38 protein-coding genes and 1 pseudogene (2 of these 39 running past the window's edge) are annotated in these 57,671 nt (G+C 65.9%); 11 read left to right on the top strand and 28 right to left on the bottom strand.

Annotated elements, in window-relative coordinates; all coding sequences use genetic code 11:
- The 9 genes and pseudogenes from nusA to ACL58G_RS29810 all read right to left on the bottom strand — a co-directional run.
- Positions 1 to 260, bottom strand: partial view of a transcription termination factor NusA gene (nusA, locus tag ACL58G_RS29770; protein ID WP_413387065.1) — the start only. It extends 1,306 nt beyond the left edge of the window; 260 of the gene's 1,566 nt are visible here — the first part of the coding sequence; its start codon is at positions 258 to 260; the stop codon falls past the left edge of the window.
- On the bottom strand, positions 257 to 745 hold the full coding sequence (gene rimP / locus ACL58G_RS29775; protein WP_371763677.1) for a ribosome maturation factor RimP: 489 nt from the start codon (positions 743 to 745) through the stop codon (positions 257 to 259). Before rimP ends, nusA begins: the two co-directional genes overlap by 4 nt.
- Before the next feature lie 279 nt (positions 746 to 1,024).
- On the bottom strand, positions 1,025 to 3,055 hold the full coding sequence (gene rluB / locus ACL58G_RS29780; protein WP_440968162.1) for a 23S rRNA pseudouridine(2605) synthase RluB: 2,031 nt from the start codon (positions 3,053 to 3,055) through the stop codon (positions 1,025 to 1,027).
- Between the two features lie 99 nt (positions 3,056 to 3,154).
- Positions 3,155 to 3,748: pseudogene (gene scpB / locus ACL58G_RS29785) on the bottom strand (SMC-Scp complex subunit ScpB); the annotation flags it as partial.
- A gap of 379 nt (positions 3,749 to 4,127) precedes the next feature.
- The gene (locus ACL58G_RS29790) at positions 4,128 to 5,180 is read right to left on the bottom strand and encodes a glucokinase (RefSeq protein WP_440964061.1); all 1,053 of its coding nucleotides are present in this window, start codon (positions 5,178 to 5,180) and stop codon (positions 4,128 to 4,130) included.
- A gap of 225 nt (positions 5,181 to 5,405) precedes the next feature.
- The gene (locus tag ACL58G_RS29795; RefSeq protein WP_413387063.1) at positions 5,406 to 6,359 is read right to left on the bottom strand and encodes a VTT domain-containing protein; all 954 of its coding nucleotides are present in this window, start codon (positions 6,357 to 6,359) and stop codon (positions 5,406 to 5,408) included.
- A gap of 112 nt (positions 6,360 to 6,471) precedes the next feature.
- On the bottom strand, positions 6,472 to 8,151 hold the full coding sequence (locus ACL58G_RS29800; protein ID WP_413387062.1) for an ABC transporter ATP-binding protein: 1,680 nt from the start codon (positions 8,149 to 8,151) through the stop codon (positions 6,472 to 6,474).
- A complete protein-coding gene (locus ACL58G_RS29805) occupies positions 8,148 to 9,173 on the bottom strand; it encodes an ABC transporter permease (RefSeq protein WP_413387061.1) in 1,026 nt (341 codons plus the stop codon). The genes ACL58G_RS29800 and ACL58G_RS29805 overlap by 4 nt, the downstream gene beginning before the upstream one ends.
- On the bottom strand, positions 9,170 to 10,108 hold the full coding sequence (locus ACL58G_RS29810; protein WP_036235137.1) for an ABC transporter permease: 939 nt from the start codon (positions 10,106 to 10,108) through the stop codon (positions 9,170 to 9,172). The genes ACL58G_RS29805 and ACL58G_RS29810 overlap by 4 nt, the downstream gene beginning before the upstream one ends.
- A gap of 105 nt (positions 10,109 to 10,213) precedes the next feature.
- Here ACL58G_RS29810 and ACL58G_RS29815 point away from each other — a divergent pair, with 105 nt between their 5' ends.
- Together ACL58G_RS29815 and ACL58G_RS29820 are read left to right on the top strand one after the other, a co-directional pair.
- Positions 10,214 to 10,561 carry a hypothetical protein gene (locus ACL58G_RS29815; protein WP_413387060.1) on the top strand — a complete coding sequence of 116 codons (348 nt, stop codon included), beginning with the start codon at positions 10,214 to 10,216 and terminating at the stop codon, positions 10,559 to 10,561.
- A gap of 430 nt (positions 10,562 to 10,991) precedes the next feature.
- Positions 10,992 to 13,847: a TonB-dependent receptor domain-containing protein gene (locus ACL58G_RS29820; RefSeq protein ID WP_440964062.1), complete on the top strand. Its 2,856-nt coding sequence runs from the start codon at positions 10,992 to 10,994 to the stop codon at positions 13,845 to 13,847.
- Positions 13,848 to 13,917: 70 nt separating this feature from the next.
- Here the strand turns inward: ACL58G_RS29820 and ACL58G_RS29825 are convergent, their stop codons facing one another.
- Together ACL58G_RS29825 and aroG are read right to left on the bottom strand one after the other, a co-directional pair.
- On the bottom strand, positions 13,918 to 15,204 hold the full coding sequence (locus ACL58G_RS29825) for an aspartyl/asparaginyl beta-hydroxylase domain-containing protein (RefSeq protein WP_413387058.1): 1,287 nt from the start codon (positions 15,202 to 15,204) through the stop codon (positions 13,918 to 13,920).
- An 80-nt stretch (positions 15,205 to 15,284) separates the two neighbouring features.
- Positions 15,285 to 16,346 (bottom strand): 3-deoxy-7-phosphoheptulonate synthase AroG, encoded by a 1,062-nt coding sequence (gene aroG, locus ACL58G_RS29830; RefSeq protein WP_056123286.1) that lies wholly within the window; start codon positions 16,344 to 16,346, stop codon positions 15,285 to 15,287.
- Positions 16,347 to 16,783: 437 nt separating this feature from the next.
- Between aroG and ACL58G_RS29835 the strand changes: the two genes are divergently transcribed.
- Entirely contained in the window at positions 16,784 to 19,648 is a 2,865-nt protein-coding gene (locus tag ACL58G_RS29835; RefSeq protein ID WP_440964063.1) for a TonB-dependent receptor, read from the top strand.
- 47 nt (positions 19,649 to 19,695) lie between these two features.
- Here the strand turns inward: ACL58G_RS29835 and ACL58G_RS29840 are convergent, their stop codons facing one another.
- The 5 genes from ACL58G_RS29840 to ACL58G_RS29860 are packed head-to-tail and all read right to left on the bottom strand — an operon-like array spanning position 19,696 to position 27,280.
- Complete coding sequence (locus ACL58G_RS29840; protein ID WP_440964064.1) at positions 19,696 to 19,890, bottom strand: hypothetical protein; 195 nt, start codon at positions 19,888 to 19,890, stop codon at positions 19,696 to 19,698.
- Between the two features lie 41 nt (positions 19,891 to 19,931).
- On the bottom strand, positions 19,932 to 20,714 hold the full coding sequence (locus ACL58G_RS29845) for a hypothetical protein (protein WP_440964065.1): 783 nt from the start codon (positions 20,712 to 20,714) through the stop codon (positions 19,932 to 19,934).
- Positions 20,715 to 20,749: 35 nt separating this feature from the next.
- Complete coding sequence (gene tldD, locus ACL58G_RS29850; protein ID WP_056123277.1) at positions 20,750 to 22,210, bottom strand: metalloprotease TldD; 1,461 nt, start codon at positions 22,208 to 22,210, stop codon at positions 20,750 to 20,752.
- Positions 22,211 to 22,253: 43 nt separating this feature from the next.
- Positions 22,254 to 23,054: a carbon-nitrogen hydrolase family protein gene (locus tag ACL58G_RS29855; RefSeq protein WP_440964066.1), complete on the bottom strand. Its 801-nt coding sequence runs from the start codon at positions 23,052 to 23,054 to the stop codon at positions 22,254 to 22,256.
- Positions 23,051 to 27,280 carry a YhdP family protein gene (locus ACL58G_RS29860; RefSeq protein ID WP_440964067.1) on the bottom strand — a complete coding sequence of 1,410 codons (4,230 nt, stop codon included), beginning with the start codon at positions 27,278 to 27,280 and terminating at the stop codon, positions 23,051 to 23,053. Before ACL58G_RS29860 ends, ACL58G_RS29855 begins: the two co-directional genes overlap by 4 nt.
- A 290-nt stretch (positions 27,281 to 27,570) precedes the next feature.
- Between ACL58G_RS29860 and glnE the strand changes: the two genes are divergently transcribed.
- The 3 genes from glnE to map all read left to right on the top strand — a co-directional run bounded on the left by glnE (position 27,571) and on the right by map (position 34,748).
- Positions 27,571 to 30,327: a bifunctional [glutamate--ammonia ligase]-adenylyl-L-tyrosine phosphorylase/[glutamate--ammonia-ligase] adenylyltransferase gene (glnE, locus tag ACL58G_RS29865; protein ID WP_440964068.1), complete on the top strand. Its 2,757-nt coding sequence runs from the start codon at positions 27,571 to 27,573 to the stop codon at positions 30,325 to 30,327.
- Positions 30,328 to 31,010: 683 nt separating this feature from the next.
- A complete protein-coding gene (locus ACL58G_RS29870; RefSeq protein WP_413387051.1) occupies positions 31,011 to 33,878 on the top strand; it encodes a TonB-dependent receptor plug domain-containing protein in 2,868 nt (955 codons plus the stop codon).
- 102 nt (positions 33,879 to 33,980) lie between these two features.
- A complete protein-coding gene (map, locus tag ACL58G_RS29875; RefSeq protein ID WP_413387050.1) occupies positions 33,981 to 34,748 on the top strand; it encodes a type I methionyl aminopeptidase in 768 nt (255 codons plus the stop codon).
- Between the two features lie 121 nt (positions 34,749 to 34,869).
- Here the strand turns inward: map and gap are convergent, their stop codons facing one another.
- Together gap and tkt are read right to left on the bottom strand one after the other, a co-directional pair.
- The gene (gene gap / locus ACL58G_RS29880) at positions 34,870 to 35,880 is read right to left on the bottom strand and encodes a type I glyceraldehyde-3-phosphate dehydrogenase (RefSeq protein ID WP_259448910.1); all 1,011 of its coding nucleotides are present in this window, start codon (positions 35,878 to 35,880) and stop codon (positions 34,870 to 34,872) included.
- A gap of 232 nt (positions 35,881 to 36,112) precedes the next feature.
- A complete protein-coding gene (gene tkt / locus ACL58G_RS29885; RefSeq protein WP_413387049.1) occupies positions 36,113 to 38,146 on the bottom strand; it encodes a transketolase in 2,034 nt (677 codons plus the stop codon).
- Positions 38,147 to 38,230: 84 nt separating this feature from the next.
- On the opposite strand from tkt, the gene ACL58G_RS29890 reads away from it, so the two are divergent.
- A complete protein-coding gene (locus ACL58G_RS29890; protein ID WP_413387048.1) occupies positions 38,231 to 38,956 on the top strand; it encodes a 16S rRNA (uracil(1498)-N(3))-methyltransferase in 726 nt (241 codons plus the stop codon).
- Positions 38,957 to 38,963: 7 nt separating this feature from the next.
- Here the strand turns inward: ACL58G_RS29890 and ACL58G_RS29895 are convergent, their stop codons facing one another.
- From ACL58G_RS29895 to ACL58G_RS29905, 3 genes are all read right to left on the bottom strand, one after another.
- Positions 38,964 to 39,971 (bottom strand): NADP-dependent oxidoreductase, encoded by a 1,008-nt coding sequence (locus ACL58G_RS29895; protein ID WP_440964069.1) that lies wholly within the window; start codon positions 39,969 to 39,971, stop codon positions 38,964 to 38,966.
- Between the two features lie 3 nt (positions 39,972 to 39,974).
- Entirely contained in the window at positions 39,975 to 40,781 is an 807-nt protein-coding gene (locus ACL58G_RS29900; RefSeq protein WP_440964070.1) for an oxidoreductase, read from the bottom strand.
- A 66-nt stretch (positions 40,782 to 40,847) separates the two neighbouring features.
- Positions 40,848 to 41,462, bottom strand: a complete 615-nt coding sequence (locus tag ACL58G_RS29905) for a TetR/AcrR family transcriptional regulator (RefSeq protein WP_440964072.1) — start codon at positions 41,460 to 41,462, stop codon at positions 40,848 to 40,850.
- Between the two features lie 217 nt (positions 41,463 to 41,679).
- Between ACL58G_RS29905 and ACL58G_RS29910 the strand changes: the two genes are divergently transcribed.
- Both ACL58G_RS29910 and ACL58G_RS29915 read left to right on the top strand, forming a co-directional pair.
- Positions 41,680 to 43,296, top strand: a complete 1,617-nt coding sequence (locus ACL58G_RS29910; RefSeq protein WP_440964074.1) for an NAD(P)/FAD-dependent oxidoreductase — start codon at positions 41,680 to 41,682, stop codon at positions 43,294 to 43,296.
- A gap of 298 nt (positions 43,297 to 43,594) precedes the next feature.
- On the top strand, positions 43,595 to 46,282 hold the full coding sequence (locus ACL58G_RS29915; RefSeq protein WP_440964076.1) for a TonB-dependent receptor: 2,688 nt from the start codon (positions 43,595 to 43,597) through the stop codon (positions 46,280 to 46,282).
- A gap of 85 nt (positions 46,283 to 46,367) precedes the next feature.
- On the opposite strand, the gene corA is transcribed toward ACL58G_RS29915, so the two are convergent.
- The 5 genes from corA to glnA all read right to left on the bottom strand — a co-directional run bounded on the left by corA (position 46,368) and on the right by glnA (position 52,213).
- Positions 46,368 to 47,336, bottom strand: a complete 969-nt coding sequence (gene corA / locus ACL58G_RS29920) for a magnesium/cobalt transporter CorA (protein WP_371763656.1) — start codon at positions 47,334 to 47,336, stop codon at positions 46,368 to 46,370.
- Between the two features lie 124 nt (positions 47,337 to 47,460).
- Entirely contained in the window at positions 47,461 to 48,969 is a 1,509-nt protein-coding gene (ntrC, locus tag ACL58G_RS29925; protein WP_413387041.1) for a nitrogen regulation protein NR(I), read from the bottom strand.
- A gap of 63 nt (positions 48,970 to 49,032) precedes the next feature.
- A complete protein-coding gene (glnL, locus tag ACL58G_RS29930; RefSeq protein WP_413387040.1) occupies positions 49,033 to 50,118 on the bottom strand; it encodes a nitrogen regulation protein NR(II) in 1,086 nt (361 codons plus the stop codon).
- A 1-nt stretch (position 50,119) separates the two neighbouring features.
- Positions 50,120 to 50,635: a DUF4124 domain-containing protein gene (locus tag ACL58G_RS29935; RefSeq protein ID WP_371768587.1), complete on the bottom strand. Its 516-nt coding sequence runs from the start codon at positions 50,633 to 50,635 to the stop codon at positions 50,120 to 50,122.
- Positions 50,636 to 50,797: 162 nt separating this feature from the next.
- Positions 50,798 to 52,213, bottom strand: a complete 1,416-nt coding sequence (gene glnA, locus ACL58G_RS29940; RefSeq protein ID WP_413337478.1) for a type I glutamate--ammonia ligase — start codon at positions 52,211 to 52,213, stop codon at positions 50,798 to 50,800.
- Positions 52,214 to 52,530: 317 nt separating this feature from the next.
- Here glnA and ACL58G_RS29945 point away from each other — a divergent pair, with 317 nt between their 5' ends.
- Both ACL58G_RS29945 and ACL58G_RS29950 read left to right on the top strand, forming a co-directional pair.
- Complete coding sequence (locus ACL58G_RS29945) at positions 52,531 to 52,989, top strand: rhodanese-like domain-containing protein (protein WP_413337477.1); 459 nt, start codon at positions 52,531 to 52,533, stop codon at positions 52,987 to 52,989.
- Between the two features lie 100 nt (positions 52,990 to 53,089).
- On the top strand, positions 53,090 to 54,175 hold the full coding sequence (locus tag ACL58G_RS29950; protein ID WP_440964081.1) for an NHL domain-containing protein: 1,086 nt from the start codon (positions 53,090 to 53,092) through the stop codon (positions 54,173 to 54,175).
- A 74-nt stretch (positions 54,176 to 54,249) separates the two neighbouring features.
- Here the strand turns inward: ACL58G_RS29950 and ACL58G_RS29955 are convergent, their stop codons facing one another.
- Complete coding sequence (locus tag ACL58G_RS29955; protein ID WP_440964083.1) at positions 54,250 to 55,593, bottom strand: TAXI family TRAP transporter solute-binding subunit; 1,344 nt, start codon at positions 55,591 to 55,593, stop codon at positions 54,250 to 54,252.
- A 10-nt stretch (positions 55,594 to 55,603) separates the two neighbouring features.
- Positions 55,604 to 57,671 carry the 3' portion of a transglycosylase domain-containing protein gene (locus ACL58G_RS29960; protein WP_440964085.1) on the bottom strand. The gene runs 1,601 nt beyond the window's last position, so 2,068 of the gene's 3,669 nt are visible here — the last part of the coding sequence; the start codon falls outside the window, past its right edge; the stop codon is at positions 55,604 to 55,606.

A 57,671-nucleotide genomic window follows, 5' to 3' on the forward strand; every position in this document is an offset into this window, starting at 1 on the left:
ATTTGTTCCTTGGCTTCGAAGTGCAGGATTTCCTGGTCGGGCAGCTGCAGGCCGGCCTCGTCGGGCACGACGTGCCAGCGGCGGAAGGTTTCGAACTCGCCGCTGTCGCGGTCGATGGACACGCGAATGTCGACTTCGCCTTCATAGCGCTTTTTCGTAGCTTGCGCCAGGGCGAACTCGAGGGCGCCGAAGACGACCTCCTTGTCGACGTTCTTTTCGCGCGCGAGCGCATCAACCAGTAACAAAATTTCGCGACTCATGCTTTGCGACTCCTAAAATCCACCTTCGGCACCAGGCGTGCCTTGTCCAGTTCGGCCAGCGTAAATTCGAGCAACGCCGGCCCATCCTTGCTTTCAAATTCCAACCCGATCTTGTCGCCCTGCGGCGCATGCAGGATGCCCGTCCAGGTCTTGCGGTTCGCGGTGCCGGGCATCGCGACGCGCAGCTTGACGGTGCATTCGCTGCCGGCAAAGCGTTCGAAGTCGGCCAGGGTGCGCACCGGACGGTCCAGTCCGGGCGACGACACTTCCAGGCGCTCGTAGTCGACGTTTTCGACCATCAGCACGTGCGACAGCTGGTGGCTCACCGTGGCGCAATCCTCGACCGAGATCGGTCCCTTTTCGTCCGCCACTGCCGCCGGGAAGTCGATAAACACGCGCAGGATGCCTCGCTCGGCCCGTTCGATATCGACGAGGTCGTAGCCCAGTCCGCTGACTGTCGTGGCAATCAAATCAAACAACTGCACAGGTTTCTCCACGGTCCGGTGCCGGACCCGTAAAACGATTCAACAAAAAAAAATGGGCAACTGCCCATCTTTTGTATTCCCAACTGGAGCTTGTTCGCCAAAACAATATTGGGAAGCACTCGGGTTAGACATGCATTATAACCCGATACAGGGTCGGCCGCAATCGCCGCACTGCAAAATGAACAGCTATGCAACAGTTTACACGTTTGAAGAACACGGCGCTGCAAGCGATTCATTTTCGCGCGGCATGACTCAGGTCATGCCGCGCGATTTGACGAATTAACCGCGGCGGCCGCGGCGCGGCATGCCGTGGTCGCTCACGCGCGGACCCTGGCTGCGGCGGTTCTGGCCGGCGCCGGCAAAACCGAACGTCGTCTGCAGAGGATCCGGCTGGCGCGGGCCTTTGCCACCACCGCCACCGCCACCGCCACGCGGCTGGTTGCTGCCACGCGGCTGGTTGTTGCCACGCGGCTGGTTGCTGCCGCGTGCCTGGTCACCGCCGAAGCCGCGCCCACCCTGGCCGCCGCGGCCACCCAGGATGCCGCCCTCTTCGCGACCCGCGCCGACACGCGCCACCGGCGGACCGAACGGATCCACGTTGCGGTTGGCGTCGGCACGGTCGATGCGGTTGCCGTTCGAGCGCTGATCGTCGTTGCCGCGGCCCTTGGGGCCACCCTGCCCCTTGCCGCCGGCAGCACCCTTGTTGTTCTGGGCGCCGCCCTTCTTCTCGATGCCGAAGGCGTCGAGGAACTGACGCACGTCGTTTTCTTCCAGCTCTTCCCAGCGGCCGCGCTTGAGGCCCGACGGCAGGGTCATGGCGCCGTAGCGCGTACGGATCAGGCGCGAAACGGTGAGCCCCACCGCCTCGAACATGCGGCGCACCTCGCGGTTGCGGCCTTCGCCGATCACCACGCGGTACCAGCGGTTCACACCCTCGCCGCCGCCATCGGCAATCTTGGTGAACGAGGCCGTGCCGTCGTCGAGCTCGACGCCGGCCAGCAGCTTCTGGCGCATGCCCTCTTCCAGCTCGCCCAGCGTACGCACGGCGTATTCGCGGTCGATGTTGTAGCGCGGGTGCATCAGGCGGTTCGCCAGGTCACCGGAATTCGTGAACAGCAGCAGGCCCTCGGTGTTGAAGTCGAGGCGGCCCACGGCCAGCCATTTGCCGGTCTTCATGGTCGGCAGGCGGTCGAACACGGACGGACGGCCTTCCGGATCGTCCGCGCTGACGATTTCGCCGGCCGGCTTGTGGTACACCAGCACGCGCGGCGGTTTGTTGTTGTTCACGCGGCGCTGCAGCAGCTTGCCGTTGATGCGCACGGCGTCGGTCGGCAGGATGCGCTGGCCGATGTGGGCCGGCTCGCCGTTCACCGACACGCGGCCGGCGATGATCAGTTCTTCCATGTCGCGGCGCGAACCGAGGCCCGCTTCCGCCAGCACCTTGTGCAGCTTCGGTGCGTCGTCCTCGGCCGTCAGGTCGCGGCGCGCCTTGGTCGGCTGCGACTGACCGCGGCCGCCCTCGTAGGCGTCGAACGCGTCCGACGTGACGAACGAGAACACGGCGTCGGCATCGTTGCCCTTGCCGCCCTTGGCCGGCTTGTTGCCGGGCCTGGCGTTCTTGCCCTTGCCTTGCTGTTTCTGGTTCTGGCCCTGCGGTTGAGCGTTCTGGGCGCCCTGGGCGCCCTGAGCGTTCTGTGCCTGCTGGCCGCGCTGCTGGCCCGGCTGGCCTTTCTTCTTCTGCTGCTTGCCGCCGCGCTGGTCGCGGCGCTGCTCGTTGCGGCCGGCTTCGGCCGGTGCCGCTTCGGCGGCAACGGCCTCCACCGCGGGCGCTTCGGATTCGACGCGCGGTTGGCGCGGTTCGCGCTGCTGGCGCTGCTCACGCATCTGGCGCGGGCCGCGCGGCTTGCGCTGGCCGGCAGCGTCGTCCGCCGGAGCGACTGCGGCTGGCGCAGGCGCTGGCGCAGGTGCGGCGGCAACAGGCACCGATGCGGGCGCGGGCGCAGGGGCCGGCTCGGCCGCGGCGGGCGCAGCCTCGGCCACGGCGGCCTTGCGGGTACGCGGCTTGCGCGGCGCCGGTTCGGCGGCCGGTGCCGCGGCGACGGCCGGGGCCGCGCCTTCGGCTGCCTCGGCCGCCTTCTGGGCCGCGGTCTTGCGCGTGCGTTTCGGTTTTTCCACGGCGTCCGGCTGCGCGCCTTCCGGTGCGGGCGCGGGTGCGGCCTCCGCCTTCGGCTTGGTGCGACGCTTCGGCTTGGCGGCCGTCTCCTGTCCTGCCTCGGCAGGGGTCGTCTCGTTCATGTCAGTTGGATTCATCATTCGTTTCTTGGTTTTGCTGACCTGGCGCGACGATCAGTCGTTGGACGCGAGCGCTTGGTCGTGTATCGGGACTTCAACAGGTGAAGTGTCGTCAAATTGTTGCAGGGCCGCTTCCAGTGCTTCCAGGCTGCGCCCGGCGCCGATGTCGGCCACCTGCTGCAGCGGCGGCAACTGGGACAGCGCGGCGAGCCCCAGGTCGTCGAGAAACTGCTTCGTCGTTCCCAGCAGCGCGGGGCGCCCGGGCACTTCGCGGTGGCCCACCACGTCGATCCAGCCGCGGTCTTCCAGCATCTTGATCGTCTGTGAATTCACCGCCACACCGCGGATTTCCTCGATGTCGCCACGCGTCACCGGCTGGCGGTAGGCGATGATCGCCAGGGTTTCCAGGGTCGCGCGCGAATACTTCGGCGGTTTTTCCGGCGCGATCCGGTCCAGGTAAGGCTTCATTTCCGGGCGGCTCTGGAAACGCCAGCCCGATGCCAGGCTGACGATCTCGATGCCGCGATCCTGCCAATCCTGGCGCAATTCTTCGAGCAGGATCTTGATCGTATCCGACCCGACGCCGGCGCCCAGCGGCTGGCCGTCCTTGTCCACGTCGACGAAGAGCTTCTTCATGGCGTGTATCGTCATCGGCTCGCGCGCGCACAGCAAGGCGGTCTCGAGGACCTTCTTGGCCTCATCAGTGTTCATAACGATGTCGTCAGCGGAGTGTGCAACTCTGGATGCTAAGAATCATCAAACATAACCCGCTCCATCAGCTGCGCGGCAGCCGCCAGACTGAGACTCATGCTTTGAAACGGGGTTCCATCGCCCGGATTGGCGTACCGGACGGGATACCGTGAGGGTTTGCGCCCTGGCACGGGGCGGCTCACCGGAAAGTGGACCGCAAACGGTTGATTTTCAAGAGAAACGGGGCTGCCGGCACCATCGGGAGACTGGGCTCTGGAGGCGAGGCTCCTGGCGCCGGGCTAAGCGAACGACATCGTTTCTTCCAACTGACAGTCATTGTACCCGATAAAACCGGGAAAAGAACATTGCCATGCATCGGAAGCGACGCCGCGGACGCGGATCACACGCCCGGATGGTCCGCGAGGATTGCCGAAACGCCCACGAAAGCGGGGTAGTTGGCCGTGATCACATAGGTGGGCACCTGCGCCAGGTAGCCCGCGAAGCGGCCCTTCTGCTCGAAGCGGGCGCGGAAGCACGAGGCGGCGAAGCGCTCGCCCAGGCGCGGCACGATGCCGCCGCCGATGTAGACGCCGCCCTGGGCACCCAGCGTGACGGCCAGGTTGCCGGCGATGGTGCCCAGCATGCCGCAGAAGACCTCGATGACCTCGTCGCACACGACGCAGGTGCCGGCCAGGCCGCGGCGCGTGATCTCGGGCGCATCCAGCGCCTCCACCGCGCCGCCGCGCAGGTTCGCCAGCGCGCGGTAGATCAGTTCCAGGCCGGAACCGGACAGGAAGCGCTCGGCCGACACGTGTTCGAATTCGCGCCAGGCGAATTGCAGGATGGCGACTTCGGTCGCGTTGGCCGGGGAAAACGTCACATGGCCGCCTTCGCTGCGCAGTGCCGTCCAGACGGGCTTGGCGCCGGCGGGCCGGTTTTCCGCCGGCACCAGGCCGGATACGCCCAGGCCCGTCCCCGCTCCCAGCAGGCCGATCGGGCTGCCCGCGACGGGCGCGCCGCCGCCGACCTGGCGCTTCTCGCCGTCCGCCAGGTGCGGCAGCGCCATCGCCAGCGCGTAGAAATCGTTGACGACGGCCAGCGCGTCGAATCCGCACTCGCGGCGCAACGCCTCGATCGAGAATTCCCAGTGATGATTGGTCATGCGCACGAAGTCGCCGACGATGGGATTCGCAATCGCGATCGCCCCATGGCGGACGGCGCCCACGGCGGCCACGTGCGGCAGCGCGAGGTAGGCCCGCAGCGCGTCGGCGAGGGTCGCGTACGCGGCGCAGGGCAGGACTTCGATCAGCCCGACCGTGCCGGGTCCTGTTTCCAGCGCGAAGCGAGCATTGGTCCCGCCGATGTCGGCCAGCAGGCGCGGGCTCGCGTATCGGGCGCTGTCGAGGCGCGGTTCGGTGGACGGATCGACGATGGCAACGGGCGAAACGATCATGGCAGGCCGTAAGAAACAGATTCCTCGAAGCTTAAGGATTTCTTGGCTGCAGCGCAAGCTTTTATTGTAGTTTAGGTACATCCGACCCAACATCCGGGCGAATTTGCGTAAAGCCGCTGTGCGGCGGCGAGTAGTCCAGCTACCAATTCGCGGGAGGTATCGAAAGCATGGGCGAGCGCCGGCGCGCGGGGGCCGGTGCCGCGTGATCGGTCAATGGATGATTGCTCAGCCGTGCTTGGGCTTGAGCTCGGCGTCGGCCTGGGCGGCCGCGCAATGGTCGTTCCACGCATCCAGGCCGCCGTACAGCGGACGGGCGCGATGAAAACCGTTCTTGACGAACTCCTTCGCCACCTGCGCCGCCGTGACGTCGTTCGGGCAGGAGCAATAGATGACGATATGGCGGTCCTTGTCGAGCGTGGCCATCAGGCGCTCCGGCACGTTGTCGCCATAGACCAGTGCGCCGGGAATGCCTGCTTCCAGCTGGCGCGCGGTGGCGCCGCGGGCGTCGACGATCAGCGGATCGTGTCCCGCCTCGACCAGGTCCTTGAGCTCGTCCATCGTGATGCGCGGCAGGTTGGCCCCGCCGAGGTTGCGCTTGCGCTCGATGTACTTGAACGACACGAACAGCACGAGCAGGAAGCCGACGACCATCAACGCCGTGCTGCCCAGGGTCTCGAACCATGCGATGACGTCGTCCACGCTGTTGTGGAACCAGGCACCGAGGCCCATGCCCACGCCGCTCCATAGCAGGCCGCCGGCGACGGACAGCCAGACGAACTGCGGCGTCGTCGTGCCCATGGCGCCTGCGAGCGGCGGCGCGATCGTGTTGAAGCCGGGAATGAACTTGGCGACGACGAGGGATTTCGCGCCCCAGCGGCTGAAATTGTCCTCGGTCTGGCTGACGCAGGAATCGGGCGACAGCGAAATCTTGCACAGCAGGCGCAGGATGCGCTTGCCGTAGTAGCGGCCGGCGCGGAACCAGAAGTAATCGCTGATGAGGCAAGCCAGCACGGAAGCGGCCAGGTACAGCGGCCAGTTGGCCCCGCCGTCGACGGCCAGCGCACCGGCGATGATCAGCACCGGAAACGCGGGAATGGGCAGTCCGATCTGTTCGAGCAGGACGATGCCGAACACGATGAGGACGCCGTAAACGTGAATCAGGTGGGAGAGCTGGGCCATCCTGGTATGGTAGCGGAAAACCGGCACCGGCGTGGCGAAAGCGGCAACGCGCGCAGCCCGCGCGCAACACCGCACACAGGGGTCAGAGCCCGATTTTGGGCAATTGCCAAAATCAGGGCTCTGACCCCGGGATGGCGGCCAGCAATTGCTGCGTGTACGGATGCTGCGGGTTACGGTAGAGCTCGTCCGCATCGGCCATCTCGACGACGCTACCGTGGTGCATCACCATCACGCGGTCCGAGATGTACTTCACCACGGACAGATCGTGCGAGATGAAGATGTAGCTCATCCTGTACTCATCCTGCAGGTCCTGCAGCAGGTTCAGCACCTGCGCCTGCACCGAGACGTCGAGCGCGGACACGGATTCGTCGCACACGAGGATCTCCGGCTTCATCGTCAGGCAGCGCGCGATGGCGATGCGTTGTCGCTGGCCGCCGGAGAATTCGTGCGGATAGCGGTCGAATGCCTGCGCCGGGAGGCCCACTCTCCGCAGCAGATGGCGCGCATGTTCCGTGCGCTCCGCATCGTTCGCGCCGATGCGGTGGATGCGCATCGGCTCCAGCAGGATCTGGCCGACGGTGAAGCGCGGATTCAGCGACGCGTACGGATTCTGGAACACGATCTGGATGCGCCGCTTGTACGCCTGGAACTCGGCATCGCTCATCGCGACGAGATCGCGGCCGTCGAACAGCGCGCTGCCGCCGGTCGCGCGGTGCAGGCGCAGCAGCGTGAGGCCGACCGTCGTCTTGCCCGATCCCGATTCGCCCACGACGCCCAGCGTCTTGCCGCGCGGGAGCGTGAACGACACGTCCTTCACGGCCTGGAATGCGCGCTTGCCGAACAGGCCCTCGCGCAGATAAAACGTCTTGGCGAGATTGTTTACGACGAGGATATGGTCGTCGCCCGGCGCATAGCCGCGCGTGCGCTGGGGCAGCGTGTCGCCGGGCTGGGCGCGTCCGCTCAGGTAGTCGTCGATGACGGGCAGCCGCACGGGCCGCGCATCCAGCGGCGGGCGGCAGTGCAGCAGCGCGCGCGTGTACGCATCGCGCGGGTCGCCCAGCACCTGCGTGGCAAGCCCCTCTTCCCGCACCTCGCCGTGGCGCATGACGATCACGCGGTCCGCGATCTCGCCCACCAGGCCCAGGTCGTGCGTGATGAACAGCACGGCCATGCGGCGGCGTTGCTGCAGGGTCGCGATCAGTTCCATGATCTGCTTCTGGATCGTCACGTCCAGTGCCGTCGTCGGTTCGTCCGCGATCAGCAGCTTCGGTTCGCACGCGATGGCCATCGCGATCATCACGCGCTGCTGCTGGCCGCCCGACATCTGGCTCGGGTAGGCGTCGATCTTGTGCGCCGGATCGGGAATGCCCACTTCCTCCAGCAGTTCGAGCGTGCGGGCGCGCGCCTGGCGCTTGTCCATGCCGAGGTGCAGGCGCAGCACTTCACCGATCTGGAAGCCGACCGTGAACACGGGATTCAGCGACGACATCGGTTCCTGGAAGATCATCGCGATGTCCTTGCCGCACAGGCGCCGGCGTTCCGCGACCGGCAGGTCGAGCAGCTCGCGGCCCTCGAAGCGGATCGACGAGCCGGGGTGGATGATCGTCGTCTCCGGCGGCAGCAGCCCCATCACGGCGAGCGAGCTGACGGACTTGCCGCTGCCCGATTCGCCGACCAGCGCGACGGTCGCATCGAGCGGCAGGCTGAACGAGATGCCCTTCACGGCCTCGAACGTGTTCTTTTTATCGGTCCGGAAGGACACGCGCAGATTGTGGACGTCGAGCAGGTTCATTTCAATTTCGGATCCAGCGCATCGCGCAGCGAATCGGCCAACAGCGAGAACGCCGTGACCAGGATGGCCATGGCGCCGGCGGCCGCCGTCAGTTGCCACCATTTGCCGAGGATGAGCTCATTCTGCGCCTCATTCAGCATGCTGCCCCACGAGACGACGCCCACCGGCACGCCGAAGCCGAGGAACGACAGGATCACTTCGGCCTTGATGAAGCCGACGACGAGGATCGACATCTGCACGAGCGCCACGTGCGACACGTTCGGGAAGATGTGCACGAACATCTTGCGCCAGCCGGACGCGCCGATCGCGTCGGCCGCCATCACGTATTCCCGCGCCTTGTGCTTGATGTACTCGGCGCGGATCAGGCGGTACGGCCCCGTCCAGCCGGTGAGGCCGAGGATCAGCACGATCGTCAGCACGCCCTTCGTCTGCAGCACGGCGGCCACGGTGAGGATCATCAGGATCGAGGGGATCGCCGTGAACACGTTGTAGAACCAGTTGAACGAATCGTCGACGAGCCCGCCGTAGAAGCCCGACAGCGCGCCGAACAGCGTGCCCAGCGCGACGGCGACGAACGCGGCGACGAGGCCCACGACGATCGACGTTTGCCCGCCCTTGATCGTCTTCCTCACGATGTCGTGGCCCCATTTGTCGGCGCCGAACGGCAGCGTGGTGCGTTTCGCCGCATGCGCGGCATGGCCCTGGCGTGCCAGTTGCGCCCGCAGCTCGGCGATGTCGCCCGCGAGCGGATCGAACGCATTCGGCGGCGCCGGCCGCGGCGGCTGCGCGAGCGCGGCGAGGGCCGGATCCGGGCCGACGAAGGAAGGCGGCGCGTAATTGACGGCCACCTCGTCTTCCCAGTCGGCCGCGACGAGGCCCGTCGCCGCCAGCACGACGGACAACAGGAACAGGCCCACGACGGCCAGCGCGGCCATCGCGACGCGGTCGGCGCGCAGGCGGCGCCAGGCCAGACCCCACAGGCCGACAGAAGTTGCGGGAAGGCTAAGCTCTTGACCCGTCATTTGAGCTGCACGCGCGGGTCGACGGCCTGGTACATCAGGTCCGCCAGCAGGTTGAACACCATCGTGGCGGCGGCGACGTAGACCGTGATCGCCTTGATCACGGGGAAGTCGCTGCGCTCGACGGCGAGGATCACTTCGCGCCCGATGCCCGGGATGCCGAAGAAGCGCTCGAGCAGGAAGGCGCCGATCAAGAGCGCCGGCAGGTTGGCCATGACGTACGTGATGATGGGGATGGCGGCGTTGCGCAGCACGTGCACCCAGACGATGCGCCGCTCCGGCAAGCCTTTCGCGCGCGCCGTGCGCACGTAGTCCTGCCCCACTTCATCCAGCACGAAGCTGCGGAACAGGCGCAATGTCGGCGCCAGCGACACGGTGAGGCCGATCAGGATCGGCAGGGTGGCGTAGCGCAGCAGGTTTTCCGTGAAATGCTCGCCCCAGCCCTGCACGGGGAACAGCCCGAGCTTATAGGCGAGACCGTACTGGAACACGATGATGTAGACGAGGATCGAGATCGACATGCCGACCGTGCACGCGACCATCACGACGCGGTCCGTCAGCGAGCCGCGCACGAAGGCGACGGCGAGCGCCAGCGCGATGCCGATCGTGGTCTCCAGCACCGTCAGCGGCACGAGCACCGTCAGCGACGGCCCCAGCCGGCTGGCGATGATGTGCGACACGGGCTCGCCCGTCGCCCAGGCGTTGCCGAAGTCGAACGTGACGATCTGCTTCACGAAGATGCCGAGCTGGACGTACCACGGCGCATCGAGTCCCAGCTGGGCGCGGATGTTGGCGATGGCGCGCGCGTCGGCCATCTTGCCCGCCAACAGGTACGAGGGGTCGCCGCCGACCCAGTTGAACAGCACGAACACCAGCACGACGACGCCGGCCATCGTCGGCAGCATCTGCCACAGGCGCCGCAGGATATAAGCAAACATCGGGATTCCCGGGTGAGTCATCGAACGCGTTCGGAACTATAGACCAGATTGCGCCGCCCCTGCCGGGAAAAGATGTCATGGGGCCATAACCAAATGAATGGGCTGTTGTGGTGTTTACTGTCCTGGGACCGCCAGGACCTGAACGTGACGGCGACCGCGAACTACCGCGCCGACATGCAGAACGTGTACTGCGCGGGCGACAAGTGCGCCTCGCAGTACGCGAACGGCTCGCCGGCACCGGACAACTGCCGCCTGGCGTCGTTCACGACCATCGACCTGTCGGCCCGTTACCAGGTCACGCAGCAACTGCAGGTCTACGGCTCGATCACGAACCTGTTCGGCAAGATCGCACCGCAGGATCCGCTGACCTACGGCGGCACGAGCTACAACCCGATGGATGCCGGCGGCGCCATCGGCCGCTTCTTCAAGGCCGGCGTGCGTTACCAGTTCTGACGACACACAGCCGGTTCCCCGGCTGATCGACGGACGATGACGAACGGGACAGTGAGCACTCACTGTCCCGTTTGTTTTTGGTGCATTGCCGCACCAATATGGGGCAGAACGTTGTAATTACGCATCAATGAAATTTCGAATAAAAAACTAAATACAACATGTAAAGCAAAATTTCTTTCGAGTATTTTTAATATCCGGAGAACAAAATGTGATATTTACAGTGGTTATGCATATATGCATATTTACACGTTGACTTTGTTTATTAGCAATGATTTCATTGTCTTGCAGCAAATAAAAATTCCCTCCCAAAAGGATGGGGGTAGATCAATAACAAGATCTGCGAGCCGGCGCGTAGCCCGCACCGGCCCAGCTCAGAAGGGACTCAAGACAAATGATGTCGGAAAAAGTTTTATCTCGATCGGTACGTTTGATGTTTGCCGGCGGCATGGCGCTCGGCGCGTCCGTCGCTCACGCACAGGACACTGCCGCGGCACCCGCCGCGTCGATGCAGCGCGTGGAAGTGACGGGGTCGCGCATTCCGTCGCTGAATACGGAAGGCTCCAGCCCCATCACCACCCTCAGCGCCAAGGACATCAAGATCGATGGCGTGCGCAATACCGAAGACCTGCTGAACAACCTGCCCCAGGTGTTCGCCTCGCAAGGTGCCGCGATCTCGAACGGCGCCAGCGGTACCGCCACCGTCGACCTGCGCGGCATGGGCTCGCAGCGTACCCTGGTGCTCGTCAACGGCAAGCGCCTGCCGTCCGGCAGCGTGCTCAGCGTCGCGGCCGACCTGAACCAGATCCCGAGTGAACTGATCCGCCGTGTCGACGTGCTGACCGGCGGCGCCGGCGCCGTGTACGGCTCGGGCGCCGTGTCGGGCGTCGTCAACTTCATCATGAAGGACAACTACGAAGGCGTGGAACTGGAAGCCAACATCTCCGGCGCCAACCACAAGCAGCACAACGACGAGATCCAGGGCGTCGTCAACCAGAAGGGGTTCCCGCTGCCGGGCAACCACACGTTCGACGCCAAGAAGTACGACTTCAGCATCCTGATGGGCTCGAACTTCGCCGACAACAAGGGTAACGCGACGTTCTTCGCCTCGCACCGCCACGCCGACGCCCTGCTGCAATCGCAGCGCGATTTCTCGGCCTGCTCGCTGGGCGCGTCCGATCCGGGCTTCGCCTGCTCCGGTTCCGGCACCTCGATCGCCCGCGTCGGCTCGTTCACCCCGGATGCGAACGGCAATCCGCGCAAGTACGTGTCGGCCACCGACGCCTACAACTTCGGCCCGCTGAACTTCTTCCAGCGTCCGTCGGACGAGTACAACATCAACTCGATGGTGCACCTCGACATCAACGAGAACGCGCGCATCTACAGCGAATTCAGCTTCCACAACTACACGACCGACGCGCAGATCGCGCCGGGCGGCATCTTCTACGGCCAGCAGGCGACCATCGCCTACGAAAACCCGCTGCTGAACGATGCATGGCGCACCGCGCTGGGCCTCAAGAAGCCGGGCGACACCGCCACCGTCTCGGTCGGCAAGCGTAACGTCGAAGGCGGCCCGCGTTCCACCAGCATCACCGACTCCTCGTTCCGCGAAGTGCTGGGCGTGAAGGGCATGGTCGGGGACTGGTCGTACGACGTGTTCGGCCAGTTCGCGCGCGTCAATCACAGCGACCGTGCGACCGGCTACTTCTCGAGCCGCCTGATCGCCAACGCGCTGGACGTCGTCGCCGATCCGACCACGGGCAAGGCCGTGTGCCGCTCCGTCGTCAACGGTTCCGACACCGCCTGCGTGCCGTACAACCTGTACAAGCAGGGCGGCGTCAACCAGGCCGCGCTGGACTACCTGAACGCCACCGGCTCGAACGGCGGCTTCACCCAGCAATCCGTGTTCGGCCTGAACATCGGCACCGACCTGACCCGCTTCGGCCTGAAGCTGCCGACCGCCGAAAGCGGCGCCGGCGTGTCGTTCGGCTACGAGCAGCGCGTCGAAAAACTGGCATTCGAGCCCGACTACGAAAACCAGACCGGCGACCTGTCCGGTGCCGGCGGCGCCTCCCCGGCCGTCGCGGGTTCGTACAACGTGAAGGAAGCCTTCGGCGAATTCAAGCTGCCGCTGCTGGACAACATGGCCTTCTCGAAGCACATGGACCTGTCCGGTTCGTACCGCCGTTCGCAGTACAGCACGGATGCCAAGACCAACACGTTCGGCCTGGGCCTCGACTGGCAGCCGATCGACCAGGTGCGCGTCCGCGGTTCGGCCCAGCGTGCCGTCCGCGCACCGAACATCTATGAACTGTACACGCCGCAAGCCGTGGTGCTGGCCGGTCCGAACGACGACCCGTGCGGCGGCGAGACCCCGAAAGCCACGCAGGCGCAGTGCGCCAACACGGGCCTGCCGGCTTCGCTGTACGGCAAGGTGCCGGAAAACTCGACCAACCAGTACAACGGCCGTACCGGCGGCAACCCGGGCGTCAAGCCGGAAACCGCCAACACGTACACGGTCGGTATCGTGATCGACCCGATCAAGAACCTGACCATCACGCTGGACGCGTTCAAGCTGAAGATCAAGGACGCGATCCAGGCCGTCAACGCCCAGAGCGTGTACACCCAGTGCCTGACGACCGGCAACCCGCTGTATTGCGGCCTGATCCACCGCGACCAGCTCGGTTCGCTGTGGCTGACCCCGAACGGCTACGTCGAAGCCGGCACCACGAACATCGGTTCGCAGGGCACGTCGGGCCTGGACGTGGGCGCCAGCTACCGCACCCGCCTGCCGCAGAGCTACGGCAACCTGGACTTCACGCTGAACGGCACCTACGTGCACAGCTACACCGTGGAAAACCTGCCGGGCAACGGCAGCTACGACTGCACGGGCCTGTACGGCGCGACCTGCGGCACCCCGACCCCGAAATGGCGCCACAAGCTGCGCACGACCTGGTCGAGCCCATACAACCTGGACCTATCGCTCACCTGGCGCTACATCGACCGCCTGAAGAACGACATGCTCGCCGGGAACCCGCAGCTGGCTGGCGAACTGGACACGCAACGCGACGCGTACCTGGCTTCGCGCAGCTACTTCGACCTGAACGGCGTGTACCGCTTCAACCGCAAGCTGGCCGTGAGCTTCGGCATCAACAACCTGCTGGACAAGGATCCGCCGATCGCATCGTCCAGCTCGGTGACGGGTACCTACGGCAACGGCAACACGTTCCCGCAGATCTACGATTCGTACGGCCGCTTCATCTACGCCAACGTGACCTACCGTTTCTGATCGCTTGAATCGGACGCCGTAAAAAAACCGCCGCCGGCTGCGAGGCCGGCGGCGGTTTTGTTTTTGAAGATTACAACCCGAAGCTGCCTTCGTCCGCCGAAAACGCGTTCATGCCGTCGCTCATCGCCGTCACGAGGGCACGTTCCGGCCCCGTCAGATGCGGATGCCAGATGTCGAACATCAGGATCGCGCGGGGAGAATCGCTGTCGTTCCACGCCTCGTGCTCGATCGTGTCGTCGAACACCCATGCCTTCCCCTCCTCCCACGCGCGCACGTCGTTGCCGACGCGGAAGCCGCAGCCCGCCGGCACGACGAGCGGCACATGCGTGACGAGGCGGACGTTGCTGACGCCGCAGTGCGGCGGGATGCGCGTCTTCGGCTTGAGCACGGAAAACATCGCGACGGGCGTGCGGCCCGGCTGGTCCGGCTGCGGCGCCCCGGCCAGCAGCGCCATCGTGCGCGGGCAGCGCCGCGCATTCGCGTCGTTGACCTTGCCGGCTTCGACGAGGTGGAAGGCGCTCCAGCGCAGCGAGTTGTTCAGCTCGGCCCACTGGCGCAGCGGCTGGTCGTCGCCATACTGCATGTAAGGCGTAAAACCTTCGGCGCCGGCCTGCGCGGCAAGGAATTCCGCGCGGATCGCGTCAAGTTCGCGCTCGAACGCGTCGAGCCACGGAAAGTCCGCGCGGTCGAAGAAAGTGATGGGCGCCAGGCCGTGGAAGTGGAACAGCGCGGGCTGGGGCTCGTAGCGGCGCTTGCGGCCCAGCATGATGTCGAGCGACTCCGTGAAGCGCTGCACGCGCTCCCCGCGCAGGTCGCGCAACAGGGGTGCCATGTGGTCGTCGAGGAAGCGGCCGAAATCGGTGTCGTACTGTTCGCGGTAGGCCATGGCTTCCTGCACGGCCGGGCGCAGTTCGGGCGGCAGTTGCTGCAGCGGCGGCGCCACCGCGGCGACGGCGCCATGCGCGCGCGCGGCCGCGTGGCGCTTGCCCTGGCGCGTGAGCAAGCCGGCACGCAGGATCAGCGCGACGAGGTCGGTCGGCTCCAGCACGAGCGCGCCGCGGATCGCCTCTTCCTCGCGCGCCTCGTCGCGCTGGGCCATGCAAACGACGGCGAGGTTGATCCACTGCTGCTTGTCGCGTCCGTCAGCGGCGACGAGGCGCTCGAGCAGCGCCCGCGCCTCCGGCAGCGCGCCGGACCGGTAATGCAGCTGCGCCATGCCGAGCAGCGCCGGACCGTGCGTCGGCACCTGTTCCAGGATGCGCTGCCACAGCTGCGCCGCGAGGCGCGGATTGGCGCCCTTCAGTGCCGCCTGGGCCGCGCGTTCCCAGGCGGCGATTTCACCTTCGTTGGAAGCCATGCCGCTCCTTCAAGTATGACCATGTACATACCGATTCTGGAATGGCTGCTTCCCGTTGGCAAGACTTATTTGGCCGCCCTTCAGGCGTCGTCGCGCAACCGGCGTGCGCGCACGCTGGCCGCGAGGTTTTCCAGCACGGCGATGCTGGTCTCCCAGTCGATGCAGCCGTCGGTGACGGACTGGCCGTACGTCAGTTCCTTGCCCGGCACGAGGTCCTGGCGGCCGCCGACGAGGTGCGACTCGACCATCACACCGACGATGCGCGTATCGCCCGCCGCGATCTGGCTGCCGATGTCCGCGCACACGGGTACCTGGTTCTGCGGGTTCTTGCTGCTGTTGGCGTGCGACGCGTCGATCATCAGGCGGCTCGCGAGGCCGTTGGCGGCGAGCTGCTTGCAGGCGTCCTCGACGCTGGCGGCGTCGTAGTTCGGCGCCTTGCCGCCGCGCAGGATGATGTGGCAGTCCTCGTTGCCCGCGGTCGACACGATCGCCGAGTGGCCACCCTTCGTCACGGACAGGAAGTGGTGCGGCTGCGACGCGGCCTTGATCGCATCGGCCGCGATCTTGATGTTGCCGTCGGTGCCGTTCTTGAAGCCGACCGGGCACGACAGGCCGGACGCCAGCTCGCGGTGCACCTGCGATTCCGTCGTGCGCGCACCGATCGCGCCCCAGCTGATCAGGTCGGCGATGTACTGCGGGCTGATCACGTCGAGGAATTCGGTGCCGGCCGGCAGGCCCAGTTCATTGATGTCGCGCAGCAGTTCGCGCGCCATGCGCAGGCCGTCGTTGATGCGGAAGCTGTTGTCCATGTACGGGTCGTTGATCATGCCCTTCCAGCCGACCGTCGTGCGCGGCTTCTCGAAGTACACGCGCATGATCACTTCCAGCTCGCCGGCGAAGCGGTGGCGCTGCTCGACGAGGCGGCGGGCATATTCCATCGCGGCGTTCGGATCGTGGATCGAGCACGGGCCGATCACGACCATCAGGCGGTCGTCCTGCCCATGCAGGATGCGATGCAGCGCCATGCGCGCCTGCGACGCGACCTGTTCCGCTTCCGGGGTCACCGGGAATTCGCGGATCAGGTGCGAGGGCGGCGTCAGTTCCTTCATTTCGCGGATGCGTAAGTCGTCGGTGCGAGGCATTGCAGTTCTCCGTTCTTGATCTGGTTAAATTCTGGGGCGTAAAAAAAAGACCGCCAGCTCGGCGGTCTTTTGGATTCTTGTGTCGGACTCTGTTCTGTTGCTGCGTGAACCTGCCGCTACTCCACCGCCGTCGGGCTGGAATGGCTAAACCAAAAATAAAAGGTAAAGAAAACGGCGTGGCGCATGGAGAGATTCCGAAGTAGTCGATTGACTATAACAACATTGCTGCGACGTTGGCAAGACTTTATTTGGCCTGTGATCTGTCGGTTACGGTTGCCTATACAGGCGATCGGTTGCATCAACCCGACATCTTTTCCGCCGTGCCGGACACGCTTGAGAGATGTCAGTTGCCCCTTTATGCAAGATGCAAAAGTCGCAACGAGCCCCGGATTGATGCGCACCGGGTCGACCATCCCTCATCGCATTGGAGTCTGGACATGACTGAAACCCCGATATCCCGAACGATCCGACGCCTGTTCGCGGGCGGGGGCGCCATCGGCCTCACGATCCTCGCGCTGCCGGCGCCGGCCCAGGAAGTCGCACCGAAACCCGTCCCGCGCGTCGAGATCACCGGCTCGAACATCCGCCGCTCCGAGGCCGAAACGGCGTCCTCCGTGATCACCGTCAACCGCGCCGACATCGAGCGTTCCGGCAAGGCCACCGTGGCCGAGCTGTTGCAGACGCTGGCCGTCGACAACCAGGGCTCCGTGCCCACCACCTTCGGCAACGGCTTCGCCGCCGGCGCCTCGGGCATCTCGCTGCGCGGCCTGGGCGCGGCGTCCACCCTGGTGCTGCTGAACGGCCGCCGCATGGCCCCGTACGGCCTCGCCGACGATGGCCAGAAGCAGTTCACGGACCTGAACGTGATCCCGACGGATGCCGTCGAGCGCGTCGAGGTGCTGAAGGACGGCGCCTCCGCCATCTACGGTTCGGACGCCATCGCCGGCGTCGTCAACATCATCCTGCGCCGCGACTTCCAGGGCAACACGGTGCGCTTCTCGCGCGGCGCCACCAACGACTGGGACGGCAAGCGCACGAACGTCGCCTTCACCAAGGGCGTCGGCAGCCTCGACACCGACCGCTACAACGTCCTGTTCAGCATCGAGTACAAGAAGTTCGACGAGATCTGGTACCGCGACCGCGCGGACCGCGACTGGATCGGCCGCAACGACCTGCGCCGCTGGGGCTATTCGGCCGACCAGGCGCTCGGCGGTACCGGCGCCATCCTGCCCGGCACCGGCACGGCCGGCAATGCCATCAACGGCAACGTGCGCAATCCGGCCGATCCGACCAATTACTACAACCGCGGCAACCTGGCCGGTCCCGGCTTCGCCCGCACCTTCCCCGGCGCGGCCTGCTCCAACTTCACGAGCCACCCGCAGGGCGATCCCGGCGGCGGCTGCCTGATCGACGCCTCGATGCAGTACAACCAGATCGAGCCGAAGCAGGAAAACCTGAGCTTCTTCCTGCGCGGCACGATGCAGCTGGACCCGGCGCTCCAGCTGTACAGCGAGTTCAACTGGTACACGAGCCAGACGGACACCGCCACGACGCCCTCCTCCGTCAGCGCCTCCGTGGGCTTCCCGGGCGGGCCCGTGAACAATGCCGTCGTCCAGCTCGGTGCGAACCATCCGGACAACCCGTATTTCGGCACGGCCGCGCGGATCCGCTACCTGGCTGCCGATGTCGGGCCGCGCAAGTCCAGCATCGATTCCAACTTCCTGCGCTGGCTCGGCGGCGCCAAGGGCACGCACTACGGCTGGGACTGGGACTCGTCCCTGCTGTTCTCGCACAACCACGTCAACAACAACCAGAACGGCTTCCTGCAGCGCGACGTCGCCTTCGCCCTGCTCGATCCCACCCCCGCCAACATCGCGACGGCGGCGGCGAACAGCCCGGCCTATGCGGCGCTACCGCTGGGTACCGTCTGGCGCATCGCCGAGAACGCGGGCCTGAATTCGCCCGCGGTGTACGCCGCGCTGTCGCCGACCATCGGCAACAGGGCCAACACGAAGATCGGCCAGATCGACTTCAAGGCCACGCGCGAATTCAGCGGCATTCCCTGGCTGGCCGGCAACCTGGGCCTGGCGCTGGGCACCGAGTTCCGCCACGAGATGACGGAACTGCTGCCCACCACCGGCACGGAACGGGGCAATGTCATCGGCCTGGGCTATTCCGCGTATTCCGGCGCCCGCAACGTGTTCGCGCTGTACGGCGAAGGCCTCGCGCCCCTGCCGTTCAACGTGGAAGCGTCGGCGGCCCTGCGCTACGACCACTTCACCGACGTCGGCAGTTCGTACACGCCGAAGTTCGGCCTGAAGTGGACGCCGGTGCGCGAATTTGCGCTGCGCGGCACGTTCGCGCGGGGCTTCCGCGCGCCGAGTCCGGCCGAGAACGGCGTCGGCGGCCTGGCCGCGTTCTCCACCGCGGCCGACCCCGTGCGCTGCGCCCTGGGCGTGACGAACGCCTGCAACCCGGCATCGGTGGCGCTGATCACGTCGCCCAACCCGAACCTGTCGCCGGAACGGTCGAAGAGCTATACGCTGGGCGTCATCTGGGACCCGCTGCCGCGCACGAGCATCTCCGTGGACTACTGGAAGATCAAGCGCAAGAACGAGATCAACCAGGAACAGGTGGACGCCGCCATCGCTGCCGGCAGCGTGGCGCGCGACCCGGGCAGCGTGAGCGGCATCCCGGGCGACCCGGGCCAGATCACGGCCGTGCTGACCCGCTACGTCAACTCCGCCCAAAGCAAGGTGCGCGGCCTCGACGTGGATGCGCGCTACAACCACCGCCTGCCGGAGGCCTGGGGCAATGCCACGTTCGACGTGAAGTACACGCACATCTTCGAATGGCTGCGCACCGAACGGGACGGTACGTCGCGCGAATTCGCGGGCACGCACGGCAACTGCGACGTGACGAACTGCACGGGCACGCCGGCCGACCGTGTCAACATGCGCTTCGGCTGGGACCGCAACAACCTGCGCGTATCGGCCAACGTGAACTACCGCGGCGTGCTGGAAAACCGCTTCTTCCGGGGCGACCCGAGCGGTTGCGCCGTGACCTTTGCCAACGGCGCCGACGCTCCGAACGGTTGCGAACTGGCGTCGTTCACGACGGTCGACCTGGTGGTGCGCTGGAAGCCGCAGCAGCGCTGGGAATTGTTCGGCTCGGTCCAGAACCTGTTCGACAAGATCGCGCCGCTCGACCCGCTGACCTACGGCGCGCAGGCGTACAACCCGCTCGACTACGAGGGTGCGCGTGGCCGCTTTTATACGCTGGGGGCGCGCTACTCGTTCTAAAACATGGCCAAGGAACGTCGCCCCGGCGAAGGCCGGGGCCCAATTTCCTAGTCACCGGGTCCTTCGCCAGGCATCGTGTCAGCCATCAGCCGCAGCTCTTCCGGCGTCAGCTCCTCCGGCTTCTTGCCTTCGAGGCCGTCGAAGTCGGAGGGCTGCTGCGCATCTTGCTGAGCCTGCGGCTGCGCGGGTGGTTGCCCCTGCTGTGCGTTGGTCTGCGGGGACTGTGCTTGATCGTTGGCCATGTTGCGCTCCTTGCGATGGTTAATCGGTCGGAGCCAGTGTGTCACAAGGGCGCATCCGGTGGCGTCCGCATCGGCGCAAGCCGCTCGACCCTGATCCAGCCGCTCGCCTCGCGGCCCGTGCGCGGATTGCGGTACGCGACGTCCGCATAGTCGCCGTACGTGTGGAGGACGGTCAGCACGTCGCCGGGAATGACGAACAGCTGCGGAAGCTTGCACTCGTCCAGCGGCGCGGTGTGGAACCAGGCGCGGCCGGTGCCGGTGATGACGCGCGCGGCCTGCCCGGCGGCCACCGGAAGCCAGCGCGAGGCGGCCGTCAGCTGGGCCGCTTCGCAGCGCGTGAGCACGTTGGTGAGTTCCTTCATGCGGTCCTGCATCCAGACGAACTCGTGCACCTGCGCCGTCGTCTCGTGCGCCAACTGTATGACCAGTCTGTCGCCCGCGCGACGGGCGCCGAACAGGGTCATGCAATCGCCGAACGGCTGCGACATCGTCGCCTCATCGCCGGGGCCAATTTGTAGCAGGGTGAAACGGTGATGGCAGTGCAGGCCCGGCAGGAAGGCGTCCGCAATCACATAGTCGGCGTCATCCTGTACGGAGAGCTTGACGAGGTTGGCATCGCCGTCGACCTGGCCGAGCGGCGCGCCGCGAAAGAGGATGTTGGAACTGTCCGCGTCAGCACCGGCGACGGTGCGCGTCTCGACCGGACCAAATCGGGTCGGAACGCTCGTGCGAGCGTCGGCTGCGGTGCACCACGGATGCATCGACACGACGAGCACGGCGAGGGCAGCCCGGATGAACAAACGCCCGCGCAGGGCGGGCGTCATGTTTGCAAAGGCACTCGCCATCGCTGCGGTTGACGTCAGGCCGTACCGCCGACGGTCACGCCGTCGATGCGCAAGGTCGGCTGGCCCACGCCCACCGGGACGCTCTGGCCTTCCTTGCCGCACACGCCCACGCCCGAGTCCAGGCGCATGTCGTTGCCGATCATCGAGATGCGGTTCATCGTGTCCGGACCGTTGCCGATCAGGGTCGCGCCCTTCACCGGGTACGTCACTTTACCGTCCTCGATCATGTAGGCCTCGCTGGCCGAGAACACGAATTTGCCGTTCGTGATGTCGACCTGGCCGCCGCCGAAGTTCACCGCATACAGGCCGTTCTTGACCGAAGCCAGGATCTCGGCCGGGTCCTTGTCGCCGGCCAGCATGTACGTGTTCGTCATGCGCGGCATCGGCAGGTGGGCGAACGATTCGCGGCGCGCATTGCCCGTCACCGGCATCTTCATCAGGCGCGCGTTCATCGTATCCTGGATATAGCCCTTCAGGATGCCGTCTTCGATCAAGGTCGTGCACTGGGTCGGGTTGCCCTCGTCGTCCATGTTCAGCGAACCGCGGCGGTCCTGCAGCGTGCCGTCGTCGACGACGGTCACGCCCTTCGCGGCGACGCGCTGGCCGATCATGCCGGCATACGCGGACGAGCCTTTGCGGTTGAAGTCGCCTTCGAGGCCGTGGCCGACGGCTTCGTGCAGCAGCACGCCGGGCCAGCCCGGGCCGAGCACGATGGTCATCGGACCGGCCGGGGCCGGACGCGCTTCCAGGTTCACGAGAGCCGACTGCACGGCTTCGCTGGCGTATTTCTCCAGCAGTTCGTCGCTGAAATAGTTGTAATCGTAACGGCCGCCGCCGCCGGACGAGCCCATCTCGCGCCGGCCATTCTGCTCGGCGATGACGGTGACGGACACGCGTACGAGCGGACGGATGTCGGCCGCCAGCACGCCGTCGCTGCGCACGACGAGCACGACGTCGTACTCGCCGGCCAGGCCGGCCATCACCTGCACGACGCGCGGATCTTTTGCACGTGCGATCTTTTCGACACGCTCCAGCAGCGCGACTTTCGCGGTGGCGTCGAGCGAGGCCAGCGGGTCGTGCGGCAGGTACAGCGAGCGGCCGCCGGACGGCTGGACGTTCGCTGCAACCTTCACGCGGCCGGCGCCCGCGCGCGCGATCGTGCGCGTGGCCGCGGCGGCGTCCAGCAGGGCGGCCTGCGAAATTTCGTCGGAGTAAGCGAAAGCGGTCTTGTCGCCCGACACGGCGCGCACGCCGACGCCCTGGTCGATCGAAAAACTGCCGCTCTTGACGATGCCCTCTTCCAGGCTCCAGCCCTCGCTCTTGGTGAACTGGAAATACAGGTCGGCATAGTCGACCTTGTGCGTGAACATGGTCCCCAGCGTCGTGATCAGCTTGCCTTCGTCGAGGCCGAATGGCGTCAACAGGACGTCGCGCGCGACAGCGAGGGAGGAGAGATTCGGTTCGAATGGAGTCATTGCGTCAGGTCTTTCTGATAGGGATGGGGCATTGTGCCATACCTTAAAGTTTGCGGTGTTTCAGTGCCGGCAAACTCTCGCGCACCTTCGCGATGTACCCAGGATCGATCGCGCCGCTGACGACGCCCTCGCCTTCCGGCAACACGTCCTTCACCTCGCCCCACGGGTCGATCAGCATGCTGTGGCCGAACGTGCGGCGGCCGTTCACGTGCGTGCCGCCTTGCGCGGAGGCCAGCACGTAGCACTGGTTTTCGATGGCGCGGGCGCGCAGCAGCACTTCCCAGTGGGCGAGGCCCGTCGTGTGCGTGAACGCGGCCGGCACGACGATCAGCGCGCAATCGCCCATCGCGCGGAACAGTTCCGGGAAGCGCAGGTCGTAGCAGATGGCCAGGCCGACCTTGCCGAACGGCGCGTCGAAGCCGCCGACCGTCTCGCCCGGTACGATGGTGCGGGCCTCGTCGTACGATTCGCTGCCTTTATTAAAACCGAACAAGTGGATCTTGTCGTAGCGGCCGACATGTTGCCCGGCCGGATCGTAGACGAGCGTCGTGTTCAGCACGCGCCCGGCGTCGCCGGACACGAGGGGCAAGGTGCCGCCGATGAGCCAGATGCCGTGCTCGCGCGCCTGAACGGCCAGGAAATCCTGGATGGGGCCGTGGCCCGGCTGTTCCGCGCGGGCGACCTTGTCCGTGTCCGTCATGCCCATGATGGGCCAGTATTCCGGCAGCGTGACCAGTTGCGCGCCGCGCGCGGCGGCGTCCGCGATCAATCGGCGCGCGGTGGCAATGTTCTCGTCCACATTGGGCGTGGACACCATCTGTACGGCAGCGACGGTCGTCTTCATTTGCTTCCCTTCTTGTCCTTGTTGCGGTCCTGCGCGGCCGCTTTCTCGGCGGCGGCGTTCACGGCCGGCGAATTGTCCAGCTTGACGATGTGCGGCGACTTCCACGGTCCCGTCACCTGCATGTGGTAAGTCAGCGCCTTCATGACGGGCGCGCGCAGGAACAGCTGGGCCAGGAAGCTGCCGAGGCCGATCACGGGGTTCACCGCGAGGCCGTACACGAGCGAGCTGGTGCCGAGATTGAATTCCGGGATCACGACGACGTGCAGGTTCGTCGATTCGTGCGCGATGTCGGCCGTGCCGTCCATCAGCACCGTCGCCGCCACGCCATGCATCTTGAGATTGTCCGTGCGCACGACGCCGCGCGTGATCATCGCGTTCGCCGTGATGCCGTCGAAGGCGAGGCCTTCCGAGAACACGTCGTGGAAGTCGAGCTTCAGCATGCGCGGCAGCATCTGCAGGCTCAGCACGCCCAACAGCTTCGCGGCACCCGGATCCTGCTTGAGGAATTGGCCATCCTCGACATTCATCTGGATCTGGCCCGACAGGCTCGGGATGTCGAGCGAGTACGGCAGGCCGGCCCACGAGATGTCGCCGGACAGCGAGCCCTTGCCGTGACGCAGCGTCTCCGGGAAACCCAGGCGGTCCAGCAGGCGGCCGGCGTCGCTGATGTCGAGCGTGAAATTGAGCGCCGTGTTGCTCTTGCCGTCGCGCGTGAGCCAGCGGCCGTTCGCCTTCAGCTGGCCGTCCGGATTCGTCAGCGCCAGCTTTTCGATGCGCCATTCGCGCCCGGCCAGCGCCTGCGCATTGCTGGCCACGAGTTCCAGGCGGCCGAACTGCTTGTTGAACAGCTCGAAGCGGTCGGCCACGATGTCGAGGGCCGGGATGCTGGCGCTCGCGCCCTTGTTCGATTCGAGCAGATCCTTGACTTCGTTCGCGGACGATTCCGGGATCACGAGCGACGCCAGGCGCGCCGTCACCTTGCCGAGGCCCTGGCCCGATTCGGCCCACGTGACGTAGCCGACGACCTGGCGCGAATCGATGCTGGCCTGCCACGTATTGTTCTGGTGCGTGGCGCCGACGACGACGTCGCGCAGCGCCCGCTCGCCGATGATCAGTTCGCCGGCACGGGCGGCCACGATGTCCGGCACGACGTACTGGGCCATGCCGCCGCCGGTTTCAGTGGACGCAGCCGGCGCCGCCTCGCCCGGTCCGGCGATGTCGGCCGCCGCGGCAAGCCAGCGGTCGACGTTCAGCGCCTTCATGTTCACGTTGATCATCATGCCGCTGTCGGGCTCGGGTGCCGGCACGTTGACGCCGATGCCGCCCCGCTTGACGAGCCACGGGCCGTGCGGCTGGCGCTCGCGCACGTATTTCGCGGCCGCGATATTGCCCAGCTGGATGCGGATATCGTCGTGGCCGACGCCGTCCACGCCCGTGGGCTGGCCCGTGAGGACGAAGTGCAGCGGCAGCGCGTCCGGGGCGGGCTTGTTCAGCGGCGCCGGCAGTTCGATGCCGAGGCCGGCCAGGTTGGTGTCGAGGATGATCTGGGTCTGGCGGTCCTTCACCGTGACGGTGCCGCCGAAGCGCGCGCCGCCGGACAGTTTATTGCCCAGGCGCTGCAGCGCCGGCAGGGAACGCGTCTGGCGCATGCCCTCGGCCGTGGCGCTGCCGGCCATGCGGATCTGGATGCTGCCGTCGCGCTGGGTGCCGCCGGACAATTGCAGCGGTCCGCCGAGGAAGCTGGCGCCCACGCCGTTCAGGTTCACGCCGTGTTCGGAAAACTCGATGCGCCCCAGCGCGGCCTCGATCGGCGGCAGGTCGGGGAACAGCACGACCTCGTTGTTCTGCAATTGCAGCGCGCCCTGCACCTTCGCATCGTGCAGGTTCGCGAGCGGCAGGTGCAGCTTCAGGCCCAGCTTCGCCGGGCCGGTCCCCTTGGTGTCCTCGGTGAAATGGCCGATCCATTCGAGCACGGGGCTGGCCGCCACGTAGTGCAGGAACTCGGGCAGCGGGCCGGCGGCCGTGCCGTCGATGTCGAGCATCATCTCGTGGATGCCCAGCTCGGGGATCACGGCCTTCACGTTCGACAGGGCGATGCCCTGCGTGCGTGCCGTGTCGGCGTGGATGTCCATGCGGGCGCGGTCGAACACGATGGACCCGTCGATGTTTTCCAGCAGCGGCCACAGCGGCGCCTTGCCGTCCGCCGCCTTGTGGCCGGGTGCGTACTCGAGCTTGCCGTCTTCGATGCGGCCGCCGACGCGGAACTCGCCCTTGGCGCGCTGCACGGCATTCTCGGCGCGGAACGGGAAGTGAGCCAGGTCGCCGCGCAGGCGCAGGCGCGCGTCGTGCAGCATGCCGCCCTGGAGCGCACCCGTCAGCCATTCGCGCAGGCCTTCCGGCGTCGCGAGCGGCAGCCAGCGGCCGATGCTGCCGATCTCGAAATTGTCGACCGTGCCCGTGAAGTCGGCATTGCCCGGCCCCTGGCCGGCTTTCAACGACAGCACGTGGCGACCCGTCAAGCTCGCCTTCAGCGCGCCCTGGGTCAGGTTCAGGCTGTCGACGTCGACGGCCAGCTGCTCGTCCGCCAGCTGCGTCCAGCGTGCGTGCAGCGCAAATTGATCGAACGGCATTTCCGGATCGGCGAACCAGGCCGGCAGCGCCAGCACGAGCTTGTCGGAATCGATGTCGACGCTGCCGCCATGGTCGCTCGCGTCGATGCGGCCCGACAGATTCCTGAAACCCGGCAGCGCGGGGCGCGCGGGCTGGGCCGGGTGACCATCGGTTGCGGCGAGCTCGGCGCGCGCCGCCAGCGGATTCATGCCGAGGTTCTCGACGTCGCCGCGCACACGGTAGCCGGCGATGTGCGGGAAGCGGCCCTGCCATTCGACGTCGGCGTCGTTGATGCGGCCGCGCGGCGCCAGTTCCGTCAGCAGCTGGCGGTGCGCCGGCGCGATGGGCAGTTGCACGGCCAGCGCAGCCAGCGCGCCCACGTCCAGCTGTTCGGCGCGCACTTCGAACCGTTCCGGCTGGATGCGCGTGGCGGGGCGCCACGACTCGTTCAGGGTGGCCGGCGGCAGCACGACGCCGCTTTCCGTGACGACGGAGAAATTTTCCAGGCCGATCGCATGGCCCAGCGCGCCGAAGGTCGGCTTGCCGTCGTCCACGTTCGGCGCGATGGTCTCGCTGGCCGACAGCCGGCCCGATACGCGCGACAGGGCCAGCGGCGGCGTGTCCGGGCCGAGGCGCGCGCTGACGCCGGCCAGCGCCAGGTCGGCCGTGAACCCGGCCAGGCGGGCGTGGTCGAAGTCGAGCCACGCGCGCACGGAGCCGCGGCCTTCCTGCAGGGTGAACGGATAATCGACGTACTGCTTCCAGGCGGCGAGGTCGGTGTTGCGCAGGTCGGCATACACCTGGCCTTTCCAGCGCCTTGCATCGGACGGCTTGGCGCCGAACGGCGGGTGGGAGAAGCGCGCGCGCAGGTCGAGCGGGTCGCCCGCGCCCGCCGGCGGCGCGGCCTTCAGGGCGAAGCGGTGCGTGGTCCAGCGGTTCTGCAGTACGAGGGTCACGTCCGACAGCGCGAGCGTGGGCGCGGCGCGCAGTTCGTCCGTCCACGTCAGGCGGCCTTCGCGGATCACGACCTCGTGCTGGCGCAGCAGCCAGTCGGCGCCGCCGCCCTCTTCCTTTTTATTGGGATCGATACGCACGCCCGCGACGGCGATGATGCCGTCCGCGCCGCGCCGCACGTCCAGTTCCGGCCGGTTGATTTCCAGCGCCTCGAACCGGGGTTCGGCCGCCACCACCGACCACCACGACACGGTGGCGGACACGGACGGCAACGCCAGCAGCTGGCGCCCGGCGCGGTCGTGCAGGCGCAGGTCGCCCAGGTACAGGTTCGGGCGCAGGCCGCGCCACGATGCGTAGACGCGCGCGATGGTCACCTGGTTGCCCAGCGCGCGGCTGGCGGCCTTTTCGATGTCGGGCTTGTAGTAATCGATGTTCGGCAGGACTGCGTAGCGCAGCACCAGGAACAGCACCGTGAACGCGAAGTAGACGAGCAGGACGGCCTTGATCGTGAAGCCGAGCACATGATGCGACGCGAGGTTCGCATAGCGGTAGCAGGCACGCGCGCGGGCCCAGCGCTCCACCAGCGGCAGCGCGTGCGTCTGGGGGTGCGCCTGCTCATGCGCGTTGGGCTCGCGCTGCGCCTGCGGTTCCGGGTTGTGCATCAATAGCGTCAAAAGACTCGCCGAGTGTCAGGGACCTCGCAAACCTGTTGCGCGTTGCAGATTCGGCCTGCGATGCTCGCTGTACATCCGTACAGCTGCGCTTCTCTGCCAAATCTGCCGCCGCTCACGACGGTTTTCGAGGTGCCTTGTTGTTAATCTGTAAATAAAAGAGAGCGCTTGCAACATCCGCGGCGTCTACCTTAACATCGTGCTGACCCAGGGCAGCATGGCGGGCAATTTTACCCCATAGCAAGCGTCCCGAAACGCACAACTCGTCTGGAATTCGCCTCATGCTCCATGCTTTCCCTTTCCAAGCTTCTTCGCAGTCGGCCGCGCAGATGTCGCGCTATTACCAACGCTGGCTCGCCGCCGATCCGGCCCGTGCCGGGCGCGTCGATACCCTGTCCGCATTATCGCTGGCCTCCCTCGATTTCGGCGCAGCGCTGGCGACCGAGGCCGCGACTGGTCCCAACGGCACGGTCCTGCCGACAACGCGGGCCATGCGCCGGCTGCGCAACCTGCTCATCTGCACCATCATCCGGCGCGACCTCGACGGCCAGGCCGACCTGGACGAAGTCGTGACCGCCATGAGCCGCTTCGCCGATTTCGCCGTCCAGACCCATCTCAACGAGCTGATGGCGGAGATGACCGCGCTGCACGGCGAGCCGGTCGGCGCCGATTCCGGCCGCCCGCAGCAGATGATGGTGCTGGCGATGGGCAAGCACGGCGGCGGCGAACTGAACGTCTCGTCGGACATCGACCTCATCTTCGTCTACCCCGAGGACGGCGATACGAAAGCCGGCCCCGGCCAGAAATCCCTGTCCAACCACGAATTCTTCGTGCGCCTGGGCCGCAAGCTGATCGCCGCGCTGTCCGAAGTCACCGAGGACGGTTTTACGTTCCGCGTAGATATGGCACTGCGTCCAAACGGCAAGTCGGGCCCGCTCGTGGCGAGCCTGAACATGGTCGAGGACTACCTGATCGTACAGGGGCGCGAATGGGAACGTTATGCGTGGGTCAAGGCGCGCGCGGTCACCGGCGATCCGGCCGACATCGCGGCCCTCGACGCCATCGTGCGGCCGTTCGTGTTCCGGCGCTATCTCGACTTCGGCGTGATCGACGCGATCCGCACCATGCACGCCCAGATCCGCGCCGAGGTCAACCGCCAGGAGCGCCTGCATCCGGAGCGCAACCAGAACGTCAAGCTGGGCCGCGGCGGCATCCGCGAGATCGAATTCCTCGCGCAAGTGTTTCAATTGATCCGCGGCGGCCGCGACCCGGCGCTGCGCGAGCGTTCCACGCGCAAGACCTTGCGCCTGCTGGCCGAGCGCGAACTGCTGGCTGCGGACACGGTCGAGCAATTGCTTGAAGCTTATACATTCCTGCGCAACCTGGAGCACCGCCTGCAATACCTGGAAGATGCCCAGACGCACACGATGCCCGTCGCGCCGGAGGATCGCAACACCGTCGCGCGCATGATGGGCATGGCCGACGAGGCCGAACTGCTGGCCCGGCTGGACGCGTGGCGCGCGTTCGTCGCCGCCCAGTTCGATGCGATCTTCGCGGACAAGGCGGCAGGCAGCGAGCCCGTCGACCCGGACGCGCTGCTGACCGATCCGGACAACCGCGACGCCATCGCCGACCGCCTCGCGAGCCTCGGCTTCGACGACCCGCAGGCCGGCGCGAACCGCCTGGTCGCCACATGGCAGGCGCCCAAGCTGCAGACGTTGCCGGAAGCGAGCCGCCACCGCCTCGTCGCCCTCGTCAACACGGCGCTGACGCAGATCCCGAACGTCGTCGCGCAGGCGGGTGCCGGCAGCCACGCGGCCACGCTGGGCCGTTTGCTCGATTTCTTCGAAGCCATTGCGCGCCGCTCAGCGTACCTGTCGCTGCTGACGGAATATCCGCACACGCTGGAGCGGGTGCTCCGCATGATCAACGCGTCCGGCTGGGCCGCCACGTTCCTCACCCAGCACCCGATCCTGCTGGACGAGCTGCTGGACGACCGCGGCAACGCGGCCGAGGATCTGCCTTCGCTGGCGGCGAGCCTCGCGGCCCAGCTCGACGCGGCCACGGGCGATACCGAGCGCCAGCTCGACATCCTGCGCGAAGCCCACCACGCCCAGATGTTCCGCCTGCTGGCGCTGGATCTCGCCGGAGAACTGTCCGTCGAACGCCTGGCCGACCACCTGTCCGCGCTGGCCGACCTGATCGTGTGCGAGGTCGTGCGCCGCGCCTGGCGCACGATCGCGTCCCGCCACGTGGAAGTGCCGCGCTTCGCCGTGATCGCCTACGGCAAGCTGGGCGGCAAGGAACTGGGCTATGTGTCCGACCTGGACGTCATCTTCCTGTTCGACGACGACGACGACATGGCGCCCTCGAACTACGCCAAGCTGGCCCAGCGCTTCATCACGTGGATGACGACGCATACGCCGGCCGGCATCCTGTTCGACATCGACACGGCGCTGCGGCCGGACGGCGCGTCCGGCATGCTCGTGTCGTCCGTGGGGGCGTTCGAACGCTACCAGCAATCCTCCGCGTGGCTGTGGGAGCACCAGGCCCTCACGCGCGCCCGCTTCTGCGCGGGCGACACCGGCATCGGCGCCCGCTTCGAGGCGATCCGCGAACAGGTGCTGCGCCAGGACCGCTCGGGCCGCGAAGCCGAACTGCGCGAGGAAGTCGTCAAGATGCGCCAGCGCATGCGCGACGCGCACCCGCCCCGCGACGAACGTTTCGACCTGAAGCACGACGAAGGCGGCATGATCGACATCGAATTCATCGTGCAATACCTCGTGCTGCGCCATGCGGCCGCGTATCCGCAGCTGACGGCGAACGTCGGCAACATCGCGTTGCTGAAGCTGTGCGGCACGCTGGGCCTCATCGACATGGCCCTGGCCGATGGCGCCGCCGTGGCGTACCGCGCCATGCGCAAATTGCAGCACCAGGTCCGCCTGCAGGGCCAGGAAAATGCTCGCGTGGAACGCAGCCTCGTCGCGAAACATGCCGATGTCGTCGTGCGGCTGTGGCACGACTGCTTCCACGTCTGACGCTATCCCGAGCGTCATTTCGCTCGGGAATTTGCTATTCCTTAACTTTTCCTCGCGAACATATTTACGGCTTGATTCTCGTCAATACATAAGCCACCGGTATGACTAACGTTGCATGATCTGCAGCAATGTCTACATCGGAGACTCAATGTCACAACGAAAGAGAATCGCATTGGCCGTGCCCCTGGCGTCGCACTACTGCAGCGGCGCACCCGTCGCCCCGCAGCGGCCGGTCGGTCCCCTGTCCACGTGCGCGACAACCAGTCGTTTTGACCTTTCAAGAAATTTTGCCTGTTGTACAAATGTAACAGTCTAAAAAGCGTGCAAATCCTCTTGCACCAATCTGATGCATTCCTGCCGTAAAAGAATGTTGCACTTATTCCAGCGATCTGTAGGCGGTTCTACGCCCAAACTGATGCTTTCGGCATAGATTCATGTCTGTACACAATATTTGTTGCCGTAAATATGGGCAACTCTGTTGATTTTATTGTAATTACGCAAACTCGCAACACCCACAAATATGCATCCTTGAACATTGACAGGCTGCCACGGTGGATGCTTCCATTGCCAGCTTGAAAAAAAATGTTAACCACATTGCTTTCAAAACAGTCGCTTTGCAGCGACGGCCTCACACGGCTGCTGCTACCCAGTTCGCCGTGCCCTAACCTAGGAGTTTTGTAACCATGATGGAAAAAGTCTTGTCCCGCTCGATCCGCCTGATCTGCCTCGGCGGCGTCGCGCTCGGGATGCACGCGGCTTACGCGCAAGAGACCCAATCGGCGCCCCTGCAGCGCGTCGAAGTGACCGGCTCGCGCATCCGCCAGGTCGACCTGGAAACGGCACAACCGATCCAGGTCATGACCCAGGAACAGATTCAAAAGACGGGTCTCGTGACCGTCGGCGACATCCTGAACCAATTGTCTTCCGCCGGTACGCCGGACTTCGACCGCGGCGGTTCGCTGACGTCGAACCGTGAGAACGGCGGCCAGTACATCAGCCTGCGCAACCTCGGCTCGAACCGCCTGCTGGTCCTGGTGGACGGCAAGCGCTGGACCCAGTCCGTCGACGGCTATACCGACATGTCGACCATCCCGTCGGCCATGATCGAGCGCATCGAAGTCCTGAAGGACGGCGCCTCGTCGATCTACGGCTCGGACGCGATCTCGGGCGTGGTCAACATCATCCTGAAGAAGCGCATGGATGGTGGCCAGCTGAGCATCTACAGCGGCGCCAACGACAAGGCCGACGGCCGCGCGAAGGACTTCTCGCTGACCTACGGCGCCAGCTCCGACAAGGCGTCGCTGATGGTCGGCCTGTCGCACACCGAACAGGGCACCGTGTGGGCCCGCGACCGCGACATCACCAAATACCCGAAGGGCCCGGCTCACCCGACCGCCGGCCTGGGCGCAGGCCCGTGGGCTGAAGTCCTGCCGGCCAACGGCGATGCCTTCGACTACGTGCTGAACCACACCGGCGGCGCCGGCGGCAACGGTATGGGCACGGGCTCGGATCCGCGCAACACGGCCAACTACCACGACTGGAAGAGCAGCATCGTCGAGGACAAGTTCAACAGCGCCTCGCAGATGATGTTCCAGATGCCGAACCGCCTGGACACGCTGTTCACCAAGGGCACGCTGGAACTGCCGTACAACATGCAGCTGAGCACGACCGCGATGTATTCGCAGCGCCAGTCGTCCGCGCAGGTCGCGGGCTATCCGCTGCGCAGCGATGCACAGCCGAGCTACCCGGTCTACATCGACAAGGACAACTACTACAACCCGTTCGGTGAAGACCTGTACTTCATCCGCCGCACCGTCGAAGTGCCGCGCGTGACGGAAAACACCAACAACACGTTCCACGTCGACACCACCCTGTCGGGCAACTTCGACTGGCAAGGCAAGGCCTGGAACTGGGACGTGGGCTACAACCACAGCGCCGTCCGCGGCACGACCATGGGCACCGGCAACGTCAACCTGCTGAACCTGAAGAAGGCGCTGGGTCCGTCGTTCCTGAACGCCAGTGGCGTCGTCCAGTGCGGCACCGCGGCCTCGCCGATCCCGCTGGCGGAATGCAAGCCGTTCAACATCATCGCCGGTCCGGGCGCAGCCAACAAGGAAACCCTGGACTACGTGATGTCGACCGGCCAGGCCACCTATGGCTCGACCATCAACAGCGCGACCGCCAACATCAGCGGCGAACTGCTGCAGTTGCCGGCAGGCATGCTGGGCGTGGCAGGCGGCGTCGAACACCGCGAAGTACGCGGCTACGACATCCCGGGCCAGTTCGAGCAATCGGGCTACTCGACCGACCTGGCCGGCAACTCGACCATCGGCAAGTACTCGGTGCGTGAAGCCTACCTCGAAACGAACATCCCGATCCTGAAGGGTGTGCGCTTCGCGGAACTGCTGAGCGTCGACCTGGCAACCCGCTACTCGGACTACAGCAACTTCGGCAACACCCACAACAGCAAAGCCAGCTTCATGTGGAAGCCGATCAAGGACGTGCTGGTCCGCGGCACGTGGGCACAGGGCTTCCGCGCACCGACCGTGGGCGACACGTTCGGCGGCGGCCAGCAGACCTACGACACGTACATGGACCCGTGCGACAGCCTGTACGGCCAGCGCGGCACGCCGGGCGTCGATGCACGCTGCACGGCGCAAGGCGCACGTCCGGGCTTCCGCCAGACCGACCAGACCAACACCCCGATCACCGACGCGGGCGGCGCACAGAGCGCCAACCCGTTCATGTCGGGCGCCGGCAACGCCTCGCTGCAGCCGGAACGCGCCAAGACGAAGACCTTCGGCTTCGTCTACAGCCCGGCCTTCCTGCCGGGTCTGTCGGGCTCGCTGGACTGGTACAACATCCGTGTCGACAACCTGATCACCGGCATCTCGGCCACCCAGGTCGCCGAATACTGCTACGTGCAGGGTGTTCAGTCGTTCTGCAACGCGATCAAGCGTGACCCGGTCACCGGCCAGATCACGAACCTCTCGCGCGGCAACGCCAACCTGGGCGCGCTGGAAACCGAAGGCTACGACCTGTCGTTCGCCTACCGCTTCAAGCGTGGTGCCTATGGCGCCTTCGGCGTGCGTTCGGACTCGACCTTCGTGACCAAGTACCGCACCAAGGCCGACAACACGGCCGACTGGGAAAGCTCGCTGGGCGAATACGACGGCAGCGGCGGCGTCGCCTACTACCGCGTGAAGTCGAACGTCGCGCTGGACTGGAGCCTGGGCAACTGGAGCGCCACCTGGACGGCCCGCTACTTCGGCGCGATGCGCGACAAGTGCTACAGCAGCACCGTGGAATGCTCGACCCCGCAAGGCCACGCCAACTGGGGTACCGGCTACAACAAGAAGGGTGCGATGGTCTACAACGACGTGAGCGTCGCCTACAAGACCTCGTGGAAAGGCCAGATCATGGTCGGCGCCAACAACATCTTCGACAAGGAACCGCGTACCACCGTGCTGGGTGCGTCGTCCTCGTCGGCTGTGGACGCCAACCTGCCGATCGACCGCTTCATCTACGTGCGTTACAACCAGGCCTTCTGATCACGCAAGTGACAGCCTGAACAATGCCCGCCGGGTTCGCCTGGCGGGCATTTTTTTTCGTGCATCGGCTATCATGAGCGATCGGTGCACACTCAACGAACCATGCCTATCAAACTCAAGACTGACAAAGACATCGCCAAGATGCGCGTCTCCGGCCGCCTGGCGGCCGAGGTGCTGGAAATGATCGCGGAATACGTCGTCCCCGGCGTCTCCACGGAAGAACTCGACCGCCGCTGCAACGAATACATCCGCAAGGTGCAGAAGGCCACGCCCGCCAACGTCGGGTACCACGGCTTTCCGAAGACCCTGTGCACGTCCGTGAACAGCGTCGTCTGCCACGGCATCCCCTCCCCCGCCGAGATCCTGCGGGACGGCGACATCGTCAACATCGACGTCACCGTGATCAAGGACGGCTGGCATGGCGACACGAGCCGCATGTACTTCGTCGGCACCCCAAGCCCGGAGGCAAAGAAACTCGTCGAGACGACGTACGATGCCATGATGGCCGGCATCCGCGCCGTGCGCCCGGGCGCGCGCCTGGGCGACGTGGGCCATGCGATCCAGAAGCTGGCGGAAGCCCAGGGCTATTCCGTCGTGCGCGAATACTGCGGCCACGGCATCGGCAAGGTCTATCACGAAGACCCGCAGGTGCTGCACTACGGCCGCCCGAACACGGGCATGCTCATCAAGGAAGGCATGACCTTCACCGTCGAGCCGATGATCAACCTGGGCGACGCCGACGTCGAACAGCTCGACGACGGCTGGACCGTCGTGACGCGCGACCGGTCGTTGTCCGCGCAGTGGGAACACATGATCGCGGTGACGAAGAACGGGTTCGAGATCCTGACGCCCTGGCCCAAGACGAAATAACGGTACGCGGACGTTGTGGTGGGCACGGGGTGCCCACCCTACGTGCGGCCGTAGGGTGGGCTCCCCGAGCCCACCAACAAAAAACGCTCCCGAGGGAGCGTTTTTCGTTGGGTGGTGCGGATTACTTGGCGTTCATCAGCGCCACGGTGGTGTCCAGCATGCGGTTGCTGAAGCCCCACTCGTTGTCGTACCAGGACGAGACCTTCACCAGGCGGCCCGACACCTTGGTCAGGGTCGCGTCGAAGTTCGACGATGCCGGGTTGTGGTTGAAGTCGACCGACACCAGCGGCTCGGTGTTGTACGTCAGGATGCCTTTCAGCGCGCCTTCCGATGCGTCCTTCATCAGCTTGTTGATCTCTTCCACCGTCGTGTCGCGCTTGGCGATGAACGACAGGTCGACGATCGACACGTTGATGGTCGGCACGCGGATCGCGTAGCCGTCCAGCTTGCCGTTCAGTTCCGGCAGCACGAGGCCGACGGCGGCAGCGGCGCCGGTCTTGGTCGGGATCATCGACTGCGTGGCCGAACGGGCGCGGCGCAGGTCTTCGTGCATCACGTCGGTCAGAACCTGGTCGTTCGTGTAGGCGTGCACGGTGGTCATCAGGCCGTTTTCCAGGCCGATGGCGTCGTTCAGCGGCTTGACCAGCGGGGCCAGGCAGTTGGTGGTGCACGACGCGTTCGAGATCACGGTGTCGGTCGACTTCAGCACGTCCTGGTTCACGCCGAACACGATGGTGGCGTCGACGTCCTTGCCGCCCGGTGCCGAGATGATGACCTTCTTGGCGCCGCCTTTCAGGTGGGCCGAGGCTTTTTCCTTGGTGGTGAAGAAGCCGGTGCACTCCAGCACGACGTCCACGCCCAGCTCGCCCCATGGCAGTTCGGCCGGGTTACGCTGCGCGTACACGCGGATGCGGTCGCCGTTGACGATCATGTAGTCGCCGTCCACTTCGACGGTGCCCGGGAACTTGCCGTGGGTCGTGTCGTAACGGGTCAGATGGGCGTTGTGCTCGACGTTGCCGAGATCGTTCAGCGCCACGATCTGGATGTCCTGCTTCTTGCCGCCTTCGTAGAAAGCGCGCAGCACGTTGCGGCCGATACGGCCATAACCGTTGATTGCTACTTTGATCGTCATTTATTCACTCCTGATTAAAAAAATCCTAACACCGAAGCATAGCGCGAATACAGCTGTACGGACAGTCTCACTGTCCATGCGTCCCGTTAGCGTATCGGGGGCCTCGAAAACCGTAGCGAGCGGCCGCAGGTTTGGCCGAGAAGCGCAGCTGTACTTACGGTACAGCGAGCATCGCAGCCTGCGCGGCCCGGGCCAACCTGCAACGCGCAGTAGGTTTGCGAGGCTCCCCTCGTTAAGCCGGGAGGACCGATTTGACTTTGGCGACGACATTCTCGACCGTGAAGCCGAAATGCTTGAACAGCACCGGGGCCGGAGCCGATTCGCCGAAGGTATCGATGCCCACCACGGCACCTTCCAGGCCGACGTACTTGTACCAGAAGTCCGTCACACCAGCCTCGACGGCCACGCGCGGGATGCCGCGGCCCAGCACGGCAGCCTTGTAGGCCGCGTCCTGGCGCTCGAACACGTCGGTCGACGGCATCGACACCACACGCACCTGGATACCCTGGCCAGCCAGGGTTTCGGCGGCTTTCACCGCCAGTTCCACTTCCGAACCCGTCGCGATCAGGACCGCGGCCGGATTCGCCACTTCGCGCAGCACGTAGCCGCCCTTGGCGATGTTCGCGACAGTCGCCGCGTCACGCTCCATGAACGGCAGGTTCTGGCGCGAGAAGATCAGCGTGGACGGACCGTCCTTGCGCTGGACGGCTGCGCCCCAGGCGACGGTCGATTCCGTCGTGTCGCACGGACGCCAGTTGTCCAGGTTCGGGATCAGGCGCAGCGACGAGACGTGTTCCACCGACTGGTGCGTCGGACCGTCTTCGCCCAGGCCGATCGAGTCGTGCGTGAACACGAACAGCGAACGGATCTTCATCAGCGCGGCCATGCGCAGGGCGTTGCGGCTGTAGTCCGAGAACGTCAGGAACGTGGCGCCGAACGGGATGAAGCCGCCGTGCAGGGCGATGCCGTTCATCATGGCCGACATGCCGAATTCGCGCACGCCGTAGTTGATGTGGTTGCCCGGGGTGCCCGAACGCACGGGGATCGATTCCTTCCAGTTGGTCAGGTTCGAGCCGGTCAGGTCGGCCGAGCCGCCCAGGAATTCCGGCAGCACCGGGGCCAGCGCCTGGATCGCGTTCTGGCTCGCCTTGCGGGTCGCGATGGTTTCCTTCTTGTCGATGGTCGACGCGATGGCGGCGGCCAGCGTCTCTTCGAATTTGCCCGGCAGCTCACCCTTCATGCGGCGCTCGAATTCGGCGGCCAGTTCCGGGTATTGCGCGCGGTAGCCGGCGAACAGCTCGTTCCACGCGCCTTCGACGGCGGCGCCCTTCTGCTTCTGGTCCCAGGCTTCGTAGATCGGGGCCGGGATGTCGAACGGCACGGCGTCCCAGATCAGGTGCTCGCGCACCGCGGCGACTTCCTTCTCGCCCAGCGCGGCGCCGTGCACCTTGTCGCCGCCCTGCAGGTTCGGCGAGCCCTTGCCGATGATGGTCTTGCAGCAGATCAGCGTCGGGCGGTCCGACTGCTTGGCCTGCGCGATGGCCGCGTCCACGGCGGCGACGTCGTGGCCGTCCACGCCCGGGATCACGTTCCAGCCGTACGCTGCGAAGCGCTGCGGCGTGTCGTCCGTGAACCAGCCTTCCACCTTGCCGTCGATCGAGATGCCGTTGTCGTCGTACAGCCAGATCATCTTGTTCAGGCGCAGCGTGCCGGCCAGCGACGCGACTTCGTGCGAGATGCCTTCCATCAGGCAGCCGTCACCGACGAATGCGTACGTGTAGTGATCGACGATGTCGAAGCCCGGACGGTTGAATTCCTTTGCCAGCAGCCACTCGGCCAGCGCCATGCCGACGGCGTTGGCGATGCCCTGGCCCAGCGGGCCGGTGGTCGTTTCCACGCCCGGGGTGATGCCGACTTCCGGGTGGCCCGGGGTCTTGCTGTGCATCTGGCGGAAGTTGCGGATGTCGTCCATCGACAGGTCGTAGCCCGACAGGTGCAGCAGCGCGTAATGCAGCATCGAGCCGTGGCCGTTCGACAGCAGGAAACGGTCGCGGTTCATCCAGCCCGGATTGGCCGGGTTGTGGCGATAGTGGCCGTCCCACAGCGCAACGGCGATCTCGGCCATGCCCATCGGCATGCCGGGGTGGCCGGAATTCGCCTTCTGGACGGCGTCCATCGCCAGCGCACGAATTGCGTTGGCCATCAGGGTGGTGGTTTGCAGAGATTTCATGGATGTGTGGGTCTGAGGATAGGGAAGCGGTGGCACGAGCTGGCCTTAACCGGGTATTTTACCAGAGCATGACAACCTCGCTTTAAAATGCCGGCTCGTTAACGGTTCCGATTGCCATCCATGCCACGTTTTTACTGCCCCCAGCCCCTCATTCCCGGCAGCGTCGTCGACCTGCCGGAGGCGGTCGCCCACCACCTGCACGTCGTACGCCAGCAGAGCGGCGACGAGCTCGTGCTGTTCAATGGCGAGGGCGGCCAGGTGCGCGCGCGCCTCGCCGAGATCGGCAAGCGCCGCGCCAGCGCCGAGGTCATCGCGCTGGAAGCCGTCGACGTGGAGCTCCCCTTCCGCGTCACCTTGGCCCAGGGTTTGCCGGAGGGCAGCAAGATGGACTGGATCGTCGAAAAGGCGGTCGAGCTGGGCGCGGCCGGCATCATTCCGCTGGCGGCGCAGCGGTCCGTCGTGCGGCTGTCCGGTGACCGTGCCGACAAGCGGCTGGCGCACTGGCAGGGCGTCGTCGTCAGCGCGTCCGAGCAGTGCGGACGCAACCGGCTGGCCGACGTCGCGCCCGTGCAGGACGCGAACCGCTGGCTCGCGACGCCAGCCACCGGCACGCGCATCCTGCTCTCCCCGCGCGCGGACGCCTCGCTCGCGCAATGGGTGCGCGCGACGCCGCCGCAGGACGTCACCCTGCTCGTCGGGCCGGAAGGCGGATTCACGGACCAGGAAGAAGAGACGGCGCGGGCAGCCGGCGCGCTGGCGCTGTCGATGGGGCCGCGCGTGCTGCGCACGGAGACGGCCGGGCTGGCGGCGCTGGCGATCCTGGCGGCCGGCTGGGGCGGCATCTGACGGGGCGTCAGTCCGCGCTCATCCGGAGCACGACCTTGCCTTTCGCCCGCCCCTGTTCGAGATAGTCGAGTGCCGCCTTCGCGTCGGCGAACGGAAACACCTTGTCGATCACGGGGCGGATGCGTCCGGCTTCCACGAGGTCGCCGATCGCGACAAGCTGGGCACCATCCGGGCGCACGAACATGAAGGCATAGCTGGCGTCGCGTTGCCTGGCCAGGCGCCGGATCTTGTGGCTCAGCAGGCCGAACACGAATTTCATGATGAGGTTCATGCCGCGCGCGGCGGCGAAGGCCGGATCGGGCGGGCCGACCAGCGATACGACCCGGGCATGGGGGCGTACGATGCGCAGGGCCTGCTCCAGGCCGTCGCCCTTGATCGTGCCCAGCACGGCATCGTAACCCTGCAACACCCGCTCGAACGCCTCGCGCTTGTAATCGACGACGACGTCGGCCCCGAGCGCGCGCACCAGATCGACGTTGGCCGTGCTCGTCGTGGTGCCGACCGTCGCGCCGAGCTGCTTCGCCAGCTGGATCGCGAAGGTGCCGATGCCGCCCGACCCGGCAGGAATGAACACCTTCTGCCCCGGTTCGAGCCGCAATCGTTCCTTGAACGCCTGCCACGCCGTCAGGCCGACCATGGGCAGCGACGCCGCTTCGACGAAGCCGAGGTTCGCCGGCTTGCGGGCCGCCGCGCGTTCGGGCACGGCGACGAACTCCGCGAAACTGCCCCTGCCCAGGTCGAAGACGCTGGCGTACACGGCGTCGCCGACCTGGAACCGGGTCACGCGGCTGCCCACTTCCACCACCGTGCCGGCGAGGTCGCTGCCCATGATGGCCGGCAGGTCGAACTTGAGGATGGGCTTGAACATGCCGTGGGCGATCATGTTGTCGACCGGATTCAGGCCGGCGGCATGGACCCGGACGAGGATCTCGTCCGGCCGGATCGCCGGGCGGGCGACCTCGGCGAATGCCAACCCGTCGGCGCCGCCGTAGCGCTTGAGTATCAGTGCGTTCATCGATCAGGCCAGGTGCAGGTCTTTGCGCAGGCCCGCGTCCATCAGCGCGCTCGGGGCCAGGGTGCGCAGCAGGCGCAGGCGCTTCGCCAGCGTGCCGGCCGTGTAGCGCAGTTTCGGGCGGGGCGCCTGCGCGGCCTTGAGCACGGTGTCCGCCACCACGTCCGGCCCTTCGGCGCCTGCCATCAATTCCTTGATGCGCGCGGAGACGGCGGCGCGGATGTCGCGATACGCGTCGAGCACGGCGTCGGGTTCCAGCAGGTTGGCGTCGAACGGGGTCTTCGTGTACGCCGGCTCGACGACGATCGAACGGATGCTCCAGTTGCGCAGCTCGTGGTCCAGCGATTCCGAATAACCTTCGATCGCGTGCTTGGTGGCGGCGTACAGCGCGCCGTACGGCATCGGCAGGAAGCCGAGGACGGAGCCCATGTGGATGATGCGGCCAGCGCCCCGGCTGCGCATATGCGGCAGCACGGCGCGGGTCATGCGCACCACGCCGAAGACGTTGGTGTCGAAGATCGCTTGCGCCTGCTCCATGGAACTTTCTTCGGCACCGGCCGGGGCCACGCCGAAGCCCGCGTTGTTGACCAGCAGGTCGATGCGCCCTTCCTTCCGCACGACGGTGGCGACGGCGTCCCGCACCGACTCGTCGCTGGTGACGTCCAGCGCGATCATCTCGACAGCGCCGCGCCCGCCCTGCGCGCCACGGCGGCTCGTGCCGTAGACCTGGTAGCCGGCGCCGGAGAGTCGTTGCGCGACGGCGGCCCCGATGCCGGACGACGCGCCCGTGACCAGTGCGATCTTGCTTTCCATGGTAGTTCTCCTGATTGGGTTAATCTATATTACGATCATCATATTTGAGCGCAAAAAAAAAACGGCCTACGTGGTGGCGCCGGAAGGCAGCAACTGCTTCATGGCCGCGAGCCGCAACGTCTTCGACAGCTTCGGGTCGTCCACGGCCCGGGCGATCACGGCCGTGCCGACCAGCCCGCACACGAGCATCATCGCCCGCTCGTGCGCCTCCGGCTGGCCCCAGTCCGGCATCTGCCGGGCCAACAGGTCGATCATTTCCTTGATGCGAATGGTCGCCGCGTGCCGCACTTCCGGCGCCTGGCGCGGCATTTCCGAACCCAGCGCGGCGATCGGGCAACCCGTCTCGATGGCGCCGAGGTGTTCGTCGGACAGGTACGCCTCCATGATGCGCTGCAAGGCCTCCCCCGCCGGCGCGGCCGCCGCGATGCCGGCCGCCAGCGCCACGGATTCGGCGCCCGCGCGGTCGCCGGCTTCCGCCAGCAGCGCGTCGCGCGACGCGAAGTGCGCGTAAAACCCGCCGTGCGTCAAGCCCGCTTCCTTCATGATGTCGGCCACGCCCATACCGTCGTAGCCGCTGCGCCGGATCGCGCGCGCCGCGACCTCGACGATGCGCTCGTGGGTGGCTTCCTTGCGGCTTTGCGCGGACGACTTGTTCGATTTAGTTCGCATGACGGCCATCATATCAGCAACTCGCAAGTCTGTACGTGCGCCCGCCCAAAAAAACACGGTTGCTTGCCTACAACACAAAACGAGGGAAACAGGCTCATCCATCCGGTCATCGGATGCGGCCTTTCCTGCCGGTCCGGGTGGCCGATGCCTTATACTGGCGCTTGTACCGATCTGCCGCCGCCGGCACGGCGCCCGTCCGGCGCCGCCGCGCGCCGGCCCACCACTCATCATGCTGCGAATTAACGAACTCAAACTGCCCCTGAATCACCCCGACCACGCCCTGCGCGACGCCATCGTCGGCCGGCTTGGCATCGCCGGCGACGACCTGATCGACTTCACGGTCTACAAGCGCAGCTACGACGCGCGCAAGAAGACCGCCATCGTCCTGATCTACGCCCTCGACGTGGAAGTCCGCGACGAGGCGGCCGTGCTGGCCCGGCTGGCGCGCGATCCGCACATCGTCCCGGCGCCCGACACCGGCTACAAGTTCGTGACCAAGGCCCTGCCCGCACCGGGCACGCCGCGGCCGGTGATCGTGGGCATGGGTCCGTGCGGACTGTTCGTGGCGCTGATCCTGGCCCAGATGGGCTTCAAGCCGCTCGTGCTGGAACGCGGCAAGATCGTGCGCGAGCGTACCGTCGACACCTTCGGGTTCTGGCGCAAGCGCAAGCTGAACACGGAATCGAACGTGCAGTTCGGCGAAGGCGGCGCCGGCACCTTCTCGGACGGCAAGCTGTACAGCCAGGTCAAGGATCCGAAACACTATGGCCGCAAGGTCCTGAACGAATTCGTGAAGTCGGGCGCGCCGGAAGAAATCCTGTACGTCAGCAAGCCGCACATCGGTACGTTCCGTCTGGTGAAAATGGTGGAACAAATGCGCGCGGAAATCCTCGCGCTGGGCGGGGAAATCCGCTTCCAGACGCGCGTGGAAGACGTGCTGATCGAGGGTGAAGGCAATGCGCGCCAGGTCGTGGGCGTCAAGCTGCACACGGGCGAGACCATTCCGACCCGCCACCTCGTGATGGCCGTCGGCCACAGCGCGCGCGACACGTTCGAGATGCTGTACGACCGCGGCGTGTATGTCGAAGCAAAACCGTTCTCGATCGGCTTCCGCGTCGAGCACCCGCAATCGCTGATCGACGTCTGCCGCTTCGGCCCGAACGCCGGCAACAAGATCCTCGGCGCGGCCGACTACAAGATCGTCCACCATGCTTCCAACGGCCGCAGCGTGTACAGCTTCTGCATGTGCCCGGGCGGTACCGTCGTGGCCGCCTCGTCCGAGGAAGGCCGCGTCGTCACGAACGGCATGAGCCAGTATTCCCGCGCCGAGCGCAATGCCAACAGCGCGGTCGTCGTCGGCATCACCCCGGCCGACTATCCGGGCCATCCGCTGGCCGGCATCGCCTTCCAGCGCGAACTGGAATCGCGCGCCTTCGTGCTGGGCGGCAGCAATTACGATGCCCCGGGCCAGTTGATGGGCGACTTCGTGCGCGGCGTGCCGTCGAAAGAATTCGGCAGTGTGACGCCATCGTTCAAGCCGGCCGTGCACCTGACCGATCTCGCCCCGGCCCTGCCCGACTATGCCACCGTCGCGCTGCGCGAAGCCTTCGTCGCATTCGACAAGCAGATCAAGGGTTACTACAAGGAAGACGCCGTGCTGACCGGCGTCGAGACCCGCACGTCGTCGCCGATCCGCATCAAGCGCCACGACGACAACCTGCAGAGCCTGAACACGGCAGGGCTGTATCCGGCCGGCGAAGGCGCCGGCTACGCGGGCGGCATCATGTCGGCTGCGATCGATGGCATCCGCGTCGCGGAAGCCGTCGCACTGGCCATGGTCGGCTGATCTTCCACTGCCTCATCCCCGGCGCCGGTCGCACGGCCGGCGCCCGCCCGCATGGCCGAAACAACGTATTTCCGCCAATTGAGACATATGTACAAAAACATGTCGTACATACATACTTAATTTCACAAAGAAATATTGTTTCAGATTCTTACAAGCGCTAATGCAAATCTGTCTGTTTTTGACGTAATTACACCACAAATTTGCGTGAACTTTAGTTTCTGTGGTGTATGTTTACTGTTCTTGAAATATTGGCGATCCACTATTTCAAACTTGTAACCTACAAAACAGGAACCAAGAGATGCTCACAGAAAAAACCATGGCGCGCACCCTGCGCCTCGTATTCTCCGGCACGACGCTGGCAGCCGGCTTCGGTTTTGCCGGCACCGCCCTGGCACAAACCCAGGAAGTGCAACAGGCGCCGATCGCGCGTGTGGAAATCACCGGCTCGGCGATCAAGCGTATCGATGCGGAAACGGCCGTACCCGTTACCGTGCTCCGTGTCGAAGACCTGAAGAAGGAAGGTCTCACCACCATCGAACAGGTGATGTCGAACCTGAGCGTCTCGCAAGCCCAGCAAGGCACCAGCCAGTCGGTCGGTTCCAGCACGGGCGGCGCATCGTTCGCCAACCTGCGCGGCATCGGCCAGAACAAGACCCTGGTGCTGCTGAACGGCCGCCGCCTGGCGAACAACGCCTACGACAGCTCGGCACCGGACCTGAACATGATCCCGTTCGCCGCGCTCGAGCGCGTTGAAGTGCTGCGCGACGGCGCATCGTCGCTGTACGGCTCCGACGCCGTGGGCGGCGTGATCAACTTCATCACGAAGAAAAACTACCAGGGCGGCAGTGCCACCTTCGGCGAAGACGTCCCGTCGCATGGCGGCGGCCGTTCGATCAACGCGAACGTCGCGCTGGGCTGGGGTGACCTGGATACGCAAGGCTGGAACGTCTCCGCCGTGATCGACCACCAGGAACAGTACCCGCTGACCGGCACCGACCGCTCGTACAACACCCGCTACCCGGGCGGCCTGTCGACGTCGACCTTCCCGGCCAACTACTACCAGGGCGGCGACAGCGTCAACCCGGCCGGCCCGGGCTGCACGACCGGCGTGCACACGATCCCGGACGGCGGTTCCGGCTGCATCATGACGACCTCGTCGTTCGTCGACTACATCCCGCGCAACATCCGCGACTCCGGCCTGATCCGCGGCACCCTGAAACTGGGCCAGCACGAACTGGGCGTCGAGTACCTGACGAGCCAGAGCGTCGTGGGCACCACCATCGCCCAGGTCCCGTACGGCGGCCTGTACATTAACCGCCTGCGCCCGGACGGCACGGCCAACCCGTACTACCCGGCCGGCCTGGACCCGACCTACACCGAACCGTTCATGCCGGCCGGCGTGAAGCCGGGCTTCGCGCACGTGAAATGGCGCGACATCCCGAACGGCGTGCGCCAGGACAAGAACACGAACCGCCAGCAACGCCTGGTCGTCTCGCTCAACGGCAACGTCGCCGGTTGGGACTATGACGGCGCCGTCTCGTGGAACGAGAACCGCGTGCAGGAGCAGCTGTTCGGCTACAGCGACGGCGGCCTCATCACCCAAGGCGTCCGCGACGGCATCATCAACCCGTTCGGCGAACAGTCCGCCGCCGGCACCGCACTGCTGAACTCGGCCGCACTGTCGGGCACCATCCAGACCGCGCGCGGCCAGACCACGGGCCTCGACTTCCACGCCAGCCGCGAGCTGGGCGACTGGCTGAACGCCGGCCGCGGCGCCGCCGTGGCGCTGGGCGCGCAAACGACGTACGACAAGTTCACGAGCGCCGCGAATACCGAGTTCGCCGAGAAGGTAGTCGCTTCGACCGGTATCGACCCGAACACGCTCAACTCGGGCTCGCGTCACACGTACGCCGTCTACGGCGAACTGAACGTGCCGATCCTCAAGACCCTGGACGTGACGGGCTCGGTCCGCTACGACAAGTACAGCGACTTCGGCAACACGACGAACCCGAAAGTGTCGTTCCGCTGGCAGCCGACACAGGCCGTGCTGGTGCGTGGTTCGTACTCGACCGGCTTCCGTGCCCCGTCGCTGTACGACATCCACTCGGCCCAGACCTTCACCAACAGCGCCGGCACGTATGACGACCCGGTCAACTGCCCGGGCGGTAACCCGCTGCCTGGCCACTCGCGCGCCGCGAACTGCGGCCAGCAGTTCCAGGTGCTGGGTGGCGGCAACCCCGCGTTGCAGCCCGAGAAGTCGAAGAACGCCACGCTGGGCATCATGATCGAGCCGCTGAAAGGCCTGAGCGTCGGCGTCGACGTCTGGGCCCTGAAGCTGGACCACCAGATCGGCGTGCTGAGCCTGGACGACATCTTCGCCGACAACGGCAAGTACGGCTCCCGGTACCACCGCAACCCGGCCGGCGAACTGTCGGTGGACGGTTCGCAGTGCCCGAACCCGGCGACCTGCGGCTACATCGAGCGCCTGAACGAGAACCTCGGCGGCATCATCACCAACGGTATCGACCTGTCGGCCAACTACCGCCTGCGCAGCGCCGGCTACGGCACGTTCTCGTTCGCGTCGAACACGACCTACGTCCACAAGTACGAGTACCAGAACACGGAAGGCGGCGAGTGGCACCAGAACGTCGGCGTGTACTCGGGCACGGGTCCGGTGTTCCGCTGGCAGTCGACCAACAACGTGGTGTGGAACCGCGACGCCTGGTCGGCCGGCCTGACCGCCCGCTACAAGAGCGGCTACATCGACCAGGATCCGACCAACCACGTCGCTTCCTACACGACGTTCGACCTGTTCGGCGCATGGCAGCAGAAGAAGGGCCTGGGCCTGACCGTCGGCGTGCGCAACCTGCTGGACAAGGATCCGCCGCTGTCGTACCAGGACTACACGTTCCAGGCCGGCTACGATCCGCGTTACACGGATCCGCTGGGCCGCACCTTCTACGCGCGCGTGAACTACACGTTCTAAGCTGAACCGCTCGTAGAAAATCGAACGCCCGGTGTTCGCACCGGGCGTTTTTCGTTCTGGCGAGCTCGGGGAGCCCACCGAACGCTTACAACCAGCCTGCCTTCTTGAAGAGCCGATACAGGTAGGCGCACACGCCGACCATGACGGCGAGCGCCATCGGATAGCCCCACTTCCACTCCAGCTCGGGCATGTACTTGAAATTCATGCCCCACACGCCCGCGAACGCCGTGAACACGGCGAAGATCGCGGCCCACGCGGCCAGGCGTTTGTTCACTTCGCTCTCGTCGATCGAGACCATCGACAGGTTCACCTGGATCGCGGTGCTGATCGTGTCGCGGATCGCGTCGAGGCGCCCGGCGATACGGATCAGGTGGTCGTGCACGTCGCGGAAATAATCCTCGGTGCCCTGCACGAGCGGCGGGACGCGGCCGCCGTGCAGCCGGCCGATCGCTTCCAGCAGCGGGAACACGGCGTGGCGCAGCACGAGCCCCTTGCGCTTCAATTGGTACAGGCGCTCGACGTTCTCGCGCTGGGCGCCGTGCGTGAAGATGCGGTCCTCGACGGTTTCGAGTTCGGATTCGAGCATGTCGACGACGGGGAAGTAGCGGTCGACGACGGCGTCCATCAGCGCGTACATGACGAAGGCCGAGCCCATCTTCAGCAGATGCGGTTCGCGCTCGGCGCGCGCACGCACGCCCAAAAAGCCCTTGGCGGAATCGCGGCGCACGGACAGGACGTAGTTCGTGCCGGCGAAGATCGCCAGCTCGCCGGTGGCAACGTGGTCGCCATCGACGAGGTCGAGCATGTGCACGACGGTGAACAGGCAGTCGCCGTATTCCTCGATCTTGGGGCGCTGGTGGCCGCGCGCGGCATCTTCCACGGCCAGTTCGTGCAGGCTGAACTCTTCCTTCATCTGCGCCATTTCGGCGTCGGTGGCGTCGCGCAACGCAACCCAGACGAAGCAGCCGGGTTTGCAGAGGTAGTCGCTGATGTCCTCGACGGGAATGTCGGACAGCTTCTTGCCTTCCTGGTAGGCGACACAGTTGATCAGCATGTCATCAATACGTTGTTGCAAAGATGACAGAGCTTACACCATCAGTCCGCGTGGGCACAGGGTGCCCACCCAACAGATTTTGCGTAGGGTGGGCTCCCCGAGCCCACGCGATCAGGCGTATCCGTTATTCGTCTTTAGCGCCGTCAATGCCGAGCTCGGCAATCTTGCGCGTGATGGTATTGCGCCCGATCCCGAGCCGGATCGCCGCGTCGTTCTTGCGGCCGTGCGTGTGCTTCAGCGCCGTACGGATCAGTGCGGATTCGAACTGGCGGCCCAGCACGTCCATCACCTCGACCTGCCCTTCCGACAGCATGCGCGCGGCCTGCAGTTCCAGCAGGCCGATCCAGCCGTCGGCGCCGTTCGGCGGCGCGCCCGGTTCGGCATGGTGCACGATGCTGGAAGACGGCGCCGCCAGCGAGACCGTGCCCACGCCCGAACTGATGCCGACGGCGAACCCGTTGCCTCCGGCCGGCACGGGTTGCGCCTGGGTCAGGTCGCGCGGCAGGTCCTTCACTTCGACCGTCTGCCCAGGCGCCATCACCGTGATCCAGTTGCACAGGTTTTCCAGCTGGCGCACGTTGCCGGGGAGTTCCAGTCCGGTGAGGAAGCGCAGCGCGTCGTCGCTCATGCGCTTGGTCTCGACGCCCAATTGGCGTGCACTCTGCACCAGGAAGTGGCGCACCAGAATGGGGATGTCTTCGCGCCGCTCGCGCAGGCTGGGCAGGCGCAGGCGGATCACGTTCAGGCGGTGATACAAGTCTTCGCGGAACAGGCCGTCGCGCACGCGCTGTTCCAGGTTCTGGTGCGTGGCCGCGATCACGCGCACGTTGGCCTTCACCGGCTGGTGGCCGCCCACGCGATAAAAATGGCCGTCGGACAGCACGCGCAGCAAGCGCGTCTGCAGGTCGAACGGCATGTCGCCGATCTCGTCGAGGAACAGGGTGCCGTTCTCGGCCTGCTCGAAGCGGCCGCGCCGCATCGCCTGCGCGCCGGTGAACGCGCCGCGCTCGTGGCCGAACAGTTCCGATTCCAGCAGGTCCTTCGGGATCGCGGCCGTGTTGAGCGCGATGAACGGCTGCTGCGCGCGCGGGCTGTGCTTGTGCAGCGCGCGCGCGACGAGTTCCTTGCCGGTGCCCGATTCGCCCGTGATGAGCACCGTCACGTTCGACTGCGACAGGCGGCCGATGGCGCGGAAGACTTCCTGCATCGCGGGCGCCTGGCCCAGGATCTCGGGGGTTTCGGACGGCGCGATGTCGACGCTGGTCTCGCGCAGGCTCTCCTCGAGCGCGCGGCGGATCAGGGCGACGGCCTTGTCGATGTCGAACGGCTTGGCCAGGTATTCGAAGGCGCCGCCCTGGAACGAGGCGACGGCAGAGTCGAGGTCGGAAAAGGCGGTGATGACGATGACCGGCAGGCCGGGATGGCGTTCCTTGACGGCCGCCAGCAGATCCAGGCCCGATTCGCCCGGCATGCGGATGTCGGACACCAGCACCTGCGGCGTGTCCGTTTCGAATGCCGCCAGCGCTTCGCGGCCGCTGGCAAAACTCCGGGTGGCGAGGTTCTCGCGCGCCAGGGCCTTTTCCAGCACCCAGCGGATCGATGCATCGTCGTCGACAATCCAGATTGGTTTCATGTAATTCTACTTCCCGCGAAGGTTCAAGGGGGATTGCCGGGCACGCCCCTCGTCTTCACCCGCTTATGGCAGGGGAATCAGGATGCGGAAATCCGTCAATCCAGGCCGGCTCTCGCACTCGACCATGCCCAGGTGCTGTTGCACGAAGGTCTGTGCCAAGGTCAGCCCGAGACCGCTGCCGCCTTCGCGCCCGGAGACGAGCGGGTAGAAGATGCGGTCGCGGATATCGGGGGCGATGCCCGGTCCGTTGTCGATGATATGCAAGTCTAATGCCAGGCCGTAACGGACCTTCGCCAGGGTCACCTGGCGCGCCACGCGCGTGCGCAGGACGATCTCGGCGTCGCCCGCCGCGATGCGCGCGCGCAGGGCCTGGGCGGCGTTGTGGACGATGTTCAGGACCGTCTGGATCAGTTGTTCCTTGTCGCCGCGGAACTCGGGAATCGACGCATCGTAATCGCGCCGGATCGCGAGGCCCGACGGGAATTCCGCCAGCACGAGGCTGCGCACGCGCTCGCACACTTCGTGGATGTTGACGTCGCCCACGATGTGCGGGCGGCGGTGCGGCGCCAGCAGGCGGTCGACGAGCGTCTGCAGCCGGTCGGCCTCCTTGATGATCACCTGCGTGTATTCGCGCAGCGAACTCAGGTGCACGTCCGGCAGCTCCAGCTCCAGCAGCTGGGCCGCGCCGCGGATGCCGCCCAGCGGGTTCTTGATCTCGTGGGCGAGATTGCGGATGAGTTCCTTGTTGGCCAGGCTCTGGTCGAGCAGGCGCTCCTCGCGGTCGGTCTTCAGTTGCTGGACGTTCTCGCGCAGCTCGACGACGACCTCGGCCTCGCCCGCCGCACTGACGATGCTGTGCACGTGCAGCGGGTCGCGCGCGGGGCGGAACAGCGTCAGGTCCTGGCGCAGGTCGGCATACTTGTGGGCGATCGCCTGTTCGCACAGGACACCCAGTTCGTCGCCGTTCGTGAACAGCCCGACCAGCTTCTGCCGCGACAGCGATTTGGCGGACATGTCGAGCAGGTGCTCGGCGGCCGGGTTAGCGTAGCGAACGAGCCCATCGGCATCCGCCACCAGCACGGCGGAGGCGAGCATGTCGAGGCCTGCGAAACGGTCGTGCTGGAGAAGTTGGGCCGATGTCCCGTTCATGTCATTTGATGTTGGCGATCTCGCGCTTGAGCGCTTCCACGTTCTTTTCGCTGCGGCCGATGTTGTCGCGCATCTGGGCCACGCGTTCCTGGTACTTCGCGTAATTCTTTTCGTTGCCCTGGCGTTCCGGCTCGCCGTTGTTATAGTCGCGCTTCAGGTCCGCCAGCTTGCGCTCCTCGGCACGCAACTCGTCCTCGAGGATCGTGCGGCGGTCGTCGTCGCGCGCCTTCTGCGTGGCCGTGTCCACCCGCGGGAAGCCGGCGGGATTCGGACTCGCGGCCGCGGGGCGCCCTGCCCCCTGGCGCATCGTCACCGCGGGCGCGGCGCGCGGCGCCGGTGCGGGTGTGGATGCGACATAACCCGGCAGGTCGAGCACCTTGCAGCCCGGTTTATTGATGTCGGTGAACTCCACCCGGCCGTTCTGGTCGACGCATTTGTAGATGACGGAATCGGCCCGCGCCTCGTGCGCGGCAAGTCCTGCGAGCAACAACAGACGCAGGAGGAAGCAGCTTGTCATTCGCATCAGGTCAGTCTGGATGCATGGTTGGGAAGCTTCCGACTATACCCCATCCAGTAAAAAACGCGAGGCAGCCGGCTGGCTTTCCCCGCGTTTTCGTTACCGTGTGGATACACTCCGGTGTCAATCGTTTCCAATCCGACACCGGGTGATGCCAACGAATTACGACGAGTAGTACATGTCGAATTCGGCCGGGTGCGGGGTCATGCGCAGACGCTGGACTTCCTGCATCTTCAGGTCGATGTAGGCGTCGAGCATGGCATCGCTGAACACGCCGCCGCGGGTCAGGAACTCGCGGTCCTTGTTCAGGGCGTCCAGCGCTTCTTCCAGCGACGAGCAGACCGTCGGGATCAGCTTGTCTTCTTCCGGCGGCAGGTGGTACAGGTCTTTCGTTGCTGCTTCGCCCGGGTGGATCTTGTTCTGGATACCGTCCAGGCCGGCCATCAGCAGGGCTGCGAAGCACAGGTAGACGTTGGCCAGCGGGTCCGGGAAGCGGGTCTCGATGCGGCGGCCTTTCGGGTTCGCCACGTGCGGGATGCGGATCGATGCCGAACGGTTCTTGGCCGAGTAAGCCAGCTTGACCGGGGCTTCGTAGCCCGGCACCAGGCGCTTGTACGAGTTCGTGCCCGGGTTGGTGATGGCGTTCAGGGCCTTGGCGTGCTTGATGATGCCGCCGATGTAGAACAGGGCCGTTTCCGACAGGCCGGCATAGCCGTCGCCGGCGAACAGGTTCTTGCCGTCTTTCCAGATCGACTGGTGGACGTGCATGCCCGAGCCGTTGTCGCCGTTCATCGGCTTCGGCATGAAGGTGGCGGTCTTGCCGTAGCTGTGGGCCACGTTCCAGATCACGTACTTCAGGTTCTGCGTCCAGTCGGCGCGCTCGACCAGGGTCGAGAACTTGGTGCCCAGCTCCATCTGGCCGGCGCCCGCCACTTCATGGTGGTGCACTTCGACCGGGATGCCCAGCGATTCGAGGATCAGCGAGATTTCCGAACGCATGTCCTGGAAGCTGTCGACCGGCGGGACCGGGAAGTAGCCGCCCTTGACGGTCGGACGGTGGCCGCTGTTGCCGCCTTCGAATTCCTTGTCGGTCGACCAGGAAGCTTCTTCCGAATCGATCTTGACGAAGCAGCCCGACATGTCGACTTTCCAGCGGACCGAATCAAAGATGAAGAATTCCGGTTCCGGGCCGAAGTAGGCGGTGTCGCCGATGCCCGACGATTTCAGGTACGCTTCGGCGCGCTTGGCGATCGAGCGCGGGTCGCGGTCATAGCCCTTGCCGTCCGACGGTTCGATCACGTCGCACTGCATGAACACGGTCGTCTCTTCAAAGAACGGGTCGATGTTCGCGGTGTTCGGGTCAGGGATCAGCAGCATGTCCGATGCTTCGATGCCTTTCCAGCCGGCGATCGACGAGCCGTCGAATGCGTGGCCGGATTCGAACTTGTCTTCGTCGAAGTGCGAGATGGGAACGGTCACGTGCTGTTCCTTGCCGCGGGTATCGGCGAAACGCAAATCAACGAACTTGACTTCGTTGTCCTTCAGCATCTGCATTACATCTGCGGCGGTCCTTGCCATTCCAGTATCTCCTAAGTCAAAAAGGGGTGTCGATGCCAACCGGGCATGCGACAGGCGCATAACCTTCTAAGCAGAAATTATGCCAGCATTTTTCCATGAGCAAATAAATAATGATTACTTTGAGGGCGCTCAATTTGCCCCTTAAAATCAATGACACCTTAAGCGTGCACGATCTTGGCGCAAGCTCGTCCATACGCACCAAACAAGTGCAATTTTTCGAGTATGCACCAAACTGATGCGCAATGCACCAAAAGTGCGAGCCCTAGCTTAGCAACGACCCGCGACGGTGCGCAACCACCCTACAAGGAATTGATGACATGACTACGACCGACGAGATCCTCGCGAACGCCAGGGCCCGCGCGCCCGGCCAGCCGTACGCGGGCGCCGTCACGCCCCAGGAAGCGTTCGAGCTCCTGCAAGCGGACCCCAGGGTGAAACTGGTCGACGTGCGCACGAATGCGGAACGCGACTGGGTCGGCCGCCCCGCGATCCCGGAAACCCAGCACGGCGCCGTGCAATGGACGCTGTACCCCGGTGGTGCGCCGAACCCCGATTTCGCGACCCAGCTGCAGAACGTGGCCACCCCGGATGACGTCGTGCTGTTCCTGTGCCGTTCCGGCGTGCGTTCGCGCCACGCCGCGCGCACCGCCACGGAACTGGGCTACCAGAATGCGTTCGACATCCTGGAAGGCTTCGAGGGCGACCGCGATCCGGAAGGCCACCGCAAGACGGTCGGCGGCTGGTGCAAGGCCGGCCTGCCCTGGATCGGCGCCTGAACTTTCGCCCGGCCTCCCGGTCGCACGTGAGAATCGCAGAGATTCGCCACGCCGCGCGCGTGCTAGCATGCGGGCTCACTGCTGACCTGGAGATGTAGCCATGACGACCCCATCCGCTGTCCCTGCCCGCCTGCGCGTGCGCCTCCTGTGCGCGGGTGTCGCGGCGCTGCTGTGCGCGTGCGGTCCCGGCGGGCCGAAGCGCGAGACGGACGACGGCGACGGCGGCGATTCCGGGCCGGGCACCGGGATCAGCGTGCTGGCCGGCGATGCCGCCACCGGCGGCACGGCGGACAAGAAAGGCACGGCGGCCCGCTTCAACACGCCGCGCGGCCTGGCCGTCGACACCAACGGCAACGTGTACGTGGCGGACGAAGGCAACCTCACGATCCGCAAGATCGCTCCGGACGGCACGGTCAGCCTGTTCGCCGGCCTGGCGGGCGCCAGCGGCACGGCCGACGGCAAGGGCAACCGCGCCCGCTTCACGCAACCCACCGCCGTCACGATCGACGGCAGCGGCGACCTGTACGTCCTGGACGGCACGACGATCCGCAAGATCACGTCGGACGGCACCGTCACCACCGTGACCCGGCTCTCGTTCGGCAATTTCGGCATCGACCCGCAGAACATCCCGGCCGGGATCGCGGCCGACAACGACGGCAACCTGTACGTCACGTCGGGCGTCGACACGCGCCGCATCCCGATCGCGAATCCCAACCGCGCCACGACGCTCGAAACGGGCGCCGTCGCGCCCATCTACGGCACGGGCCAGCTGGTGCCGCGCGGCGTGGTCGTCGATCCCGACGGCACCGTGTACGTGGCCGACCTGTTCCGCACCCTCAGCCGTGCCACGTCCGGCGCCACCGCGCTCACGACCTTCGTCGGCGCGCGCAACCAGGCCGGCAACGCCGACGGCAATGCGTCGACCGCCCGCTTCCAGCAGCTGATCGCGCTGGCCATCGACAAGAACGGCAATCTGTACGGCGCCGATGCCATCAACAACACGGTGCGCAAGATCACGACGCCGGACGGCATCGTCGCGACGCCCGCCGGCCTGGCCGCGTCGACGACGCTGCGGACCGGCAAGCTGCCCGGCAGCTTCGCGCAGCTGCGCGGCATCGCGGTCGACGGCAGCGGCACGCTGTACGCGACGTCGGGCAACGCCATCGTGAAAATCGTCTTGCCGTAGGGTGGGCACCCCGTGCCCACGCGTGACGCATGCGGTTTGTTGGCGCCACGCGTGACGTATGCGATGTGCCGCCGTTACGCGAGTGCGATCCGCACGCGCTGGCGCACGAAGTTGATGTGGCTGCGCAGGCCATATAACGCATCCGCGTACGCGAGCGGGATCGAGATGTGGTTGACGCGCTGCTCGATACCGTCGAGGCGGCGCAGCAGCTCCTCCCGTGCCTCGTCGCGGTGCTCGTCCTTCGCGTTTTCCAGCGCCTGCTCGACGGCGCGCAACTCGCCGTACCAGCGGTACACACGCGAGCGGATGCGCCACACGTACAGCGGCGGCACGATCTTCGACAGCGGAATGATCAGCGCCGCCAGCGCCACCACGACGACCCACAGCCGGTCGAACAGGTTCGCCAGCCAGAACGACAGGTAGCGCTGCAGGAACGGCGGACCGTCGCGGTAGTATTTCGCCGCCTCCCGCGCCACCGGGATCTCCGTGTAGCGCGGCGACGGGAATTGGCCCTGCTGCTGGAACCAGCCCGTCCCGCCATGAATCTCCGTGGCCGCCTTGACGAACAAATCGATCAGCGCGGGATGCAGATCCTCGCGCGCGACCAGCGTGGCCGTGGGCGCGATCAAATGAAAATCCTGGGCCGGGATGTCGCGTCCGAGGTCGACGATTCCGCGTGGCAGCACGACGTGCGTGAGGAACGGCAGCCGGCGCGTGTACGCCTCCGCCTGGCGGAAGTTAAACAGGCGGATGCCCGGCGTTTGCAGCAGCATCTGGATCAACGGCGCTTCCGGCGCGGAGCTGAACACGAGGCCATCGATATGCCCCGCCAGCAACTCCACGGTGGCGGGCGTGTTCTCGAGCGCGGAGAGCTTCAGCTGGCGCGGCTCCAGGCCGTTCACGGCGAGGACCTGGCGGAACAGCTTCGGCACGCCCGTCCCTTCCGGCCCGAGGTTGATGCGCAGGCCTTTCAGCTGCACGATGCTGTCCATGTCGCGCTTGCGGCCGTGCGCATCGCGCTCGCGCAGGAACAGCCAGACGGGTTCCGTGAACAGGCTGCCCAGCGACACGAGGCCGCGCCGCTCGGCCTGCGCCTCGCTCGTCGACCCGCTCTGCACGAACGCGATATCGGCCTCGCCTTCGATGAGGCGCTGCAGGTTGTCTTCCGATCCCAGCGTGCGCTGGGCATCGACCTTGATGCCGTCGCGGGCGAGGATGGTCGCGTACTTGCGGCCGAATTCCTCGTACGCGCTGTTCTCCTGCCCCGTCGCGAGGATCACGTGGCGCGGCGGCGCGGGGTCGACGACGATGTACGCGACGATGCACGCGGCCAGCACGAGCACGGCCGTCGGCGCGACCGCCACCAGCAGGTCGCGCAACGAAACGAGACTGAATTTACGCAGCGGGAGCCGCTTCATGCGGCCCGGCTCACAGCAGCACGTCTTCCACGGCGGCCGGCTTCGGACGGGCTGCGCGTTCAACCTTCGGCGGCGGCGCCTCCGGATCGTCGCGCTTGACCGCCGGCTTGTGCGGCGCCGGCTTCGACGGCGTGTCGACGTCGGCCTTGCGGACGCCGACCGCTTTCGGATGATCTTCCGCGGCCGGTTTCTTCAGCGCCGGCTTGTCGGTCGGCTTGTCGGCCGGCTTGTCGGCCGGCTTCTCGGCGGCCTTCACCGCCGACTTGGCAACCGGTTTCGCAACCGGCTTCGCAGCCGGCTCCTCGACGGCCGGGGCCTCCACGGGCGGCGCTGCATCGGCCGGCGCGGGCTGCTCGGTATCGCGCGCGACGGCATCCGTCGGACCCGCCGGCGCCGGCGCGGCACGTTCGACGTGCAGGCCCGGGATGGTGACCGTGTCCTGGTGCTGGATCATCGGCATCAGGCTCGGCGCCAGCTTCACGAGCAGTTGCACGGGCAGCGCGCTGGTGAAGTCGTAGTGCGCGGAATCCGGGCCGTGGACGTACGCCGTCATGCTGCCGAAGAAGCGCTCGCCAATGTTGAACACGAACGTGGCCGAACGGTTCACGTAGCGCGATTCGATCAGGCGGTGGCCGGCGCCGTAGACGTCGAAGCGCTGGTCGCCGGTACCCGTCTTGCCGCCCAGCGCGATCACGCTGCCGTCGTCCTTGACGAACGCGGTCTTGGCACGCTTCGCGGTACCTTCCTGCACGACGCCGCGGATGGCGTTGACGACGGCGCGCGCCACGTCGGGGTTCAGCACCTGCTCGCCCTTCTCCGCGTTGCCGCGCTTGACGACGGTCTCGTAGGGCGTGTCCTTGGCGAAGTGCAGCGAGTCGATGCGCTGCGTGGGCTTGCGCACGCCGCCGTTGATGAGGATGCCCATCAGCTCGGCCAGCGCGATCGGACGGTCGGCCGACGCGCCCAGCGTGGTCGCGTACGACGGCACGAGGGAGTCGAACGGATAGCCCATCTTCTTCCACTGCGCGTGGATCTTGAGGAAGGCTTCCACTTCGATCAGGCCGGCGATGCGCTTGTCCTGGGCATGCTTGCGGTGCGTCTTGAACAGCCACGAATACACTTCCTGGCGTTCCTTCGTCGATGCGCCGACGACTTCGTCCCAGCCCGCTTTCGGATGCGTGCGCAGGTAGCCCACGAGCCACAGTTCGAGCGGGTGCACGGAGGCGACGTAGCCGCGGTCGGCCAGCGACATGTTCGCAACGGCGTACTGGTCGTACATCTTGGCGATGCGCTCGTCGTCGACCTCGGCGTCGGCCGGCAGGTACTTGTGGAGGAACTTGCCGAATTCGGCCAGCGACGCGTCCGGGTAGATCGTGCGGTGCACGGCCGCGACCTTCGACGCCCGGATGCGCACGCCCTGCATCAGTGCCGTCTCGACCTCGTCCCAGTTCTTGCCGCGGTACTTGTTCCAGAAGCGCGCCAGGAAATCCTTGCCTTCGCGGTCGGCGAAGCGCGACAGATACTCCGCGCGGCGCGGATCGTCGGCGTCGGCCAGCAGTTGCGCGGACGAGCCGGGCAGCTGGAACATGTAGTAGCGCACGACGTCGCGCATCAGGCGCACGAACACGAGGTTCGTCGAGTTCTGCAGCGCCTGCTGCACGGTGAGGATGCGGCTGTCGTCCAGCTTGCTGAAGTTGCCGAAGATGTGCACGCCGCCGCCCGTGAAGAAGGCTTCGCCCGGGTTGCCCGAATACTTGCGCTCCATGGCCGCGCCCAGCATCGGCACGAGGCCGCGGTCGGCGCCGTCCGGCAAGGCCTGGAAGTAGTCGACGGCCCACTGGGTCAGGCGGTCCTTCGGATCGACCTTGACCTGGGCGAGTTCCGCTTTCGACATCGGCTCGTAGCGCTGGTGCAGCTGGTCGACGATGTCGAGGTAGGTCGTCAGGGTGCGCAGCTTCGCCGTCGAACCGAGGTCGAGCTTGGCGCCCTCGTTGATGTCGAGCGGCTGGTCGTAGTTGTCGGTCTGGACGCGCAGGTAGTTGACCTTGTCGCCCCGCTCCATCAGCGTGAAGCTGTAC

It is taken from the genome of Massilia sp. GER05 (assembly GCF_052056005.1).
Taxonomy (GTDB): Bacteria; Pseudomonadota; Gammaproteobacteria; order Burkholderiales; family Burkholderiaceae_D; genus Telluria; species Telluria orientalis.

Bases quoted from the DNA above. Each gene is read 5' to 3' on its own strand.
- rluB (WP_440968162.1), bottom strand. From the start codon at position 3,055: ATGAATCCAACTGACATGAACGAGACGACCCCTGCCGAGGCAGGACAG.
- ACL58G_RS29790 (WP_440964061.1), bottom strand. From the start codon at position 5,180: ATGATCGTTTCGCCCGTTGCCATCGTCGATCCGTCCACCGAACCGCGC.
- ACL58G_RS29795 (WP_413387063.1), bottom strand. From the start codon at position 6,359: ATGGCCCAGCTCTCCCACCTGATTCACGTTTACGGCGTCCTCATCGTG.
- ACL58G_RS29800 (WP_413387062.1), bottom strand. From the start codon at position 8,151: ATGAACCTGCTCGACGTCCACAATCTGCGCGTGTCCTTCCGGACCGAT.
- ACL58G_RS29805 (WP_413387061.1), bottom strand. From the start codon at position 9,173: ATGACGGGTCAAGAGCTTAGCCTTCCCGCAACTTCTGTCGGCCTGTGG.
- ACL58G_RS29810 (WP_036235137.1), bottom strand. From the start codon at position 10,108: ATGTTTGCTTATATCCTGCGGCGCCTGTGGCAGATGCTGCCGACGATG.
- ACL58G_RS29820 (WP_440964062.1), top strand. From the start codon at position 10,992: ATGTTTGCCGGCGGCATGGCGCTCGGCGCGTCCGTCGCTCACGCACAG.
- ACL58G_RS29825 (WP_413387058.1), bottom strand. From the start codon at position 15,204: ATGGCTTCCAACGAAGGTGAAATCGCCGCCTGGGAACGCGCGGCCCAG.
- aroG (WP_056123286.1), bottom strand. From the start codon at position 16,346: ATGCCTCGCACCGACGACTTACGCATCCGCGAAATGAAGGAACTGACG.
- ACL58G_RS29835 (WP_440964063.1), top strand. From the start codon at position 16,784: ATGACTGAAACCCCGATATCCCGAACGATCCGACGCCTGTTCGCGGGC.
- ACL58G_RS29840 (WP_440964064.1), bottom strand. From the start codon at position 19,890: ATGGCCAACGATCAAGCACAGTCCCCGCAGACCAACGCACAGCAGGGG.
- ACL58G_RS29845 (WP_440964065.1), bottom strand. From the start codon at position 20,714: ATGACGCCCGCCCTGCGCGGGCGTTTGTTCATCCGGGCTGCCCTCGCC.
- tldD (WP_056123277.1), bottom strand. From the start codon at position 22,210: ATGACTCCATTCGAACCGAATCTCTCCTCCCTCGCTGTCGCGCGCGAC.
- ACL58G_RS29855 (WP_440964066.1), bottom strand. From the start codon at position 23,054: ATGAAGACGACCGTCGCTGCCGTACAGATGGTGTCCACGCCCAATGTG.
- ACL58G_RS29860 (WP_440964067.1), bottom strand. From the start codon at position 27,280: ATGCACAACCCGGAACCGCAGGCGCAGCGCGAGCCCAACGCGCATGAG.
- glnE (WP_440964068.1), top strand. From the start codon at position 27,571: ATGCTCCATGCTTTCCCTTTCCAAGCTTCTTCGCAGTCGGCCGCGCAG.
- ACL58G_RS29870 (WP_413387051.1), top strand. From the start codon at position 31,011: ATGATGGAAAAAGTCTTGTCCCGCTCGATCCGCCTGATCTGCCTCGGC.
- map (WP_413387050.1), top strand. From the start codon at position 33,981: ATGCCTATCAAACTCAAGACTGACAAAGACATCGCCAAGATGCGCGTC.
- gap (WP_259448910.1), bottom strand. From the start codon at position 35,880: ATGACGATCAAAGTAGCAATCAACGGTTATGGCCGTATCGGCCGCAAC.
- ACL58G_RS29890 (WP_413387048.1), top strand. From the start codon at position 38,231: ATGCCACGTTTTTACTGCCCCCAGCCCCTCATTCCCGGCAGCGTCGTC.
- ACL58G_RS29895 (WP_440964069.1), bottom strand. From the start codon at position 39,971: ATGAACGCACTGATACTCAAGCGCTACGGCGGCGCCGACGGGTTGGCA.
- ACL58G_RS29900 (WP_440964070.1), bottom strand. From the start codon at position 40,781: ATGGAAAGCAAGATCGCACTGGTCACGGGCGCGTCGTCCGGCATCGGG.
- ACL58G_RS29905 (WP_440964072.1), bottom strand. From the start codon at position 41,462: ATGATGGCCGTCATGCGAACTAAATCGAACAAGTCGTCCGCGCAAAGC.
- ACL58G_RS29910 (WP_440964074.1), top strand. From the start codon at position 41,680: ATGCTGCGAATTAACGAACTCAAACTGCCCCTGAATCACCCCGACCAC.
- ACL58G_RS29915 (WP_440964076.1), top strand. From the start codon at position 43,595: ATGCTCACAGAAAAAACCATGGCGCGCACCCTGCGCCTCGTATTCTCC.
- corA (WP_371763656.1), bottom strand. From the start codon at position 47,336: ATGCTGATCAACTGTGTCGCCTACCAGGAAGGCAAGAAGCTGTCCGAC.
- ntrC (WP_413387041.1), bottom strand. From the start codon at position 48,969: ATGAAACCAATCTGGATTGTCGACGACGATGCATCGATCCGCTGGGTG.
- glnL (WP_413387040.1), bottom strand. From the start codon at position 50,118: ATGAACGGGACATCGGCCCAACTTCTCCAGCACGACCGTTTCGCAGGC.
- ACL58G_RS29935 (WP_371768587.1), bottom strand. From the start codon at position 50,635: ATGACAAGCTGCTTCCTCCTGCGTCTGTTGTTGCTCGCAGGACTTGCC.
- glnA (WP_413337478.1), bottom strand. From the start codon at position 52,213: ATGGCAAGGACCGCCGCAGATGTAATGCAGATGCTGAAGGACAACGAA.
- ACL58G_RS29945 (WP_413337477.1), top strand. From the start codon at position 52,531: ATGACTACGACCGACGAGATCCTCGCGAACGCCAGGGCCCGCGCGCCC.
- ACL58G_RS29950 (WP_440964081.1), top strand. From the start codon at position 53,090: ATGACGACCCCATCCGCTGTCCCTGCCCGCCTGCGCGTGCGCCTCCTG.
- ACL58G_RS29955 (WP_440964083.1), bottom strand. From the start codon at position 55,593: ATGAAGCGGCTCCCGCTGCGTAAATTCAGTCTCGTTTCGTTGCGCGAC.